Origin of the sequence: uncultured Modestobacter sp. (assembly GCF_947486615.1) — a bacterium.
Classification (GTDB): domain Bacteria; phylum Actinomycetota; class Actinomycetes; order Mycobacteriales; family Geodermatophilaceae; genus Modestobacter.
On sequence record NZ_CANKUD010000002.1, the window covers coordinates 456,611 to 512,698 of the forward strand.

57 protein-coding genes and 1 pseudogene (1 of these 58 running past the window's edge) are annotated in these 56,088 nt (G+C 74.3%); 15 read left to right on the top strand and 43 right to left on the bottom strand.

What is annotated here, in order from left to right:
- The 9 genes and pseudogenes from nuoF to Q1A09_RS05525 form a co-directional block, all read right to left on the bottom strand.
- On the bottom strand, nt 1–577 hold the start of the coding sequence (nuoF, locus tag Q1A09_RS05485; RefSeq protein ID WP_299952452.1) for an NADH-quinone oxidoreductase subunit NuoF. 752 nt of this gene lie to the left of the window's left edge; the window shows 577 of its 1,329 coding nt (coding positions 1–577); the start codon lies at nt 575–577; its stop codon lies beyond the left edge, outside the window.
- 1 nt (nt 578) lies between these two features.
- On the bottom strand, nt 579–1,583 hold the full coding sequence (gene nuoE, locus Q1A09_RS05490; protein ID WP_299952453.1) for an NADH-quinone oxidoreductase subunit NuoE: 1,005 nt from the start codon (nt 1,581–1,583) through the stop codon (nt 579–581).
- The gene (locus Q1A09_RS05495) at nt 1,580–2,902 is read right to left on the bottom strand and encodes an NADH-quinone oxidoreductase subunit D (protein WP_299952454.1); all 1,323 of its coding nucleotides are present in this window, start codon (nt 2,900–2,902) and stop codon (nt 1,580–1,582) included. The genes nuoE and Q1A09_RS05495 overlap by 4 nt, the downstream gene beginning before the upstream one ends.
- A gap of 76 nt (nt 2,903–2,978) precedes the next feature.
- On the bottom strand, nt 2,979–3,698 hold the full coding sequence (locus Q1A09_RS05500; protein ID WP_299952455.1) for an NADH-quinone oxidoreductase subunit C: 720 nt from the start codon (nt 3,696–3,698) through the stop codon (nt 2,979–2,981).
- A gap of 212 nt (nt 3,699–3,910) precedes the next feature.
- Nucleotides 3,911–4,363 (bottom strand): annotated as a pseudogene (locus tag Q1A09_RS05505) (NADH-quinone oxidoreductase subunit B family protein); the annotation flags it as partial.
- A 36-nt stretch (nt 4,364–4,399) separates the two neighbouring features.
- The gene (locus Q1A09_RS05510) at nt 4,400–4,759 is read right to left on the bottom strand and encodes an NADH-quinone oxidoreductase subunit A (protein ID WP_299952604.1); all 360 of its coding nucleotides are present in this window, start codon (nt 4,757–4,759) and stop codon (nt 4,400–4,402) included.
- A gap of 511 nt (nt 4,760–5,270) precedes the next feature.
- Entirely contained in the window at nt 5,271–6,590 is a 1,320-nt protein-coding gene (locus Q1A09_RS05515) for an AAA family ATPase (protein WP_299952456.1), read from the bottom strand.
- Nucleotides 6,591–6,948: 358 nt separating this feature from the next.
- Nucleotides 6,949–7,965, bottom strand: coding sequence for a hypothetical protein (locus Q1A09_RS05520; protein ID WP_299952457.1), 1,017 nt, complete (start codon nt 7,963–7,965; stop codon nt 6,949–6,951).
- A gap of 337 nt (nt 7,966–8,302) precedes the next feature.
- The gene (locus tag Q1A09_RS05525; protein WP_299952458.1) at nt 8,303–9,019 is read right to left on the bottom strand and encodes a demethylmenaquinone methyltransferase; all 717 of its coding nucleotides are present in this window, start codon (nt 9,017–9,019) and stop codon (nt 8,303–8,305) included.
- A 38-nt stretch (nt 9,020–9,057) separates the two neighbouring features.
- Between Q1A09_RS05525 and Q1A09_RS05530 the strand changes: the two genes are divergently transcribed.
- The gene (locus Q1A09_RS05530) at nt 9,058–10,329 is read left to right on the top strand and encodes an isochorismate synthase MenF (RefSeq protein WP_299952459.1); all 1,272 of its coding nucleotides are present in this window, start codon (nt 9,058–9,060) and stop codon (nt 10,327–10,329) included.
- Nucleotides 10,330–10,443: 114 nt separating this feature from the next.
- Nucleotides 10,444–13,122 (top strand): bifunctional diguanylate cyclase/phosphodiesterase, encoded by a 2,679-nt coding sequence (locus Q1A09_RS05535; RefSeq protein WP_299952460.1) that lies wholly within the window; start codon nt 10,444–10,446, stop codon nt 13,120–13,122.
- Here Q1A09_RS05535 and menD read toward each other — a convergent pair.
- Together menD and Q1A09_RS05545 are read right to left on the bottom strand one after the other, a co-directional pair.
- Nucleotides 13,119–14,903 (bottom strand): 2-succinyl-5-enolpyruvyl-6-hydroxy-3-cyclohexene-1-carboxylic-acid synthase, encoded by a 1,785-nt coding sequence (gene menD, locus Q1A09_RS05540; RefSeq protein WP_299952461.1) that lies wholly within the window; start codon nt 14,901–14,903, stop codon nt 13,119–13,121. The genes Q1A09_RS05535 and menD overlap by 4 nt on opposite strands.
- The gene (locus Q1A09_RS05545) at nt 14,900–15,859 is read right to left on the bottom strand and encodes an o-succinylbenzoate synthase (RefSeq protein ID WP_299952462.1); all 960 of its coding nucleotides are present in this window, start codon (nt 15,857–15,859) and stop codon (nt 14,900–14,902) included. The genes menD and Q1A09_RS05545 overlap by 4 nt, the downstream gene beginning before the upstream one ends.
- A 116-nt stretch (nt 15,860–15,975) precedes the next feature.
- Here Q1A09_RS05545 and Q1A09_RS05550 point away from each other — a divergent pair, with 116 nt between their 5' ends.
- Genes Q1A09_RS05550 through Q1A09_RS05565 form a run of 4 tightly spaced genes read left to right on the top strand, consistent with a single transcriptional unit; the run spans nt 15,976 to nt 19,308 of the window.
- A complete protein-coding gene (locus Q1A09_RS05550; RefSeq protein ID WP_299952463.1) occupies nt 15,976–16,671 on the top strand; it encodes a CDP-alcohol phosphatidyltransferase family protein in 696 nt (231 codons plus the stop codon).
- Entirely contained in the window at nt 16,664–17,221 is a 558-nt protein-coding gene (locus Q1A09_RS05555) for a hypothetical protein (protein ID WP_299952464.1), read from the top strand. Before Q1A09_RS05550 ends, Q1A09_RS05555 begins: the two co-directional genes overlap by 8 nt.
- A gap of 45 nt (nt 17,222–17,266) precedes the next feature.
- Entirely contained in the window at nt 17,267–18,439 is a 1,173-nt protein-coding gene (gene menE / locus Q1A09_RS05560) for an o-succinylbenzoate--CoA ligase (protein WP_299952465.1), read from the top strand.
- Entirely contained in the window at nt 18,439–19,308 is an 870-nt protein-coding gene (locus Q1A09_RS05565; RefSeq protein ID WP_299952466.1) for a 1,4-dihydroxy-2-naphthoate polyprenyltransferase, read from the top strand. The genes menE and Q1A09_RS05565 overlap by 1 nt, the downstream gene beginning before the upstream one ends.
- 79 nt (nt 19,309–19,387) lie before the next feature.
- On the opposite strand, the gene Q1A09_RS05570 is transcribed toward Q1A09_RS05565, so the two are convergent.
- Both Q1A09_RS05570 and Q1A09_RS05575 read right to left on the bottom strand, forming a co-directional pair.
- The gene (locus Q1A09_RS05570; protein ID WP_299952467.1) at nt 19,388–19,711 is read right to left on the bottom strand and encodes a DUF4229 domain-containing protein; all 324 of its coding nucleotides are present in this window, start codon (nt 19,709–19,711) and stop codon (nt 19,388–19,390) included.
- Complete coding sequence (locus tag Q1A09_RS05575) at nt 19,704–20,132, bottom strand: Lrp/AsnC family transcriptional regulator (protein WP_299952468.1); 429 nt, start codon at nt 20,130–20,132, stop codon at nt 19,704–19,706. The genes Q1A09_RS05570 and Q1A09_RS05575 overlap by 8 nt, the downstream gene beginning before the upstream one ends.
- Nucleotides 20,133–20,285: 153 nt before the next feature.
- Here Q1A09_RS05575 and Q1A09_RS05580 point away from each other — a divergent pair, with 153 nt between their 5' ends.
- Nucleotides 20,286–20,519, top strand: a complete 234-nt coding sequence (locus tag Q1A09_RS05580; RefSeq protein ID WP_299952469.1) for a hypothetical protein — start codon at nt 20,286–20,288, stop codon at nt 20,517–20,519.
- 107 nt (nt 20,520–20,626) lie between these two features.
- Here Q1A09_RS05580 and Q1A09_RS05585 read toward each other — a convergent pair whose 3' ends face one another.
- The 15 genes from Q1A09_RS05585 to Q1A09_RS05655 all read right to left on the bottom strand — a co-directional run bounded on the left by Q1A09_RS05585 (nt 20,627) and on the right by Q1A09_RS05655 (nt 35,539).
- Nucleotides 20,627–20,977 (bottom strand): hypothetical protein, encoded by a 351-nt coding sequence (locus Q1A09_RS05585; RefSeq protein ID WP_299952470.1) that lies wholly within the window; start codon nt 20,975–20,977, stop codon nt 20,627–20,629.
- Nucleotides 20,978–21,111: 134 nt separating this feature from the next.
- Nucleotides 21,112–22,083: a c-type cytochrome biogenesis protein CcsB gene (ccsB, locus tag Q1A09_RS05590; RefSeq protein ID WP_299952472.1), complete on the bottom strand. Its 972-nt coding sequence runs from the start codon at nt 22,081–22,083 to the stop codon at nt 21,112–21,114.
- Nucleotides 22,080–23,702, bottom strand: a complete 1,623-nt coding sequence (locus Q1A09_RS05595; protein WP_299952473.1) for a cytochrome c biogenesis protein ResB — start codon at nt 23,700–23,702, stop codon at nt 22,080–22,082. The genes ccsB and Q1A09_RS05595 overlap by 4 nt, the downstream gene beginning before the upstream one ends.
- Nucleotides 23,699–24,532, bottom strand: coding sequence for a cytochrome c biogenesis CcdA family protein (locus Q1A09_RS05600; RefSeq protein WP_299952474.1), 834 nt, complete (start codon nt 24,530–24,532; stop codon nt 23,699–23,701). The genes Q1A09_RS05595 and Q1A09_RS05600 overlap by 4 nt, the downstream gene beginning before the upstream one ends.
- 3 nt (nt 24,533–24,535) lie before the next feature.
- Complete coding sequence (locus tag Q1A09_RS05605) at nt 24,536–25,114, bottom strand: TlpA disulfide reductase family protein (RefSeq protein WP_299952475.1); 579 nt, start codon at nt 25,112–25,114, stop codon at nt 24,536–24,538.
- Nucleotides 25,107–25,715, bottom strand: coding sequence for a histidine phosphatase family protein (locus tag Q1A09_RS05610; protein WP_366139759.1), 609 nt, complete (start codon nt 25,713–25,715; stop codon nt 25,107–25,109). The genes Q1A09_RS05605 and Q1A09_RS05610 overlap by 8 nt, the downstream gene beginning before the upstream one ends.
- A 100-nt stretch (nt 25,716–25,815) precedes the next feature.
- Complete coding sequence (gene hemL / locus Q1A09_RS05615) at nt 25,816–27,183, bottom strand: glutamate-1-semialdehyde 2,1-aminomutase (protein WP_299952477.1); 1,368 nt, start codon at nt 27,181–27,183, stop codon at nt 25,816–25,818.
- Nucleotides 27,180–27,668 (bottom strand): hypothetical protein, encoded by a 489-nt coding sequence (locus Q1A09_RS05620; RefSeq protein ID WP_299952478.1) that lies wholly within the window; start codon nt 27,666–27,668, stop codon nt 27,180–27,182. Before Q1A09_RS05620 ends, hemL begins: the two co-directional genes overlap by 4 nt.
- Before the next feature lie 89 nt (nt 27,669–27,757).
- On the bottom strand, nt 27,758–28,756 hold the full coding sequence (gene hemB / locus Q1A09_RS05625; protein WP_299952479.1) for a porphobilinogen synthase: 999 nt from the start codon (nt 28,754–28,756) through the stop codon (nt 27,758–27,760).
- Complete coding sequence (locus tag Q1A09_RS05630; RefSeq protein WP_299952480.1) at nt 28,753–30,312, bottom strand: uroporphyrinogen-III synthase; 1,560 nt, start codon at nt 30,310–30,312, stop codon at nt 28,753–28,755. Before Q1A09_RS05630 ends, hemB begins: the two co-directional genes overlap by 4 nt.
- A 133-nt stretch (nt 30,313–30,445) precedes the next feature.
- Nucleotides 30,446–31,384 carry a hydroxymethylbilane synthase gene (hemC, locus tag Q1A09_RS05635; RefSeq protein ID WP_299952481.1) on the bottom strand — a complete coding sequence of 313 codons (939 nt, stop codon included), beginning with the start codon at nt 31,382–31,384 and terminating at the stop codon, nt 30,446–30,448.
- Complete coding sequence (locus Q1A09_RS05640; RefSeq protein ID WP_299952483.1) at nt 31,381–32,787, bottom strand: glutamyl-tRNA reductase; 1,407 nt, start codon at nt 32,785–32,787, stop codon at nt 31,381–31,383. Before Q1A09_RS05640 ends, hemC begins: the two co-directional genes overlap by 4 nt.
- Nucleotides 32,784–33,476 carry a redox-sensing transcriptional repressor Rex gene (locus tag Q1A09_RS05645; RefSeq protein ID WP_299952484.1) on the bottom strand — a complete coding sequence of 231 codons (693 nt, stop codon included), beginning with the start codon at nt 33,474–33,476 and terminating at the stop codon, nt 32,784–32,786. The genes Q1A09_RS05640 and Q1A09_RS05645 overlap by 4 nt, the downstream gene beginning before the upstream one ends.
- A 208-nt stretch (nt 33,477–33,684) precedes the next feature.
- Nucleotides 33,685–33,939, bottom strand: a complete 255-nt coding sequence (locus tag Q1A09_RS05650; protein ID WP_299952485.1) for a glutaredoxin family protein — start codon at nt 33,937–33,939, stop codon at nt 33,685–33,687.
- Nucleotides 33,932–35,539 carry an AMP-binding protein gene (locus tag Q1A09_RS05655; RefSeq protein WP_299952486.1) on the bottom strand — a complete coding sequence of 536 codons (1,608 nt, stop codon included), beginning with the start codon at nt 35,537–35,539 and terminating at the stop codon, nt 33,932–33,934. The genes Q1A09_RS05650 and Q1A09_RS05655 overlap by 8 nt, the downstream gene beginning before the upstream one ends.
- A 164-nt stretch (nt 35,540–35,703) precedes the next feature.
- Between Q1A09_RS05655 and Q1A09_RS05660 the strand changes: the two genes are divergently transcribed.
- From Q1A09_RS05660 to Q1A09_RS05670, 3 genes are all read left to right on the top strand, one after another.
- Entirely contained in the window at nt 35,704–36,378 is a 675-nt protein-coding gene (locus tag Q1A09_RS05660) for a sigma-70 family RNA polymerase sigma factor (protein WP_299952487.1), read from the top strand.
- A 104-nt stretch (nt 36,379–36,482) separates the two neighbouring features.
- Entirely contained in the window at nt 36,483–37,394 is a 912-nt protein-coding gene (locus Q1A09_RS05665; protein ID WP_299952488.1) for an HAD family phosphatase, read from the top strand.
- 17 nt (nt 37,395–37,411) lie between these two features.
- The gene (locus Q1A09_RS05670) at nt 37,412–37,759 is read left to right on the top strand and encodes a hypothetical protein (RefSeq protein ID WP_299952489.1); all 348 of its coding nucleotides are present in this window, start codon (nt 37,412–37,414) and stop codon (nt 37,757–37,759) included.
- Here Q1A09_RS05670 and Q1A09_RS05675 read toward each other — a convergent pair.
- From Q1A09_RS05675 to proC, 5 genes are all read right to left on the bottom strand, one after another.
- A complete protein-coding gene (locus Q1A09_RS05675; RefSeq protein WP_299952490.1) occupies nt 37,752–38,657 on the bottom strand; it encodes a lysophospholipid acyltransferase family protein in 906 nt (301 codons plus the stop codon). The genes Q1A09_RS05670 and Q1A09_RS05675 overlap by 8 nt on opposite strands.
- Nucleotides 38,650–39,768 carry an NAD-dependent epimerase/dehydratase family protein gene (locus tag Q1A09_RS05680; RefSeq protein WP_299952491.1) on the bottom strand — a complete coding sequence of 373 codons (1,119 nt, stop codon included), beginning with the start codon at nt 39,766–39,768 and terminating at the stop codon, nt 38,650–38,652. Before Q1A09_RS05680 ends, Q1A09_RS05675 begins: the two co-directional genes overlap by 8 nt.
- A 10-nt stretch (nt 39,769–39,778) precedes the next feature.
- A complete protein-coding gene (locus Q1A09_RS05685; protein WP_012854759.1) occupies nt 39,779–39,877 on the bottom strand; it encodes a 30S ribosomal protein bS22 in 99 nt (32 codons plus the stop codon).
- A 286-nt stretch (nt 39,878–40,163) separates the two neighbouring features.
- On the bottom strand, nt 40,164–40,433 hold the full coding sequence (locus tag Q1A09_RS05690; RefSeq protein WP_299952495.1) for a helix-turn-helix domain-containing protein: 270 nt from the start codon (nt 40,431–40,433) through the stop codon (nt 40,164–40,166).
- 429 nt (nt 40,434–40,862) lie between these two features.
- Nucleotides 40,863–41,696 (bottom strand): pyrroline-5-carboxylate reductase, encoded by an 834-nt coding sequence (proC, locus tag Q1A09_RS05695; RefSeq protein ID WP_299952496.1) that lies wholly within the window; start codon nt 41,694–41,696, stop codon nt 40,863–40,865.
- 232 nt (nt 41,697–41,928) lie between these two features.
- Here proC and Q1A09_RS05700 point away from each other — a divergent pair, with 232 nt between their 5' ends.
- Nucleotides 41,929–42,474: a type 1 glutamine amidotransferase domain-containing protein gene (locus Q1A09_RS05700; RefSeq protein ID WP_299952497.1), complete on the top strand. Its 546-nt coding sequence runs from the start codon at nt 41,929–41,931 to the stop codon at nt 42,472–42,474.
- A gap of 15 nt (nt 42,475–42,489) precedes the next feature.
- Here Q1A09_RS05700 and Q1A09_RS05705 read toward each other — a convergent pair whose 3' ends face one another.
- Together Q1A09_RS05705 and Q1A09_RS05710 are read right to left on the bottom strand one after the other, a co-directional pair.
- The gene (locus Q1A09_RS05705; protein WP_299952498.1) at nt 42,490–43,479 is read right to left on the bottom strand and encodes a hypothetical protein; all 990 of its coding nucleotides are present in this window, start codon (nt 43,477–43,479) and stop codon (nt 42,490–42,492) included.
- The gene (locus tag Q1A09_RS05710; RefSeq protein WP_299952499.1) at nt 43,479–44,423 is read right to left on the bottom strand and encodes a Ppx/GppA phosphatase family protein; all 945 of its coding nucleotides are present in this window, start codon (nt 44,421–44,423) and stop codon (nt 43,479–43,481) included. Before Q1A09_RS05710 ends, Q1A09_RS05705 begins: the two co-directional genes overlap by 1 nt.
- 87 nt (nt 44,424–44,510) lie before the next feature.
- Between Q1A09_RS05710 and Q1A09_RS05715 the strand changes: the two genes are divergently transcribed.
- Nucleotides 44,511–45,350, top strand: coding sequence for a hypothetical protein (locus Q1A09_RS05715; protein ID WP_299952500.1), 840 nt, complete (start codon nt 44,511–44,513; stop codon nt 45,348–45,350).
- Here Q1A09_RS05715 and Q1A09_RS05720 read toward each other — a convergent pair.
- Entirely contained in the window at nt 45,246–46,322 is a 1,077-nt protein-coding gene (locus tag Q1A09_RS05720; RefSeq protein WP_299952501.1) for a helix-turn-helix domain-containing protein, read from the bottom strand. The genes Q1A09_RS05715 and Q1A09_RS05720 overlap by 105 nt on opposite strands.
- A gap of 81 nt (nt 46,323–46,403) precedes the next feature.
- Between Q1A09_RS05720 and Q1A09_RS05725 the strand changes: the two genes are divergently transcribed.
- Nucleotides 46,404–46,655, top strand: a complete 252-nt coding sequence (locus tag Q1A09_RS05725; protein WP_299952502.1) for a hypothetical protein — start codon at nt 46,404–46,406, stop codon at nt 46,653–46,655.
- Nucleotides 46,656–46,665: 10 nt separating this feature from the next.
- Nucleotides 46,666–46,884 carry a DUF3072 domain-containing protein gene (locus Q1A09_RS05730; protein WP_299952503.1) on the top strand — a complete coding sequence of 73 codons (219 nt, stop codon included), beginning with the start codon at nt 46,666–46,668 and terminating at the stop codon, nt 46,882–46,884.
- A 277-nt stretch (nt 46,885–47,161) separates the two neighbouring features.
- On the opposite strand, the gene Q1A09_RS05735 is transcribed toward Q1A09_RS05730, so the two are convergent.
- Together Q1A09_RS05735 and Q1A09_RS05740 are read right to left on the bottom strand one after the other, a co-directional pair.
- A complete protein-coding gene (locus Q1A09_RS05735; RefSeq protein WP_299952504.1) occupies nt 47,162–47,842 on the bottom strand; it encodes a response regulator transcription factor in 681 nt (226 codons plus the stop codon).
- Nucleotides 47,839–49,158 (bottom strand): cell wall metabolism sensor histidine kinase WalK, encoded by a 1,320-nt coding sequence (locus tag Q1A09_RS05740; RefSeq protein ID WP_299952505.1) that lies wholly within the window; start codon nt 49,156–49,158, stop codon nt 47,839–47,841. Before Q1A09_RS05740 ends, Q1A09_RS05735 begins: the two co-directional genes overlap by 4 nt.
- Nucleotides 49,159–49,385: 227 nt before the next feature.
- On the opposite strand from Q1A09_RS05740, the gene phoU reads away from it, so the two are divergent.
- Nucleotides 49,386–50,048, top strand: a complete 663-nt coding sequence (gene phoU / locus Q1A09_RS05745) for a phosphate signaling complex protein PhoU (RefSeq protein ID WP_299952507.1) — start codon at nt 49,386–49,388, stop codon at nt 50,046–50,048.
- 196 nt (nt 50,049–50,244) lie between these two features.
- On the opposite strand, the gene Q1A09_RS05750 is transcribed toward phoU, so the two are convergent.
- The 5 genes from Q1A09_RS05750 to mshA all read right to left on the bottom strand — a co-directional run bounded on the left by Q1A09_RS05750 (nt 50,245) and on the right by mshA (nt 56,034).
- Nucleotides 50,245–51,009 (bottom strand): phosphoglyceromutase, encoded by a 765-nt coding sequence (locus tag Q1A09_RS05750; RefSeq protein WP_299952508.1) that lies wholly within the window; start codon nt 51,007–51,009, stop codon nt 50,245–50,247.
- A gap of 73 nt (nt 51,010–51,082) precedes the next feature.
- Entirely contained in the window at nt 51,083–52,345 is a 1,263-nt protein-coding gene (locus Q1A09_RS05755) for a pyridoxal phosphate-dependent aminotransferase family protein (RefSeq protein ID WP_299952509.1), read from the bottom strand.
- 238 nt (nt 52,346–52,583) lie between these two features.
- Nucleotides 52,584–54,146, bottom strand: coding sequence for an MFS transporter (locus Q1A09_RS05760; RefSeq protein ID WP_299952510.1), 1,563 nt, complete (start codon nt 54,144–54,146; stop codon nt 52,584–52,586).
- A complete protein-coding gene (locus tag Q1A09_RS05765) occupies nt 54,143–54,667 on the bottom strand; it encodes a YbjN domain-containing protein (RefSeq protein ID WP_299952511.1) in 525 nt (174 codons plus the stop codon). Before Q1A09_RS05765 ends, Q1A09_RS05760 begins: the two co-directional genes overlap by 4 nt.
- Complete coding sequence (gene mshA, locus Q1A09_RS05770) at nt 54,664–56,034, bottom strand: D-inositol-3-phosphate glycosyltransferase (protein ID WP_299952512.1); 1,371 nt, start codon at nt 56,032–56,034, stop codon at nt 54,664–54,666. The genes Q1A09_RS05765 and mshA overlap by 4 nt, the downstream gene beginning before the upstream one ends.
- Nucleotides 56,035–56,088: the final 54 nt, after the last annotated feature.

Here is a 56,088-nt window from a genome sequence, read left to right on the forward strand (position 1 = left end):
AGCCCTCCAGCGAGTCCAGCAGCGCCGTCTCCTCACCGCAGATGTAGGCACCGGCGCCGGCGTGCACGACCAGCTCCAGGTCGTAGCCCGAGCCGAGCACGTCGCTGCCGAGGTAACCCGCCGCGTAGGCCTCCTGGACGGCGGCCATCAGCCGGCGGTGGGCGTGCACCGCCTCGCCGCGGACGTAGATGACGGCGAACTGCGACCGGATCGCGTAGGCGGTGATGATCACCCCCTCCACCAGGGAGTGCGGGTCGGCCATCATCAGCGGCACGTCCTTGCAGGTGCCCGGCTCGCCCTCGTCGGCGTTGACCACCAGGTACTTCGGCGCCGCGGCCGGGCCGGTCGGGGTCTCCCCCGGCTTGGGCTGCGGGATGAAGCTCCACTTCATGCCGGTCGGGAACCCGGCGCCGCCGCGGCCGCGCAGGCCGGAGTCCTTGACCAGCGCGACGACGTCGTCCGGCGCCATCCCCAGCGCCGACCGGAGCGCCCGGTAGCCGTCGGTGCGCTCGTAGGTGTCCAGCGTCCACGACCGGGGTTCGGCGAACCGCGCGGTGAGCACAGGGGTCAGCGGCATCTCAGGCGTCCCGCTCTCTCGCGTCGCCGGCCACGGCCTGGGAGTGGCCGGCCGGGGTGTCGGTGCCCTCGCCGCCGCGCTCGGCCGGCTGCCGGCCGGCGGGCTCGGGGGCGTCGGGGTGGTGCTGGGCGGCGCCGGCCCGCTCGGCCGGGGTGTCGGCGGAGGCAACGGCGGTGTCCGCGGCCTGCTCGGAGTCGGTCTCCCCGCGGCCACCGGCCGGCTCGACGTCCGGCTCGGGGGCGACCTCCGGCTCGGGGTGCCGCATCGGCGGGGCCACCTCGCCGCGCTCGGCGGCCAGCCGCACCCCGACCAGCGTCGGCTCACCTGCCGACGGCGCGTCGATGGCGGCCCGCTCGGCAGCGAGGTCGGCGCGCTGGGAGAAGCCGGCGAGCTGGCGGGAGATGCCGCGGAAGTCGGTGAGCGGCGCGCCCCGGGTGGGCGGTGGCTTCTCCCCGCGGCGCAGCGCGGCGACCAGCTCCCGGGCCGAGTCGACGTCCTGCTGGTCGTAGAACTCGTAGTCGACGGTGACCACGGGGGCGTAGTCGCAGGCGGCCAGGCACTCGGCGTGCTCCAGGGTGACCGCGCCGTCGGCCGTGGTCTGGTCGTGGCCCACGCCGAGGTCGGCGGAGACGGCGTCGTAGATCCGCTGCCCTCCGAGGACGGCGCACAGCGTGTTGGTGCAGACGCTGACCAGGTGCCGGCCGGTGGGGTGCCGCTTGTACATCGTGTAGAAGGTCGCGACCGCGCCGACCTCGGCCTTGGTCAGCCCGAGCAGCCGGGCGCAGAAGCCGACGCCCTCCGGGGAGACGTAGCCCTGTACCGACTGGACCAGGTGCAGCATCGGCAGCAGGGCGGAGCGCGGTTGCGGGTAGCGGGCCATGACCTCGCGCGCTTCTGCCTCGGTCTGCGCGGTCAGCGGCGGCAGGTCCGGGGCGGCGGGCTCGACCGGGCTGGAGTCCAGCCCGGTGACCGCCGTCCCCTCGGCGGAGCCGGGAAGGGCACTCATCGGTCGACTCCCCCCATCACGGGGTCGATCGAGGCGATCGCGGCGATGACGTCGGCGATCATGCCGCCCTCGCTCATCGCCGCAGTGGCCTGCAGGTTCACGAAGCTGGGGTCGCGGACGTGCACCCGGAACGGGCGGGTCCCGCCGTCGCTGACCACGTGGTAGCCGAGCTCCCCGCGGGGGGACTCGATCGCCGTGTAGACCTGGCCGGCCGGCACCCGGAAGCCCTCGGTGACCAGCTTGAAGTGGTGGATCAGGGCCTCCATCGACTGGCCCATGATGTGCCGGACGTGGTCCAGGGAGTTGCCCATGCCGTCGGCGCCGAGGGACAGCTGGGCGGGCCAGGCGATCTTCTTGTCCTCGACCATCACCGGGCCGGGCTCCAGCCGGTCCAGCGCCTGACCGATGATCTTGATGGACTCGGTGATCTCGCCCATCCGCACCAGGTAGCGGCCCCACGCGTCGCAGGTGTCGGCCGTCGGCACCTCGAAGTCGTAGGTCTCGTAGCCCAGGTAGGGCTCGACCTTGCGCATGTCCCAGGGCAGCCCGGCCGCACGGAGCACCGGGCCGGTGACGCCGAGGGCCACGCAACCGGTGAGGTCGAGGTAGCCGACGTCCTTGAGCCGGCGCTGCCAGATCGGCTGGCCGGTGAGCAGCCGGTGGGTGCCCGCGACCCGCTCGGGCAGGACGGCGAGCAGCTCCCGCACGGACTCGACGGCGCCCTCGGGGAGGTCCTGCGCCAGGCCGCCGGGGCGGACGTAGGCGTGGTTCATCCGCAGCCCGGTGATCTCCTCGAGCACGTCGAGGACCAGCTCCCGCTCCCGGAAGCCGTTGGTCATGCCGGTGAGCGCGCCCATCTCCATGCCGAAGGTGGCCAGCGCGACCAGGTGCGAGGCGATCCGGTTGAGCTCCATCACCAGCACCCGGATGGTCTGCGCGCGCTGCGGCACCTCGATGCCCAGCAGCTTCTCCACGGCCAGGCAGTAGGCGGTCTCGTTGAACAGCGGGGCCAGGTAGTCCATCCGCGTGACCAGGGTCGTGCCCTGGGTCCAGGTGCGGTACTCGGTGGTCTTCTCGATGCCGGTGTGCAGGTAGCCGATGACGACGCGGGCCTGGGTGACCGTCTCGCCCTCGAGGTCGAGCACCAGCCGGAGCACCCCGTGGGTCGAGGGGTGCTGCGGGCCCATGTTGACGACGAGCCGTTCGTCGTCGTGGGTGTCGGCGCCGAAGGTCTGGTCCCAGTCGCCGCCGGTGACCGTGTAGACCCGGCCCTCGGTCGTCGCCCGTGAACCTGCGTACGGGTCCTGGGTGGTCGTCACTGTGTCTTCGCCTCGACTCTGGTCTCGTTCCGCTCCTCGGTCGCTGGCGCTCCCTGCGATGCTCGCTCGGCCGTCGTCATCGGTAGCTCCGGCGCTCGTCGGGCGGGGGGATCTGGGCGCCCTTGTACTCGACCGGGACGCCGCCGAGCGGGTAGTCCTTGCGCTGGGGGTGGCCTTCCCAGTCGTCGGGCATGAGGATCCGGGTCAGCGCCGGGTGGCCGTCGAAGACGACGCCGAACATGTCCCAGGCCTCCCGCTCGTGCCAGTCCGCCGTCGGGTAGACGGAGGTGACCGAGGGGACGTGCGGGTCCTCGGCCGTCACGGCCACCTCCAGCCGGATCCGGCGGCGGTAGGTCATCGAGGTCAGGTGGTAGGCGACGTGCAGCCGGGGCCGGCCGGGCCCCGCGGCCGGGCCACCGCTGTCGGCGTAGTCGACGCCGGAGACGCTGCTGCACAGCTCGAAGCGGAGCGCCTCGTCGTCCCGCAGTGCCTGGACCAGGGTGAGCAGGTGCTCGCGGGCGAGGAAGTACGTGATCTCGCCCCGGTCGACCAGGACCCGGTGCACGGCAGCGGTGTACGTAGCCTCGCCGACCGCGTCGGTCAGCGCGTCGGTGACCTCGTCGAACCAGCCGCCGTAGGGCCGCTCGGTGGAGTGCAGCGCGACGGCGCCACCGGGCTCGACCCGGACGAGACCGCCGAACCCGGAGGTGTCGCCGCTGCCGGTGACCCCGAAGGCGCCCTTGCGGAAGCCCCCGCCGGGGGCGGTCGCGGCGCCGAAACCGGCCTCGTCGCTCACCGGTCGGCTCCGGGCAAGGCGACGGCGTTGCCTCCGCGCTGCTCGATCGCGAACTGACCGGTGCGACCGTCGGCAGCGGCCTGCTCGTAGGCCCGGCGCGCAGCCGGGTCGGCCCGGACGCTGGAGGGCATCGCGAGGTGCAGCTCCGGCGCCGTGCCGTTCGCGCGGGCGGCGGCCTGCTCGCGGGCGCGCTTGGCGCCCAGCGGCTGGTGCTGGATCTTGTGGTGCAGCTTGAGGATCGCGTCGGTGAGCATCTCCGGCCGCGGCGGGCAGCCGGGCAGGTACATGTCCACCGGGACGATGTGGTCGACGCCCTGCACGATCGCGTAGTTGTTGAACATGCCGCCGGAGCTGGCGCAGACGCCCATGGCGAGCACGTAGCGCGGCTCGGGCATCTGGTCGTAGATCTGCCGCAGGACCGGCGCCATCTTCTGGCTGACCCGCCCCGCCACGATCATCAGGTCGGCCTGGCGCGGGGAGGCGCGGAAGACCTCCATGCCGAAGCGGGCCAGGTCGTAGCGGCCCGCACCCGAGGCCATCATCTCGATCGCGCAGCAGGCCAGGCCGAACGTGGCCGGCCACAGCGAGGACTTGCGGGTCCAGTTGACCAGCTTCTCCACGCTGGTCAGCAGGACGCCGCTGGGCAGCTTCTCCTCCAGCCCCATGTCAGCGCCCCCTCTCCGTGGTCGGTGTGGTGTGAGTCAGTCCCACTCCAGCCCCCCGCGGCGCCACTCGTAGGCGAAGGCGATGAAGACCGTGCCGATGAAGACGGCCATCGCGCCGAGACCCCACAGGCCCAGCGCGTCGTTGGCGACCGCCCACGGGTAGAGGAAGACGATCTCGATGTCGAAGACGATGAACAACATCGCGGTCAGGAAGTACTTGATCGGGATCCGGCCGCCGGTGAGCGGCTGGTCGACCGGCTCGATGCCGCACTCGTAGGCCTGCACCTTCGCGCGGTTGTAGCGGCGCGGGCCGATGAAGGGCGCGGCGGTCACCGAGAAGAGCGCGAAGCCCGCGGCGAGCACGAAGAGGCCGACGAGCGGCACGTAGTTCGACAGCATCAGCGGTGGCTCACCCCCTCGGCGGTGGGCGCAGCGGCGATCGCTGCGGCACCCGCGTCGGGTGTGCACCTCGTCGTGCAGACCACGGAGACGACCTCCACTCGGCCCCGGGACACCCGGGGCGGCGCTTGTGAACTACTTCACAAAGTCGAGCGGTCGAAGCCTATCCATGCAACGCACCGGAACGCCAGGACCCCCGGTGACCGAGTTCACACCGGGGGTCCTGATGCCGTGCTGAGCTGGGACGTCAGGTCACAGCGGGCCGGGGCCGGGGGCCGGCGGCGGGGCGGTCGGGTCGGTGGGGCCAGGGGTCGGGACCGGCGCCGGGGACGGCGGGGACACCGGGTCGGTCGGCGACGGGGACGGCGAGGGCGGCTGGGGCGCGGGAGTGGTCATGCCGACCCTCGTGCCCGGTGCCACACCGCGGAAACCGGCGCACCCTCCGCCCACGGCGAACCGCCCGAGCGCCGGCAAGGCCACCTGGAGACGCGGCCCGCCACGCGGACTGTCACTCCCTATAGTGCGCAGCCCAGGCGTCGCGAACCTCGTCGTCAATCCCATCGTAGATGGACGGACGCAGCCGCACATAGGTCTTGAACATCTCGTTCCTGAACCTTACGAGTCCGCGCTTTTGGAACGAGGGGACAAAGAGAATGGAACCATAGTCGAGCGTACACAAGTGTGCCCGGTATGTTGATCCGCCATTCACCTTTAGTCGATTGAGAATTTTATAGACCTCACCGGTCGGGATATCCACCTCGCGCCAGTTGGCGAAAGCCCTTAGCGTCTTTTCTCTATTAACAGAGTCTCTTACTGCCATTTGGTAGGTGTCAGCAAACTGCTGCGCGAACCTGTTCTCCACTATTCCGGAGACGGCGCGCCGCACATCCAGGGCTGAAACGAGCTTGATATTGCGTTCATCTGCATCGACCACAGCCTGCTGTCCGATAACGTGCGTAAACCAGGGAAAACCAGCGGCCATCTTAGCCAAGTGAAGGATGGCCTCTTGCGAGAACGCCATATCTATACCGTTCTCCTGCAGGAACTGCTGCGCCTTCAGTACGATCTGACCAAGCTCCGCCTCCTCCATCAGTGGGACCTTCACCGGCATAAGGCGGCGTTCGAGCGACTGGTGGTCCGCCAGGAGATCCGTCACATGGTCCGCAATCCCCACCAGTACGAACTTCAAATCTTCGCTGGATGCAGCCTTGAGAAAGCTGGCCAGGCCAGCAGTATTCTCCATGCGGTCTAGCTCATCTATAATGAAAAGCACTCGCTGTCCAGTGGCGTTCGTTAGCAACTCACACAGCTGAAGCAGCTTCTCTTCAAGGTTCAGGTCTTGATAAGATAAACGCTGAGATTCAGTTTGATACTTTCTTGTACTCTCCAGCTCCACCATTTTCAGAGTGAGCTTCTTGCGTGTCGTACGGTCGATTAGCTGGGTGGCAGCGTCGCCTGATGTGGATGCAATGTTGTCGACACTCTCAGCAGAATTGACGAGCGCCTGAAGAAGGTCACTGAAAGTCTTGGTAGCGTCGGTGCAGGTCACATAGAACACCAGGTAGAAGTCGTCGGCAGACAAGGCCAATCGTTCAGCCTTGAGGTGCGCAAGTAGCTCTAGGTTGCCCATAGCGATGAGCCTCAGTTGCAGGGCGAGACTGGACTTCCCTAAACCTCGGTCGCCATAAATCAGTGGCGTCGATCCGATGGCATGGAGAGAGTCCGCCAACTCACGCACTTGCTTGCTGCGGCCCGCGAAACGCTCCGGGTCGTCGAGCTCCGCGGCCGGCCGAAACGCATTCTTTAGGGCAGCTCTGTTGCTTGTCACGACACCCCTCTTGGCTTCCCCTCTACGGGGAGCACTGGAAACCTCAGCTGCGCCACGCGGCGGGCCATGACTGACTCTGCGGTCCGGGATGCCAGTCCGCGTCACGCCACGCCGAGAGGAGTCCCTGGCTATTGACGAGACTGGTGCAGTTCGGGGCGCCGCCGTCCTGGTAGGCGCAGACGTCGTGTAGGTCGCGGCACGAGCGGCAGGTCCGCGGCAGCCGGGATGCCGACTGGTCCCGGCTTACCGCACCCGTCCGCCCCACCGCCCGCCTGGTGGGCACACCCGCCTGTAACGCACCTGGCGCGTTGCTTGGCAGACGACGCAGCGGACCAAGGGGCTCAGAAGGACGGTCGCATTAGATGACGGGCCGAAGGTCGCTCTCTTCGTCATTTAGATACTCTTGCAGCTTCTCGCGCCGCCGCGCCGCCCACTCAATGTGGGCGCGTACAGCGAACACGGCCGGCCCGCGACCCGACTTCCTCGCCAAGTACAGCAGCACCGCCGGAAGCCACAATCCACCCACGATGAGCAACCCCACCTGCATCCTGCCCTCGTACGATGGGACCGATACCGCGACTGCTGTGAATGTTGCAGTCAAGCCGACGAGAGACGCAGCCCTCAGCAGCCGAGAGATCAAGAGGTCGACTGTTGACGTACCGCGCTTGCTTTTCCAGACCCCACTGGTGAGACCGACTACGACGGTCACGAGCAGGGCTACGACACCTGTCCCGTAGAGAAGTCGAACAGGCCACGGCAAAGCGTAAGGGCTTGCAGTTCCAGATATGTACTGCCAGCCTACGATTAGTGCGGACACCGAAATTCCGATGATTCCCGCGAAGGAAGCCCGGGCTACACCTATCGGCAGGCGGGACGCCTTTAGCCGCCGAGACGCCCAGTCGCTCGAGTTCAGTTCTTTGAGGCTCCGTCGGGTTTGGACTCGGTCGTACGTCTCCTGCCCGGCATACCTAGTGATCGCTGCAGACAAGGCGACGGCCAGCAAGGCTACGAAAGATAGGATAGTCACTGCGCCAGCGCGACCCACCGACTCGCGACTAAACCACTGAGTGGAAGCCACGGCCAATGCCAACGCCGCGGTAAAGACCGCGACGACGACGGCTATCTGTGCCCAGGCGAAGGCCCCGGCGTACGACTTGACATCATCTCGTAGAGACATCGCCGGCGCGCCTACGGCCAGCGCAATGCTCAAGGTCGCCTCCACCGCCAAAAGTGCCAGAACGACGTCCGTGGCGGTACTCATGGGTATTTTCGAATCGTCAACCAGTTCGCGCCACCTGACATCACTACCCACTGGCAATGCCTCTGGATTGTCGATAGCCTGAAAAATGAGCAAAATGACGAGAGCCAACAGCACTGTTGCGGATGCTCGCCATCGAGCTGTCTGATAGGTCGAGCTCGCATGCAGCGCGAATCGATCGTCCGCTACCCATGGACCCGGCTTGGGACCATCGTCCTGGTCTACGTCGGCGGCACGGGCGGCGCTGCCCGAGGTCTCCGCAATGGCTCGCCGTTCACCAACGAGCAGCCGAAGAGCGAGCCATCCCAATACGAGCCGCCACATGAGAGTCCTTCCCGAGGCGGCAGCGCCTCGTGCGTCTGCCCTCGTTCACTCGATCCACCGCCCCAAAACCTCAATCTCCATAGAAGGCCTAGGCCGTCGATGCGATGACTTGAGCAATGCTCACTCAGGACTAGCGGCGGGTGCCGCGGTGCAGGGCGACGACGCCGCCGGTGAGGTCGCGCCACTCGACGCCGCCCCACCCGGCGGCCTGCAGCCAGCGCGCCAGCTCCGGCTGCGGCGGCCACGCCCGGATCGACTCGGCCAGGTAGACGTAGGCCTCGGGGTTGCTGCTCACCGCGCGGGCGATCTGCGGCAGCGCGCGCATCAGGTACTCGGTGTAGACGGTGCGGAACGGCCGCCACACCGGGCTGGAGAACTCGCAGACCACCAGCGTGCCGCCGGGCCGGGTCACCCGGGCGAACTCACGCAGCGCCGCCTGCGGGTCGGCCACGTTGCGCAGCCCGAAGGAGATGACCACGCCGTCCACGCTCTGGTCTGCCAGCGGCAGCGCCATCGCGTCGCCGGCCACCTTGGGCACCGGACGGGATGCCCCGGCCCGCAGCATCCCCTGGGAGAAGTCGCAGGCGATCGCGTGCACCCCGCCGGCGGCGAGCTCCACGGTGGAGACCGCGGTGCCGGCGGCGACGTCCAGCACGGTGGAGCCGGGGCGGGCGCCGAGCGCCTCGCGGGTGGCCCGCCGCCAGCCGGCGTCCAGGCCACCGGAGAGCACGGTGTTGGTCAGGTCGTACCGACCGGCGACCCGGTCGAACATCGCCGCGACCTCGGCCGGGCGCTTGTCCAGCCCGGCCCGCACCCCCGCCGCCTCAGGTCCTCCACCGGTCGCCACGTCGGCGACGCTACCTGCGCCCCTCCTACGCTGGAGCGGTGACCACGGCAGCCGTCAGCACCACCGCGGGCAAGGCCGCCGTCACCACCACCCCGCTCGGCGCCCGCCGCACCCCGCTGCTCACCCTGCTCCCCCGGGACGGCGCGCTGGCCTGGGTGCGCCGCGGCGAGGGCCTGGTCGCCTGGGGCGAGGCCGACCGGCTGGAGGTCTCCGGGCCCGGCGCGCTGGCCGAGGCCACCGCCTGGTGGGCCGACCGGTGCGCCCGCACCGTCATCGACGACCCGCTCGGCGTGCCCGGCTCCGGCCCGGTCGTCTTCGGCTCGATCGCCTTCGACACCGTCGCCGGCACGTCGGTCTTCGTCGTCCCGGAGGTGGTGGTCGGCCGGCGCGACGGGCAGACCTGGGTGACCGTCACCGGGGACGCCGACGACCACCACGCCGTGGTGGAGACCTCACCGCAGCACGCCGCCACCTCGATCGGCCGGCTCGCCTACGCCGACGGCGCCCTGGACCCGATGGCCTGGTGCGGCGCCGTGGCCACCGCGGTCGCCCGGATCGGCGCCGGCGAGCTGGACAAGGTGGTGCTGGCCCGCGACCTGCTGGTCACCGCCGACCGCCCGCTGGACCCCCGGCGGCTGCTGCTCCGGCTGGCCGAGCGGTTCCCCGACACCTGGACCTTCGCCGTCGACGGCCTGCTCGGCGCGACCCCCGAGCTGCTGCTGCGCCGCACCGGCCGCGACATCGACTCCCGGGTGCTGGCCGGCACCGCCCCCCGCGGCGCCGGCGCCGAGGACGACCGGCTGGCCGCCGACCTGGCCGCCTCGGCCAAGGACCACGCCGAGCACGCCTACGCCGTCGACTCCCTGGCCGACGCGCTGCGCCCGCACGTCGACGAGCTCGTGGTGCCCGACCGGCCGGAGGTGCTCACCCTGCCCAACGTGCGGCACCTGGCCACCGACGTCCGCGGCCGCCAGCGGGACGACGACGCCGCCGGGCTGCTCGAGCTGGTCGGCGCCGTGCACCCGACCGCCGCGGTCTGCGGCAGCCCCCGGGCTACGGCCGCCCGGGTGATCGGCGAGCTGGAGGGGATGGACCGCGGGCGGTACGCCGGGCCGGTGGGCTGGCTGGACTCCCGCGGCGACGGCGAGTTCGGCCTGGCCCTGCGCTGCGCGGAGCTGACCGGCGCCGAGGGCGGCCGGCAGGCCCGGCTGTTCGCCGGCTGCGGGATCGTCGCCGGCTCCGACCCGATCGCCGAGCTCGCCGAGACCCAGGCCAAGTTCGCCGCCTTCCAGGCCGCACTGGAGGACTGAGCCACCTCCCCCGGACGGGGGGCACCGACCGGCGGATGACCCGGTCAGGTGAAGACATCGCCCCGATGTTCCGAAACGCTCCAGGTCAGCATCATCGATCGGGGGACGCAGGACATGGGCAGCTGGACGGCGCACCACCGCGGCAGGGCTCTCGCCGCCGCGTGGCTGCTGCTCGCCGCCGTCCTGGTGTCCCTGGTCGTCGTGACCGACGGGACGACGTTCGCCGCGGTCACCTACCAGGTCGTCACCGTCGGGGCTGCGGTCGCCGCCTGGATCGGCGTCCGGCGCCGCTCGGCCGGCCGCGTCGGCCGCTGGTTCGCCGCCGCCGTCACCCTCAACGCCGTCGGAGACGTGGTCTGGCAGGTGCAGTCCTGGGTCACCGGCAGCGCACCGGACGTCTCGCTCGGCGACCCGGCCTACCTCGCCTCCTACGTCGCCCTGGGCATCGCGCTCACCCTGTACGCCCGGGACGACGACGCAGGCGATCGGGCGCGGTTCCACTCGCTGCTCGACGGCGCCGCCGTGCTCGTGGTGGCCCTCCTCGTCGTCTGGCAGAGCTCGGTGCAGTCGACCCTGACCGACGCCGCCCTGCCCCTGGTCACCAAGGTCGCCTGGGCGGCGTACCCGGTGCTGGACGCGGTGGCCCTCGGGCTCGTCGTCCGCGGGGTGGTGCTGCGCTCGCAGCTCACCCGGCCCGCCCTGCTGCTGGGCCTCGGCACGGCGGCCTGGCTGGGCTCGGACATGGCGTGGCTGCTGCTGGCCTCCGCGGAGACCGTCAGCGGCTGGCTGGACGCCGGCTGGCTGGTCGGGGCGGTCCTGCTGGCGACCGTGCCGTGGGCGTCGCAGCAGGGCCCCGCGGGGCGGGCACGGGAGTCCTCGGACTCGGTCGTCGGTCGGGTCCGGATGGTCCTGGCGTTCCTGCCGCTGCTGGTCCCCGGCGTGTTCGAGGTCCGGGCGTGGCTGACCGGCACCGACATCGACCCGCTCCCCGGCCTGCTCGCCACCTTCACGCTGACCGCACTGATGGTCGTCCGCGCCCAGCGGCTGCTCTCCGACAGCGCCCGGGCCCGGGCGCTGGTGGACTCCCAGGCCCGGCGGTTCGAGGCACTGGCCGTCAACTCCTCGGACGCCGTGGTGGTCGTCGACCTCGCCGGCCGGCTCACCGCAGACTCCACCACGCTCACCGACATGCTCGGCCGGCCGGCATCCGCCGGGTGCTCGCTGCCCGACCTGCTGGGCGGGCTGGGCATCGACCCGGCCGACGTGCGCGCGGTGCTGGACCGGGCCGGCTCCGTGCCGGGTGAGCCGGTGGAGGTGGAGCTGCGCGGCGGACACCCCCGCGGCGGGGTGGTGTGGCTGGGCGGCCGGGCCGTGGACCTGCTCACCGACCCCGACGTCGGCGGGATCGTGGTCGGCGTCTACGACATCACCGCCCGCAAGGAGGCCGAGCAGGAGCTGGCCCACCAGGCGTTCTTCGACGGCCTGACCGGGCTGGCCAACCGCTCGCTGTTCCTGGACCACACCGAGCAGGCACTGCGCCGGGCCGGGCGCAACGGCACCGCGCCGATCGTGCTGTGCCTGGACCTGGACGGGTTCAAGGACGTCAACGACAGCCTCGGCCACCTGGCCGGCGACGAGCTGCTGCGCACGGTGGCCGGCCGGCTGCTCGGCGTGGTCCGGGCCGCGGACACCGTGTCCCGGCTGGGCGGCGACGAGTTCGCCGTCCTCGTCGACGACACCCGCGGCGGGCTGCCGGCCGCCGCCTCGCTGGCCGAGCGACTGCTGCAGGTGATCGGCGAGCCGGTCGACCTGGGCGGTCACCGGGTGACCGTCGGCGCCAGCATCGGCATCGTCGCCGCCGAGCCGGAGGCCACCCCGCTGTCGCTGTTCCGGGACGCCGACATCGCCATGTACCGGGCCAAGGCCGCCGGCCGCGCCACCTGGGTGGTCTTCGACCCGGAGATGCGCGCCGCCGCCCTGGAGCGGATCGAGCTGGAGCGGGAGCTGGGCGGGGCGCTGGCCGCCGGCCAGCTGCGGCTGGTCTACCAGCCGGTCGTGGACCTGCAGACCGAGCGGGTCGTCGGGTTCGAGGCGCTGCTGCGCTGGCAGCACCCCACGCTCGGCGCGATCGGGCCGGACCGGTTCGTCCCGGTCGCCGAGGACTCCGGGCACATCGTGCCGATCGGCCGCTGGGTGCTGGCCGAGGCCACCCGCACCGCCGCCCGGTGGCAGCGCGCCCACCCCGGGTCGCCGCCGCTGTCGATGGCGGTCAACGTCTCCGCCCGGCAGCTGGCCGGCGGCACGCTGGTCGAGCAGGTCGCCGAGGCGCTGACCGCCAGTGGCATCACGCCGTCCTCGCTGGTGCTGGAGGTGACCGAGACCGCGCTGGTCACCGACCCGGACGCGGTGGCCGAACGGCTGGCGGAGCTGCGCGCCCTGGGCACCCGGCTGGCGCTGGACGACTTCGGCACCGGCTACTCGTCGCTGAGCTACCTGCGCCAGTTCGACGTGGACGTGCTCAAGATCGACCGGTCGTTCGTGAGCCTGCTCGACGAGGCCGGCGCGGACGCCGCGATCGTGCACGGCCTGGTCCAGCTGGGCCGGACGCTGGGGCTGGAGGTCGTCGCCGAGGGCGTGGAGACCGGCGCCCAGCGCGACCTGCTGCGCGCCGAGCGCTGCGACCTGGCCCAGGGCTGGCTGTTCGCCAAGCCGCTGGAGGCCGCGGAGGCCGAGCAGCTGCTGCTGTCCCAGGCCACCCCGGCGACCGACCTGCGTCCGCTCGCCCAGAGCTAGGGCTGCAGCTCGGCCAGCGCCGCTGCGGCAGCCTCGCGCAACCGCACCGCCAGGGCCGCCTCGGCCGCGGCGTCGGTGCGGACGACGACCACCCGCGGGCCGCCCGCGCCCAGGGCCGCCACCAGCTGCGCGGCGTCGCTCACCGCGGTCGCCGCCCAGCCCAGCGACCGGGCCACCGCGACCAGGTCCCGGCCGTGCGGCGTGCCGAACACCCGCTGGTAGCTGGCCGCGTACTGCGGCTGCCCCGGCTCCAGCTGGGCGAAGATGCCGCCCCCGTCGTTGTCCGGGACGACGACGGTGAGGTCCGGCCGCGGCTCACCGGAGCCGGGCAGCAACCCGGTCAGGTCGTGCAGGAACGTCAGGTCGCCCATCAGCGCGAACGCCGGGCCACCGCCGGCGCCCTGGTGGGCCAGCGCCGCACCGACCGCGGTGGAGATCGTGCCGTCGATCCCGGCGACGCCCCGGTTGGCCAGCACGGTCAGCCCCGGCCGCGGGACGGCGAGCCGGTCGACGTCGCGCACCGGCGTGGAGGAGCCGAGCACCAGCAGCGCCCCGGCGGGCAGCGTGGCGACCAGGTCGCGGGCCAGCCGCGCGGCGGTCAGCCCGCGGCCGACGTGCTCGTCGAGCTCGGCGTCCACCGCCCGGCCCACCTTCGCGGCCGCCTCGGACCAGGCCGCGGCCCAGCCCCCGGCGACGGAGCCGGCAGCCGGCCGCGGGCCCACCTCGCGCAGCGCCAGCCCCGGGTCGAGCTGGGCGCTGCCGACCACGGTGCTGCCACGACCCGGGTCGGCCCAGCGCGGCGTCGGACCGTAGGTCTCCACGCTCACCGCCGGGTCGCCCAGCAGCGCGTTGACCGGCCGGGACAGCGTCGGCCGGCCGACCACCACCACCCGGTCGGGGCGGTGCGCGGCCAGCCAGTCGGCCGCGCCCAGCAGCAGCGACGGCCCGCGCAGCGCACCGGCCGCACCCCAGGCGCCGCTGCTCGGCTCGGCCAGCACCGGCCAGCCGCGCTGGTCGGCGACGACCGCCGCGGCCCGCCCGACCGCCGACGGCGCATCGCCGGCGACCAGCAGCGTGCGGGCGCTCCCGGCCGGGCCGGCACCGGTCAGCGGGGCGCTGCGCCGTCCGCTGCCGTCGGTGACCGCCGTGGTCCACGGCGCGCCGTCCGGCCGGCCGGCGAACTCACCCGCGGGCAGCGCCGGCCGGGTGCCGGGCGCGGCGTCGGTGGGCATCAGCGGCTCGCGCAGGGCCAGGTTGAGGTGCACCGGGCCCGGGTCGCCGGACAGCTCACCACGGGCGACCACCAGCGCCTTGGCGACCACCGAGCGCCAGTACCGGTTCTGCGCGACCTCCCGGCCGGGCTCGGGCACCCCGACGTCCAGCGCCCAGCGCACCGCGCCGCCGTAGAGGCCGACCTGGTCGATCGTCTGGTTCGCGCCGGTGGCCCGCAGCTCCGGCGGCCGGTCGGCGGTCAGCGCGAGCAGCGGCACCCCGCTCTCGTGCGCCTCCAGCACCGCCGCGTGCAGGTGCGCGGTCGCCGTCCCGGAGGTGGTGAGCACCGGCACCGGCCGGCCACCGGACTTGGCCAGCCCGAGCGCCAGGAAGGACGCCGTCCGCTCGTCGATCCGCACGTGCAGCCGCAGCCGGCCGGCGACCTCGGCGTCGGCGAGGGCCAGCGCCACCGGGGCCGAGCGCGAACCGGGTGCGACGACCGCGTCGGTGACGCCGCCGCGGACCAGCTCGTCGACCAGCACCCGGGCGAAGGCGGTGCTCGGGTTCACCGGGCCTGCACCTCCGCCAGCCGGGCCCGCCAGCGCTGCTCGGTGGCCGGGTCGGCCGCGACCTCGGCCAGCCGGTCGGGCACCGGGCGCACCACCGGCAGGGCGCCGTCGACCGGCAGCAGCGGCTCGCTGGTCACGTCGCCGGTGAACAGCGCCACGGTGGCCAGCCCGCAGGCGAACGGCAGCTCCGGCAGCGCCGCGGCCAGCGCGACGCCGGCGGCGATCCCCACCGAGCTCTCCAGTGCCGAGGAGACCACGCAGGGCAGCCCGTGCGCCTCGGCCACCGCCAGCGCCGCCCGCACCCCGCCCAGCGGCTGCACCTTGAGCACCACGACGTCGGCGGCCTCGCGCAGGTCGACCCGCAGCGGGTCGGCGGCGCGGCGGACCACCTCGTCGGCGGCGATCCGGACGTCGACCCGCCGGCGCACCGCGGCCAGCTCCTCGACGGTCGCGCAGGGCTGCTCGACGTACTCCAGGCCCACCCGGTCCAGCGCGGTGATCCGGGCCACGGCGGTGTCGACGTCCCAGGCGGTGTTCGCGTCCACCCGGATCGCGCCGTCCGGCCCGAGCGCGTCGCGCACCGCCTCCACCCGCGCCTCGTCCTCGGCGTCGGACTGCCCGGGCTCGGCGACCTTCACCTTCGCGGTGCGGCAGCCCGAGGCGGTCACGATCGCGTGCGCCTGCGCCGGCCCCACCGCCGGCACGGTCACGTTCACCGGCACCGCCGCGCGCACCGGGTCCGGCCAGCCGAGGACCGCCGCCTCGTGCGCGCTGCGCCACCAGCGGCGGCTCTCGACGGCGTCGTAGTCCCAGAACGGGGAGAACTCGCCCCAGCCGGCCGGGCCCTGCACCAGCACGCCGTCGCGGACGTCGAGGCCGCGGAAGCGGGTGCGCATCGGCACCGACCAGACGTGCGCCGCCAGCGGGTCGGCGGGGTCGGACGGGGCGGTGACCACGGAGGACAGCCTAGGCGGGCGCCCGGCGAACACCCGGCCACGCTGCTGGTGCACCGGGCGGACGCCGCCTAGCGTGCAGTCCGCGCCGTCCGGCGCCCGAGAACCCGGAGGTCACCGTGGCCCACTCGACGGCCCCACGGACCGTCCCCGCCGACCGCACCCCCCGCGGTCCCGGGCTGCCGGTCCGCTGCGGCGTGCGTGGGTGCGGGTGCGAGGACCCGCGGCAGCTGCTCAACGCCGCGAACGCGGTCACCGTCGTCCGGACGGTCGCCTCGCTGGCACTGGTGGCCACCGCCGCCGTCCAGCACTCCTGGCCCTGGCTGCTCGCCGGCTACCTCACCTACTGGATCGGCGACTCCGCCGACGGCAACATCGCCCGCTGGCGGGACCAGGAGACCCGGTTCGGCGCCGTCTTCGACGTGGTCTGCGACCGGATCAACTGCGTGAGCTGCGCCATCGTGTTCCTCCAGTTCGTCGACGCGCCCTGGCCGATCGCGGTCTTCCTGTTCCAGTTCGTGGTGGTCGACCTGCCGCTGACGCTGCTGCCGATGCGCTGGCCGGTGCTGTCGCCGAACTACTTCTTCCTGATCGACCGGCTCGCCTACACGCTCAACTGGCACGTGGTCGCGAAGGTCACCAACACCACCCTGCTGATCACCCTGCTGGTCGTGCTGCCCGACCAGCAGTGGGTGGCCCTGGTCGCCGCCTCGACCGTGCTGGTGATCAAGATCTGGTCGTTGGGCCGGGTGCTGCGCCTGCAGGTCCCGAAGGACATCCCGCACGTGCCGCAGGGCGCCGCCACCAGTGCCTGACGCCGGCACGATCGGCCTGATCGCGCTCGGCCTGGTGGTCGGCGCGGTCTCCGCCGTCACCCCCTTCCTGCCGGTCGAGGCCTACGTGATCGGCCTGGCGGTCGCCCAGTCACCGACCGTCGCGGTCGCCGGCGCCGTCGCCGCGGCGATCGGCCAGACGGTGGGCAAGGTGGTGCTCTTCACCGCCGCCCGCGGGGCGGCCACCTCCCGGTGGTCGCAGAAGCTGCGCGACCGGGGCGCCAAGGAGGCCGCGGAGATCGCCGCCGCCGAGGAGGCCGGGGAACCGCCGCCGGGTGGGCCGGTGAAGCGGGCGCTACGGCCGGTGGGCCGCTGGCTGAAGCGGGTCAACGCCCTGGGCATCCGGCTGCTCTCCGGCCGCTGGGGCCCCGGCGTGGTGCTGCTCAGCGGGTCGGTCGGCATCCCGCCGCTGCTGGCGATCGCCTTCTACGCGGGCACCTCGAAGATGAGCCTGCGGACGTTCGTCGTCGCCTGCCTGGCCGGCCGCACCATCAGGTTCGTCGTCCTCGCCCTGGTGCCCGACCTGTTCTGAGCTGCGTCCGACCTGTTCTGAGAGCCCGCCGTAGCCTGACTCCTCGTGCACCGCCAGCTGACCCTCGTGGCCGCGCCGCCGCCCGAGGCGGCCGCGGCGGTGCTGACCACCGTCTGGCCCGCGCTGCGCCGCGCCCTGGACGGCGCGGCCCCGCTGGCCGTGCTGCCCGCCGGCACCGGCCCGGCCGACGCCGCCCGCGCCGTGCTGGCGCCCGACGACCCGCTCGAGCCGGGCACCGACCTGGTCGTGGTGACCTCCGGGTCGACCGGCACCGGCAAGGGCGTGCTGCTCTCCGCCGCCGCGCTGCGGGCCTCCGCCACCGCCACCCTCGACCGCCTGGGCGGCCCGGGCAGCTGGCTGCTGGCGCTGCCCACCTCGGCGATCGGCGGGCTGCAGGTGCTGGTCCGCAGCGCGCTGGCCGGCCGGGAGCCCGCCGTCCTCACCCGCGGCTCGACCCTGGCCGACGCCGCCGCCCGGCTGCCGGCCGGGGACCGCCGGTACACCGCACTCGTGCCCACCCAGCTGCGCCGGTACCTCGCCGACGAGCCGGAGGTGCTCGCCTCCTTCGACGGCGTGCTGGTCGGCGGCGCCGCCACCGACCCGGGCCTGCTGGACGACGCCCGGGCCGCCGGGGTGCAGGTGCGCACCACCTACGGCATGAGCGAGACCGCGGGCGGCTGCGTCTACGACGGCGTGCCGCTGGCCGGGGTGTCGGTGCGGGTGGCCGAGGGCATAGAGCTGGCCGGCCCGGTGCTGGCGCACGGCTACCGGCGCGACCCGGCCGGCACCGCCGCCGCGTTCGTCGACGGCTGGTTCCGCACCCGGGACGCCGGCGCGTGGGACGGCGGCCGGCTCACCGTGCACGGCCGGCTGGACGACGTGCTGATCAGCGGCGGGGTGAACGTGGCCCCGCAGGCGGTCGAGGCGGTGCTGCGCGCGCACCCCACGATCGCCGACGCCGTGGTCACCGGCCGGCCCGACCCGGAGTGGGGCCAGCGGGTGGTCGCGGCCGTCGTCGCCGCCCCCGGCGCGGTGCCGCAGCTGACCCAGCTGCGGCCCTGGGTGGCCACCCGGCTCGGTGCCGCGGCCGCACCCCGGGAGCTGGTGCTGCTCGACGCCGTCCCCACCCTGCACACCGGCAAGCCCGACCGCCGGTCCGTCGCCGCCCTGCTCACCGAACGCACGACCATCGAACGCACGCCGAAGGGAACCGACTGATGGCGACCCCCGCCCAGTGGCTGGAGGGGGCGCGCCCCCGCACGCTGCCCGCCGCGCTCGCGCCGGTGCTCGTCGGCACGGGCGCCGCCGCCGCCCTCGACGGCTTCCGGCTCGGGCCGGCGCTGCTCGCGCTGGTCGTGGCGCTGTCGCTGCAGGTCGCGGTGAACTACGCCAACGACTACTCCGACGGCAAGCGCGGCACCGACGCCGACCGGGTCGGCCCGATGCGGCTGGTCGGCTCCGGGGCGGCCACCCCGCGGCAGGTGCTGGTCGCGGCGCTGCTGTCCTTCGCGGTGGCCGGGCTGGCGGGGTTGGCGCTGGCGGCGGTGTCCAGCTGGTGGCTGGTCGCCGTGGGCGCGGTGAGCATCCTGGCCGCCTGGACCTACACCGGCGGGCCGATCCCCTACGGCTACCGCGCGCTGGGCGAGGTGTTCGTCTTCGTGTTCTTCGGCCTGGTCGCCGTCGTCGGCACGACGTTCGCCCAGACCGAGACGCTGGACGGGCTGGCCTTCGCCGCCTCGGTGCCGATCGGGTTGCTCTCGGTGGCCCTGCTGGTGGTCAACAACCTGCGCGACGTGCACGGGGACGCCGCCGTCGGCAAGCGCACCCTGGCGGTGCTGCTGGGCGAGGCCCGCACCCGGCTGGCCTACACCGGGCTGCTGGTCGTCGCCTTCGCCGTGGTGGTCGCCATCGGGGTCACCCGCCCCTGGGCGCTGCTCGCGCTGCTGGCCGTGACGCTGGCGGTGCCGCCGGTGCGCACCGTCCTCGGCGGCGGCCGGGGCCCGGTGCTGATCGGGGCGCTCAAGGCCACCGGTCAGCTCACCCTCGCCACCGGCGTCCTGCTCGGCCTGGGCCTCGCCCTCAGCTGACGGAGGCCCCGCTGCTTCGGCCTCGCTGCAGGGTCCCGCCGCGAGCGGAGCGAGGGGTGGGGGGCAGCGAGGTCCTTCTTCAGTCGGTGTCGGTGCCGCGGAGCTCGGCGCGGAGCGCCTCCTTGCGCTCGGCGCGGACCACCAGGGCGGTGGTGAGCTGCTGGCGCACCCGGCCGAGCGCCAGGTAGGAGACCGGCATCGCCAGCAGCACGCCGAAGAGGAAGCCGGGCGTGCCGGGCAGCCCGAGCACCCACAGCAGGGCCACCAGCGCGGCGGCGATGGCCAGCCGGCCCAGGGTGTAGAGCAGCAGCCACTGCACCACCTTCGGCTCACCCGATGCCCCGCCCGCGGGCGCGGTCGCCCCGGTCGCGTTGCCCTGCGGTGTCCTGTCCTGCTCAGCCACGACGGCCCTCCCACTTGGTCGAGAGGACGACGGTGGTGCGGGTCCGCGCCACCCCTCTGATCCGGTTCAACGCGCTGATGGTGTCCTCGAGTGCCCGGATGTCGGGGACGCGCACCTTCAGCACATACCCCTCGCTCCCGGCGACCCGCCAGCAGTCCTCGACCATGGGCAGTTCACCCATGGCCTCCTCCAGGCCGGTGTCGTCGACCTGGTCGCTCTCGATCACCCCGACCAGGGCGGTCACCCCCAGGCCCACGGCGGCCGGGTCGACCACCGCGCGGTAGCCGGTGATGACCCCGGCGGCCTCGAGCTTGCCGATCCGCTCGTGCACCGAGGGCGCCGACAGGCCGACCTGCCGCGCCAGCTCGGCGTAGCTGGCCCGGCCGTTGGCCCGCAGCAGGCTGATCAACTGCTCGTCCACCGCGTCGATGACGGCCTCCGGTCCTGGTGTGCGGGCGCCCCCGACACCGGGTCGAGGCGGCAGGGGGACGGCGTCCGGCCCCCGCGGGGCGAGATCACCGGGTCCGAGTATCGCCGCGGTCGTACATTGGGAGGCGATGAGGGGGGTGGCCTGATGGTCTTCCTGGTGATGTTGGTGATCGCGGTGGCCGTGGTCGTGCTGGTGATGCGGGCGGCGTCCGCGCAGGGCGGCGGTCCCGGGGGTGTCGACCGGCCCGGTCGCCCGCCGCGGCCGACGCGTCCGCCCCGTGGGCAGCGGCCCACCCGGCCGGTCGCGCCGGACGACGATCCGGAGTTCCTCCGCGAGCTCGAACGGCGCACCCGCCGGGACGACGGCAGCCTGAGCTGACCGGCGGCCCCCCAGGGCCGCTCCCGACGGACGACGAGCCGTCAGCCCCACCCGGGGCTGACGGCTCGTGGCGTCCGAGAGGCCGGCTGTGCGCCGGCTGTGCCCGGCTACGCGGCGGTGCTCTGCCGCGCCGCGCTGTCGGACGACGGGCTGCCGCCGCCGAAGAGGCGCCGCCAGCCGAGCTTGCGCCGGGCCGGCCGCGGCTCGGCGCCGGGCTGCGCGTCGGCCGACTGGTCGACCGCCGAGCCGGCTGCGTCCTCGGTGCCGGCGGGCCAGCCGAGGCCGGTGCCCTCACCGGGCTCCCCCGGCCAGCCGAGGCCACCAGGCTCACCGTCGGCCGCCCGGGGTGCACCGGCCAGGTGCCGCGGCTCCCCCGGCTCGACGGCCGCCGACTGCTGCAGCGCGGCAGCGACGAGCGGGTGCACCCCGGCCCCGTCGCCGGCCGCGTGCCTACCCACGGTGATCCCCACGGCGCTCAGTCATGCCGTCAGGATGCCACGATCCGCATGCGACGGGCGAGCCGCAGACGTACCGCACGGTGTCGTTTCACCCATGCGTGACGCTCAGTGAGCGGTTGGGTCGCCCGGTCGGGTCAGCTGACCCCGCCGTAGCTGTGCAGCCCGGTGGAGACCAGGTTGACGAACAGCAGGTTGAAGATCATCACGACCAGCCCGACCACGTTCACCCACGCCGACGGGCGACCGCGCCACCCCGACGTCGTCCGGGCGTGCAGGTAGGCGGCGTAGACGACCCACGCGATGAACGCCCAGGTCTCCTTCGGGTCCCAGCCCCAGAACCGGCCCCAGGCGCTCTCCGCCCAGATCGCCCCGGCGATGACGGCGAAGGTCCAGATCGGGAAGCCGAAGACCGCAGTGCGGTGCGCGGTGCGGTCCAGCGCCGCGGCCGAGGGCAGCCGGTCCAGCAGCGAGGAACCGCCGGCGACCTCCCCGGTGGCGACGCGCTCGTCGTGCCGGGACCGCAGCAGGTACAGCAGGCTCGCGATGCCGCTGACGAAGAAGATGCCGAAGCCCAGCGTGGCGGTGCTGACGTGCACGGCCAGCCACGACGAGCGCAGCGCCGCGACCAGTGGCCCGGTCTCGACGTAGAGGAACAGCCCGATGAGGACCAGTGACAGCACCACCGGGCCCAGCACGAAGACCCCGATGTGCCGCAGCGCCGGCGCCCGGACGGCGAGCACGCCGTAGGCGACCACCGCGACCAGCACGACCGCGGTGGAGAACTCGTACATGTTGCCCCAGGGCAGCCGGTCGGCGGCCAGCCCGCGGAAGACCAGCACGGCGGTGTGGGTGACCGCGCCCAGGCCGGTGAGCACCATGGCCACCAGGCCGAGCCGGCGGGCACGGGCGGGCTCGGCCGCCTCGCCGTCCGGGCCGACGGGCGTCGCGTCGTCCGTTCCTCCGGTCCCGGCGGCGACGAGCTGGCGGCTGCGCGCGGGACGGCCGAAGGCCAGCTCCGCGCAGAAGGCGACCATCGCGAGGGAGTACAGCGCGACGGTGATGGAGAAGAACGTGTCGGACAGCGTGGCCAGCGACTCGTCGATCACGACGGCGGTGCCTCCTCGGCGGACGGGCGGGATGCGGGTGCGCGAGCCGCCAGGGCGGTGCGCAGGTCGTCGGTGAGCGCGGTGAACCGCGGGCCGGTGTCGGCGCTGCCCCGGGTCAGCGAGCCGATCGAGAGCACGGTACCCCCGCCGTCGGGCGCCGGGCCGACGCGGGCGAAGACCCGTTCACGGCGCACCAGCAGCATGCCCAGCAGGCCGACCAGGACGGCGATGGCGGCGCCGAGCACCCAGACCTGGCCGGGGTCGTGGGAGACCTGCAGCGCGGCGAACTGCTGGTAGCCGCTGAAGGTGACCACGGTGCCGTCGGGCAGCGTCAGCGACTCCCCCACCACCAGGTTCGCCCGGGCCTGCTCGGTCAGCGAGCCGCGGTCGATCAGCCGCTGGTCCAGTGAGTAGACCGACTGCGCCAGCCCGGAGTCCAGGCCCAGGTAGCCGGTGTAGACGATGATCCCGACCTGCGGGTCCAGCGGCCGCGGGTCGACGGAGGTGACCACCCCGGCCTGCAGCACCCCGGTCGGGGCGAAGAAGCCCTCGATGGCCAGCTGGTCGGTGCGGCCGGCGCCCAGGTCGGGGAGCTTGAGCACGCCCTGGCTGAGCATGGTGCCCTGGTCGGCGGGGAGGAACGGCGCGGACAGGTCGGAGAACGTCGTCCCGTCGGGGAGCGTGACGGTGAACTCCGGGCTGTATCCGTGCCCGGTGACGTAGACCCGGTCGCCGTCGATCCGCAGCGGGTCGTTGACCCCGATCGTGGTGTCCACCGGCTCGCCGCCGTCCAGCTCGTAGCTGAGGTCGGCCCGGTAGGAGGCCGCGGTGAGGTTCTCCTCGTACTCGGCCTGGAAGTCGGCCAGGTCGACGCAGAGCGGGGAGAGGTCGGCGCTGTCGACCAGCGGACCGGCGGAGTAGGTGTCGTACTGCTGGAAGGCGTTGCAGAAGCCCTGGCCCTCGGTGACCAGGATGCTGCCCTCGTAGCCCCACATCTTCCCGCCGGCCAGGCCGAGCAGCAGGGCCAGCAGGGAGAGGTGGAAGAGCACGTTGCCGGTCTCGCGGAGGTAGCCCTTCTCCGCGGAGACCTCCGGGCCGGACCTGCCCTCCCGGCGGGCGACGCGGAACCGGCGGACCCGCAGCTCCTCCTCCACCACGTCCAGCGCGGCCGGGCCGGCCAGCGTGGTGGGCAGCTCGCCGTGCTCGGGCAGCCGGTGCAGGTGCCGGGGGGCCACCGGCGGCGGCGCGGTCAGCGAGCGGCCGTGCTCCAGTGCCCGGGGCAGCACGCAGCCGATGAGGGAGATGAACAGCAGCAGGTAGATCGCGGCGAACCACGGCGAGCTGAACACGTCGAACAGGAACAACCGGTCCAGCCACGGCCCCAGCGTGGGGTTGTCGGCCAGGTACTGGGTGACGTTGCTCTGCGACAGCGAGCGCTGGGGCAGCAGCGACCCGGGGATCGACGCGACGGCGAGCAGGAAGAGCAGCACCAGCGCGGTGCGCATCGCGGTGAGCTGGCGCCACCAGCGCAGCAGCCGGGCCAGCACCCGGCGGCCGGGCGAGGGCGGGGACGGCGGGGTGGGCGGCGCGGCCGACCGGGGCGGGGCCGTGGTGGTCACAGGAAGGACTCCCCCAGCCCGGAGGCGCCGATCCAGGAGCGCAGCCACTGCATCATCTCGGTCCAGGCACCGGTCACCAGCAGCAGGCCGACGGCGATGAGCACGAACCCGCCGACCCGGGTGACCGTGCGGGCGTTGCGGCGCAGGAAGGACATCGCCCCCACCGCCCAGCGCGCCCCCAGCGCGACCAGTACGAAGGGGACGCCGAGGCCCAGGCAGTAGGCGAGGCCGAGGAACGCACCGCGCCCCACCGTCGCCTCGCTGAAGGCCAGGTTCTGCACGGCGGCCAGCGTCGGACCCAGACACGGCGTCCAGCCCAGGCCGAAGACGACGCCCAGCAGCGGCGCGCCGGCCAGCCCGACCGCGGGCCGCGCGGTGAGCCGGGCGGTGCGCTGCAGGAAGGGCAGCCAGCCCAGGAAGCCCAGCCCGACGACGATGGTGACCAGGCCCATCGCCCGGGTGATCACGTCGTTGTACTCGAGCAGCAGCCGGCCCAGCCCGCCGACCGCGCTGCTGATCGCCACGAACACGACGGTGAAGCCGAGCACGAACAGCGCGGCGCCGAGCACCATCCGGCCGCGGGAAGCCCGCTCGTCGACCGGCCGGACGGCGGTGGCCACGGTCGCCCCGCCTCCCCCGGCCGGGACATCGGCGACCGGGGCGGCGCTCCGAGTTCCGCTGCCGACCAGGCCGGTGACGTAGGACAGGTAGCCGGGGACCAGGGGGAGCACGCAGGGCGAGGCGAAACTGATCAGGCCCGCCAGCGCGGCGACGGCGGCGGCCACCAGCAGCGGTCCGTCGCCGATCAGCTCCTTGATCGCGTCGACCACGGGTCAGGCCTCCTCGGTGAGCGCGGCCAGCACCGATCGCAGATCGTCCTGGCGCACCTCACCGGTGTACACCGCCGCGACCCGGCTGTCCCGGTCCAGCACGATCGTCGAGGGGATGCGGTCCGCCGGGTAGTCGCGGAAGGCCAGCGCCACCTCACCCCGCGGGTCGTAGAGCGAGGGGAAGGTGATGCCCTTGCTCTCCACGAAGGCGTCGGCGAACTGCTGGTTCGTCTCCTTGACGTTCAGCCCGAGGAACTGGACCCCGTCGTCCCGGACCTCCTCGTAGACCTCCTGGAACTCCGGCGTCTCGACCCGGCAGGGCGGGCACCAGGAGCCCCAGAAGTTGAGCACCGCGACGTCGCCGACCAGCTCGGCGGAGTCGTAGTCACCGCCGCCCAGCAGCGTGCCGGAGAACTCCGGCGCGCTCTTCCGCTCCGCCTCGGGGATCACCTCGCCGGCCGGGGTGCTCGCGACGAAGCGGAACTCCCCGCCGTTGTTCACGTCCACCGCGTCGCCGCCGGTGGAGCACCCGGCGGCGAGGAGAGCCGTGGCGCCCAGCGCCGCGGCCAGCCGGCTACGCACCGGGCACCGCGTCCGGGTCGGTGGCGCCGGCGGGCTCGGCGTAGCCGATCCCGACCAGCCGGTCGCCGTCGTAGGTCAGCGAGGTGACGCTGGCCAGGCCGCACTCGCGCCGGCGCGGGTCGTGCAGGTAGCGGCGTCCCTCCAGGTGCAGCCGGACCGTCCAGACCGGCAGCTGGTGGCTCACGCACACCGCGGCGTGCCCGCGGGCGGCGTCCCGGGCGGTGGTGATCGCCCCGAGCATCCGGGCGGCGATCTCCCGGTAGGGCTCGCCCCAGGACGGCGTCCACGGGTTGCGCAGCCGCCACCAGTTGCCCGGGTGCCGCAGTGCCCCGTCACCGACGCCGAAGGTCTTGCCCTCGAAGGAGTTGCCCGCCTCGATCAGCCGCTCGTCGGTGGCGATCTCCAGGCCCAGGGTGTCGGCGATCGGCTGCGCGGTCTGCTGGGCGCGCTCCAGCGGGCTGGCCACCAGGTGGGTGACGTCCCGGTCGGCGAACCAGGCGGCCGCGGTCCGGGCCATGCCCTCGCCGGCCTCGCTCAGCCGGTAGCCGGGCAGCCGGCCGTAGAGCACGCCGGCGGGGTTGTGCACCTCGCCGTGCCGCATCAGGTGGACGACGGTCGTCTCGCTCACGAGCTCTCCTCGCTGGCGCTCGTCGTGCGCGTTCGCGCAGCTGCTGTGCACATCGGTTCGCTCGCACGCTCGCTCACGGCTGCAGCTCCTGGGCGTCGGTGGAGACCGGCGAGGGCGCGGGGCCACCGGCGGCGGCCGCGGCGGCCTGCGCGGCGGCGGGCAGCGCGGCGAGCACGTGCTCCACCGCCTCGTCGTCCAGCGCCGCGCTGACGAACCACGCCTCGAACGCCGACGGCGGCAGGTAGACCCCGCGGGCGAGCATGGCGTGGAAGAAGGCGGTGTGCGCCGCGACGTCCTGGGTGCGGGCGTCGGCGTAGTCACGCACCTGCCGCTCGTCGGGCACGAAGAACACCGAGAACATCGAGCCGGCCTGCTGCACCCGGTGCGGCACCCCGGCGGCGAACAGCGCGGCGCTGGCGGCGCCGCGCAGGGTGGCGGCCACCGAGTCGCAGTGCGCGTAGACCTCGTCGGTGCACAACCGCAGGGTGGTGAGCCCGGCGGCGACGGCGACCGGGTTACCGGCCAACGTGCCCGCCTGGTAGACCGGGCCGGCGGGGGCCAGGTGGTCCATCACGTCGGCGCGGCCGCCGAAGGCCGCAGCCGGCATGCCGCCGCCCATGACCTTGCCGAAGGTGAACAGGTCGGCGTCCACCGGGTCCAGGCCGTACCAGCCGGCGCGGGACACCCGGAAGCCGGTCATCACCTCGTCGACCAGCAGCAGTGCGCCGTGTGCCGCGGTGATCCGCCGCAGGTGGGCGTTGAACCCGTCCAGCGGCGGGACGACGCCCATGTTGCCGGGGGCGGCCTCGGTGACGACGCAGGCGATCTGGTCACCGCGCTCGGCGAACACCGCCTCGACCGCGGCGACGTCGTTGTAGGGCAGCACGATCGTGTCGGCCGCCGCGCCGGTGGTGACGCCGGGGGTGTCGGGGAGCCCGAGCGTGGCCACCCCCGAGCCGGCGGAGGCGAGCAGGGCGTCGACGTGGCCGTGGTAGCAGCCGGCGAACTTCACGATCAGCGGGCGGCCGGTGTACCCGCGGGCCAGCCGCACCGCCGACAGCACCGCCTCGGTGCCGGAGTTGACCAGCCGCACCCGCTCGACCGGGGCCACCCGGCCGGCGATCTCCTCGGCGAGCTCGGCCTCCGCGGCGGTCGGCGTGCCGAAGGTGAAGCCGTTGCGCGCCGCGGCGGTGACGGCGGCGACGACCTCGGGGTGCGCGTGCCCCAGGATCATCGGCCCCCAGGAGGCGACCAGGTCGACGTAGCGGCGGCCGTCGGCGTCGGTCAGCCACGGGCCGGACGCCGAGGCCATGAACCGCGGGGTTCCCCCGACGGCCCGGAAGGCCCGCACCGGGGAGTTCACGCCACCGGGCGTCACCCGCCCGGCCCGCTCGAACAGCTCTGCCGACACCGGGGCCTCGTACGGGTAGGGCTCAGTCACGGTGCCACTCTCCCAGGCCCGGCTGTGTCCGTGCCGCCGGCAGGGTGGGCGGTGAGCAGCGCCACGCTCAGCTCCCGCGGTACGCGGGTCGGCACGAGCACCGTCGTCCCGTCGGTGCGGCGCAGCGGCAGCCCCGCGCGGCCCCGGGGCAGCGACCAGCCGCCGCCCAGCACCGGTGCGCCGGCGTCCACCCCGGCCGTGCCGTCGCGGACCGCGCGCAGGTGCCCGGCGTCCACCTCGGTGAGCGACAGCCGCTCCCGGCCGACCCGCAGCACCGCCTCGGGACCGCGGCCCTCCAGCCGGACGGTCCACGCCCGGCGGGCCGCCAGGCAGCCGGCGGCCACCAGGCCCAGCACGAGCACCACGACGGCGCCGACCGCCAGGGCGGGCACGTCGAGGGCGAGCGCACCGGCGGCCAGCACCGCCAGCGCGGCCGCGGTCAGCCAGAACGGCCGCCACGAGCCCCCGGGCTCGGCGAAGCGCACGCCGTCCGGGGGCGGTGACGTGCTGGAACGGCCCCGCTGCAGGGACCCGGCACGAGCTTGCGAGTGCCGGGGGGCAGCGGGGTCCTTCATCAGCGCAGCCAGCGGGCGGCCTCGACCGCCCAGTAGGTGAGCACCGAGCCCGCGCCCGCGCGGCGGATCGAGGTCAGGGACTCCAGGACGGCGCGCTCGCGGTCGATCCAGCCGTTCGCGGCGGCTGCCTCGACCATCGCGTACTCCCCGCTCACCTGGTACGCGCTGACCGGCACGTCGACGGCGTCGGCCACCTTGGCGACGATGTCCAGGTAGGGCCCGGCCGGCTTGACCATGACCGCGTCGGCGCCCTCGACGAGGTCCTGGGCGACCTCGCGCAGCGCCTCGTCGGTGTTCGGCGGGTCCATCTGGTAGGTCGACCGGTCGCCGAACTGCGGCGCCCCTTCGGCCGCCTCGCGGAAGGGCCCGTAGAAGCCCGAGGCGTACTTGGCGGCGTAGGCCAGGATCGGCGTCTCGGTGAAGGCGGCGCTGTCCAGCCCGGCGCGGATCGCCGCCACCTGGCCGTCCATCATCCCGCTGGGGGCGATGACGTGCGCCCCGGCCTGGGCCTGCGCGATCGCGACGGCGGCGTACCGGTCCAGCGTCGGGTCGTTGTCGACCACGCCGGCCGGGGTGACCACGCCGCAGTGGCCGTGGTCGGTGTACTCGCACAGGCACAGGTCGGCCATCAGCACCAGCTCGTCGCCGAGGTCGGCCCGCAGCTGCTGTAGGGCGACGTTGACGATCCCGTCGGCGGCGTCGGCCTGCGAGCCGACGGCGTCCTTCTCCGCCGGGATGCCGAACAGCATCAGCCCGCTGATCCCCGCCTCGGCCGCCTCGGCGGCGGCCTTCCGCAGCGAGTCCAGCGAGTGCTGGACGACGCCGGGCATCGAGCCGATCGGCACCGGCTCGGTGATGTCCTGCTTGACGAACACCGGCAGGACCAGGTCGGCCGGCGCGAGCCGGGTCTGCGCCGTCCACCGGCGCATCGCCGGCGTCGAGCGCAGCCGACGACCCCGGGCGAAGCCCGGGTTCGCCCCGCCCCGGCCGGAGGTCACTTGGACTCCCCAGCCTCCGCCTCGGCCCGCCGGGCCTGGGCGAACTCGGCCAGCGCATCGACCAGCGGCCCGACGGCCGCCGTCTCGGGCTGGACGTCGACCCGCAGGCCGAACTCGGTGGCGCTGGCCGCGGTGGCCGGGCCGATCACCGAGACGACGGTGCGGGCGTGCGGCTTGCCGGCGATGCCGACCAGGTTGCGCACCGTGGAGGACGAGGTGAAGCAGACGGCGTCGAAGCCACCGCCCTTGATCGCCTCGCGCACCGCGGCCGGCGGCGGCGCCGCCCGGACCGTCCGGTAGGCGGTGACGTCGTCGATCTCCCAGCCGCGCTCCTTGAGCCCGGCGGCGAGGGTCTCGGTGGCGATGTCGGCGCGGGGCAGCAGCACCCGGTCGATCGGGTCGAACACGTCGTCGTAGGGCGGGAAGTCGGCCAGCAGGCCCTCGCTGGACTGCTCACCGCTGGGCACCAGCTCGGGCACGATGCCGAACTCGCGCACCGCGTCGGCGGTCTGCTGCCCGACGCAGGCGACCTTGACCCCGGCGAAGGCGCGGGCGTCCAGGCCGAGCTCGGTGAACTTCTCCCGCACCGCGCGCACGGCGTTGGTGGAGGTGAAGACGATCCAGCCGTAGCGGCCGGTGACCAGTCCCTTGACGGCGCGGTCCATCTGGGCCGGGCTGCGCGGGGGCTCGACGGCGATGGTCGGCACCTCGACCGGCACGGCGCCGTAGGCGCGCAGCCGCTCGCTCATGTCGCCGGCCTGCTCCTTGGTGCGCGGCACCAGCACCCGCCAGCCGAACAGCGGGCGGCTCTCCCACCAGGAGAGCTTGGCGCGCTTGTCGACGGCCGAGCCGACGGTGACCACGACCGATCCGGTGAGGGAGTCCAGCCCGGCGCTCTTCTCGGCGACCGCGGACAGCTTGGCGGCCACGCTCTTCTGCGCGGTGCCGGTGCCCTCGGTGGTGACCAGCACCGGCGTGTTGCCGGGCATCCCGCCCTCGACCAGGCCGGCCGCGGTGGAGGCCAGTTGCTCGGCGTTCGCCTGCAGCACCAGCGGGCTGCCGGTGCCGGTCGCGGCGGCGGCGAGAGCTGCCAGGTCGACGGTGGCGTCGACCGGACGCAGGTCGGCGTGCACCGAACCCGCGCCCAGCGGCACCCCGGCGTAGGCCGGCACGGCGGTGCCGATCGCGACGCCCGGGACGACGTCGAACGGCACGCTGGTGCGGGTGACGGCCAGCGCCTCCTTCACCACGGCGTCGCTGGTGAACGGGTCACCGGCGATCAGCCGGACGACGACCGAGCCGTTCTTGGCGGCCGCGACCGCGCCCTTGGCGACGTCTGCGGGCTCGCCGCTGACGGTGGTCAGCTCGAGGTCCGGGTGGGCCTCCTGCAGCGCCTCGCGCACGGCGGCGGAGACGTCCGGGTCGGCCAGCACCGTGTCGGCACCGGCGATCGCGGCGCTGGCCCGGGCGGTCAGCAGCTCCGGGTCACCGGGCCCGGCGCCGACGAAGACGACCGTGCCCTTCCCGTTGCCGTTCTGCTTGCGTGAGCGCGTCATCGCGTGCTCCTGTTCCTGCCCCTGGTGGGGGTCGCTGCGGGTGGTACGGGACGGTTGGGGCGGGCGGCGCACCGGGCGCCGGCCGCGGGGTGGGGGCTCATCGGCCCAGCGGAGCTCATCGGCCCAGCGGAGCTCATCGGCCCAGCGCCATGAGCGTGGCGGCACCGCGGTCGAGCAGCTCCTCGGCGAGCCGGCGGCCCAGCGCCTCGGCCTCGACGGCCGGCCCGGTGGCCGACCCCCGGACGCCGTCGCTGCCGTCGATCGCGGTGACCGAGGCACGCAGGTAGAGCTCGGCGCTGCCGTCCTCGGCCTCGGCCAGCTCGGCGTGCGCGGCCACCGGCGCGCTGCAGCCGGCCTCCAGTGCCGCGAGCACCGAGCGCTCGGCGGCGACGCAGGAGCGGGCGGACGGGTCGTCGAGGGCGGCGAGCAGCTCGCGCACCCGGGTGTCGTCGGTGCGGCACTCGACGGCGAGGGCACCCTGCGCCGGCGCCGGGAGCACCTGGATCGGGTCGAGCACCTCGGTGACCGCTGCCATCCGGTCCAGCCGGGCCAGCCCGGCCCGGGCCAGCACGACGGCGTCCAGCTCGCCGGAGGTGACCTTGCCCATCCGGGTGTCCACGTTGCCGCGGATCGGCACGACCTCCAGCCCGAGCCCCAGGGCACGCAGCTGCGCCATCCGGCGGGGTGCGCCGGTACCGACCCGGGAGCCGGGGGGAAGCTCGCCGAGGGTGAGGCCGTCGCGGGCCACCAGGACGTCGCGCGGGTCCTGCCGCGGGGGGACGGCGGCCACGGTGAGCCCGGGGGCGGCGGCGGTCGGCAGGTCCTTGAAGCTGTGCACGGCCAGGTCGACGGTGTGCGAGTTCAGCGCGTCCCGAAGGGCGCTGACGAAGACGCCGGTGCCACCGAGCTGGCTGATCGCCTCGGTCGACCGGTCACCGAAGGTGCTCACGTGCACCAGCTCCACGGGCACGCCGCTGGCTGCCGTCAGCGCATCGGCGACGTGCTGGGACTGGGTCAGCGCCAGCTGGCTGGCCCGGGTGCCCAGCCGCAGCGGTGCCTGCGCGGCGGTCACGCGGCACCGCCGGCGCGACCGTCGCGGGCGGCGTCGATCCGCGGGTCCAGCGCCGACAGCGGGGTGCCGGCCGGCAGCTGCGGGTCGACGGTGACGGCGTCGGAGAGGGTGGCTCGGTCGCCGTCCAGGCCGAGGCCGAAGAGGGCGCGCAGCGCGTCGGCGTAGTCGGTGCCGCCGGGGGCACTGGCCAGCTCCTTGACCCGCACGGTCGGCTCGTGCAGCAGCTTGTCGACCACCCGGCGCACGGTGCGGGCGATCTCGCTGCGGGACCTGGCGTCCAGGTCCGGCAGCCGGGTGGACAGTCGCAGCAGCTCGGCGTCGACGACCTCGGCGGCCTGGCTGCGCAGCGCGGAGACGGTCGGGGCCACCGCGGCGGCCTGCCGCTCGGCGCGCAGCAGCGAGGTCTCCAGCTCGACCAGGGCGTGCGCGGCGGCGATGTCGTCGGCGGCCACCGAGCCCTCGACCGGCCGGCCGGGGTGCGCGGCGCGCTCGCCCTGCAGCATCGCCAGGTCCACGACGTGCACGCCGGGCAGTGCGGCGACACCCGGGTCGACGTCCCGGGGCAGCGCGAGGTCCACGATCGCCAGCGGCCGGCCGTCCCGGGCCGCCAGCGCGGCGCTGACCACGTCGGTGCCGATGACCGTGCCGGTGGCGCCGGTGCAGGTGACCAGCACGTCGGCCGCGGCGAGCTCCGCGGGCAGCTCCTCCAGGTCGGCCTGCCGGCCGCCGATCGCCTCGGCCAGCCGGGCGGCACTGGCCGGCGTCCGGCTGCTGACCGTGACCGCGGCACCGCGCCGGGCGAGCGTGGTCGCGGCCAGCGCGCCCATCGACCCGGCGCCGACGACCAGCACCGGACGGCCGGCGAGCTCACCGAGGACCTCGGTCACCCGGTCCAGCGCGACCGAGACCAGCGAGGCGCCGGCCCGGTCGATGCCGGTCTCGGCGTGCACCCGCTTGCCGACCCGTAGCGCCCGCTGGGCGATCGGGTGCAGCTCGCGGCCGACCGTGCCCTCCTCCTGGGCCAGCGCGTAGGCGGCCCGGAGCTGGCCGAGCACCTGGGTCTCTCCCACGACCATCGAGTCCAGGCCCGCGGCGACGGTGCACAGGTGCCCGATCGCCTGGTCCTCGTAGTAGACGGTGACGTACGGGGAGAGCTCCTCCACCGTGGCGCCGGCGTGCCGGGCGAGCACCCGGCTGACGTCGGTGACCCCGCCGTGGAACCGGTCGACCTCGGCGAACACCTCGATCCGGTTGCAGGTGGCCAGCACGATGGCCTCGCTGACGTGGTCGCTGTCGACCAGCTCGTGCAGCGTCTTGACCTTGTCGTCACCGGTCATGCTCACCTGCTCGAGCAGGGAGACCGGGGCGGTCTGGTGGCTGATGCCGACGGCGAGCAGGCTCATCGGACACCGCCCTGGGCGGTGGCCCGCACCGGGGCCAGCACCGGCGGCACGCCGTCCCGCTGCTGGTCCAGGAAGGCCAGCACCTGCAGCTCCACCGAGAGGTCCACCTTCCGGACGTCGACCCCGGCAGGGACCGACAACGCCACCGGCGCGAAGTTCAAGATGCTCCTCACCCCGGCCGCGACCAGGCGGTCGCAGACCGACTGGGCCACGTCGGCCGGTGTCGTGATGACCCCGATGGTCGCCTGGGTCTCGGCGACGAGCCCCTCCAGCTCGGCCACCGGGCGGACGGTCAGCCCACCCACCTGGTGCCCGACCGTCGCCGGGTCGGTGTCGAGCAGGCCGACGAACTGGAAGCCGCGACTGGCGAACCCGCTGTAGTCGGCCAGCGCCGACCCCAGCCGGCCGATGCCGACCAGCACGCAGGCCCGCGAGCGCTCACCGCCGAGCGCGTCGGTCAGCCGGTCCCGCAGGCCGGCCACGGAGTACCCGACACCGCGCACGCCACACGGACCCAGGTAGGACAGGTCCTTGCGCAGCCCGGCGGGGTTCACCCCTGCGGCGGAGGCGAGCTCGCCGGAGGAGACGTGGCTGCGACCGCCGTCGGCGAGACCGGCCAGCACCCGCAGGTACACGGCCAGCCGGGCGACGGTGGCCTCCGGCACGATCCGGGGCCGCGACTCGGGCACGGGCAGACTCCACAGCGATCCGGTCACGACCGGCGGGAGCCGGGGACGACCGGGGGGACTCAGGGGGCAGACGGGCGCTTCGGCGCCCGGCAAACGCCACGGTAACCGCTTGTGAACGCCTGAACAAAGTCGCCGACCGCGTCTGCGCAGGTCGGCGGGGTCGGTTGTGGTGAGGACCACCCCGCCCGCCACTCCGTCGGGTGGCGGATCAGCTCGGGCCGGGCACCCCGAGGTCACGCCGCAGCCGGACGACGTCCACGGTGAAGTGGCTGTGCTCCCGGCCGTCCAGCAGCACCACCGGCACCCGGTCGCCGTACTCGGCGCGCAGCTCGACGTCGGCGTCGACGTCCACCAGCTCGACGCCCAGGCCGGCCTCCCCGCCGATCCGGGTGAGCGTCTCCGCGGCGACGACGCACAGGTGGCAGCCCGCGCGGGTCAGCAGCTGCAGCCGCTGCTCAGGCACCGTCGTCCTCCGTCGCGGCCGCGGCCGCCGCCCGCTCCAGCCCCAGCTCGCGCAGCCGGGCCCGGCTGACCTTGCCGGCCAGCGAGTGCGGCAGCTCGGGCACGAAGTGCACGGCCACCGGCACCTTGAACCGGGCCAGCGACCGGCCGGCGTGCTCCCGCAGCTCGGCCTCGGTGACCTCCGCGCCCGGTGCCCGGACGACGACGGCGTGCACCGCCTCCCCGGTCTTCTGGTCCGGGACGCCGATCACCGCGCTCTCGGCGATGCCCGGGTGCTCGCCCAGCACCCGCTCGACCTCGCCGGGGTAGACGTTGAACCCGCTCACCAGCACCAGGTCCCGCCGCCGGTCGACCAGCTTCAGGTCACCCGCGGCGTCCCGGTAGGCGATGTCCCCGGTCAGCAGCCAGCCCTCGGCGTCCGGGCCGTCGGCGCCGTCGGGCCAGTAGCCGCTGAAGAGGTTCGGCCCGCGGACGGAGATCTCCCCGGCCTCGTCCTCGCCGTCGCCGTCCTCGTCGGTGAACGGGTCGCCGAACACGTCGGCGCGCACCCGGGTGCCCGGGTCCGGGCCCGCGGTCGGCCCGCCGGCGGTGTCCCGCAGCACCAGCTCGATCCCCGGCAGCGGTCCGCCGATGCACTCGGGCTTGGCCCGGCCGGTGGCCAGGGTGCTGGCCAGCACCGGCGCCGCCTCGGTGAGGCCGTAGCCCTCCCAGACCGTCACGGCGGCGCGGGTCCGCATCGCCTCGAACAGCGCACCGGGCATGGGGGCCGCGCCGCAGCTGGCGGTGCGCACGGCGGCGAACCCGCGCCGCAGCACGGCATCGCTGCCCGCCGCGTCGGCCAGCGCCAGCCAGGCCGCGTACATCGGCGGCGCCCCGGGCACCGCGCTGACCTCCTCGGCCGCCATCAGCGCGAGGGTGGCGGCGGGGTCGAACTCCCGGACGACGACGGCGCAGGCCGCGGTGGCCGCGACCAGGCCCCAGCCGCTGTTGAAGCCGTAGACGTGGAACAGCGGCAGCACGAGCAGCACCCGGTCCCCGGCGCGCACCGGCGGCGGGTCGAGGGCCAGCAGCTGCCGCTGATTGGCCAGCAACGCGGCGTGGGTGAGCATCGCGCCGCGGGGCAGGCCGGTGGTGCCGCTGGTGTAGGCCAGCAGGGCCAGCGCCGCCGGGTCCTCGGGGTCCGCCGGAGCCGGGCCGTCGGCCGTGGGCCGGCCGACCACCACCGGCACGCCGGCCAGCTCGGGCCGGGCCCGCGGGACCACCAGCAGCCGGGCCCCGGAGTCGGTGAGCAGGTGCTCGACCTCGGGGTCGGTGAAGGCGGTGTTGACCGGCACGACGACGAGGCCGGCGCGCAGCGCGCCCATCACCGCGACCACCCAGTCGACGCCGTTGGGCAGCTGGACGGCGACCCGGTCGCCGGCGGCCAGGCCCCGGGCGGCGTACCCGGCGGCGGACCGGTCGACCAGCGCGTCGACCTCCGACCAGGTCAGCCGCTGCTCACCGGCGACCAGGGCCGGGGAGCTGCCCGCGGTGCGCGCGGCCCGCCGGACCAGCGCGGAGAAGGAGCGCACCTCGTCGTCCGGCACCTCGTCGACCGGCACAGGGACCTCCGCGGGAGCATCGGCCGTCTCGGACGGCAGGAACGTGGACGCAGCGGCACGATGTTGTCATCACGGCCCCCGGGGCGCAGCCTCCCCTCCTGCGCGACACGGTGGCCGACGTCCGGGTCCGTCGGCCCGGCGGGCGGGAGGAGGCGCGGACCGGCATGACCCGCTCCCTGCCCGCGGCAGCGTCCGCAACCCGCCCGGCGCCCCGGCTCCGGCACGGTCCGGTCCCGCGCCCACCGGCCGACGACGCCGTCGTCCCCACCCCGTCGCGTGCCGCCGCAACCGACCAGGACGACGTCTGGGAGCTGGTCCGGTGCGCCCAGTCCGGTGACCGGGACGGGTTCGGCCGGCTCTACGACCGCTACGCCGGGGTCGTCTTCCGCTACGTGCTCCCCCGGGTCGCCGACCGGGCGACCGCCGAGGACCTGACCAGCGAGACGTTCGTGCGTGCGCTGCGCCGCATCGACTCGCTGTCCTTCCAGGGCCGGGACGTCGGTGCCTGGCTGGTGACCATCGCCCGCAACCTCGTGCTGGACCACGTGAAGAGCAGCCGGTACCGGCTGGAGGTCAGCACCGCCGACATGCGGGAGGTCGACCGGGCCACCGACGGCCCGGAGGACGCGGTGCTGCGCCGGATGGCCTCGGCCGAGGTGCTCGCCGGGGTCCAGCAGCTGTCGGTGGACCAGCGCGACTGCCTGGTGCTGCGGTTCCTGCACGGGCTGTCGGTGGCCGAGACCGCCGTCGCGATGGGCCGCAAGGACGGCGCGGTGAAGGCGCTGCAGCACCGGGCGGTGCGCCGGCTGGCGACGCTGCTGCCCGACATCCCCCGGTGACCGGCCCGCGACGCGCCACGGGTGGGCCGACCGGCGACCGGCGGGAGAACCGGCGACGCTAGGGTCGCCAGCGACGAGGAGCCGACGCACGGAGGTGGTCCGGAGTGGTCCGAGTGCCGTTCCGGGGCCGTGCTGCCTCGGCCCCCGCCGAGCTCGAGGACGAGGAGGCCCGCGCCCTCGTCGCCGGGGCCGCCTCCGCGGCCGCCGCGGAGACCGAGGCCACCACCCCGGCGCCCGACCGGACCGCCGCGGCGTTCTTCGACGTCGACAACACGATGATGATGGGCGCCTCGCTGTTCTGGTTCGCCCGGGGGCTGGCCGCGCGCAAGTACTTCACCTCCCGCGACGTCGCCTCCTTCGTCTGGCAGCAGGCCAAGTTCCGGATCGCCGGCAGCGAGAGCGCGACCGACATGCACACCGTGCGGGACAACGCGCTGGCCTTCGTGGCCGGCCGCGAGGTGCAGGAGATCATCGACGCCGGCGAGGAGATCTACGACGAGCTGATGGCCGACCGCATCTGGTCGGGCACCCGCAACCTCGCCCAGCAGCACCTGGACGCCGGCCAGCGGGTCTGGCTGGTCACCGCCACCCCGGTGGAGCTCGCCTCGATCATCGCCCACCGCCTCGGCCTGACCGGCGCGCTGGGCACCGTCTCCGAGATCGTCGACGGCCGCTACACCGGCCGGCTGGTCGGCGAGATGATGCACGGTGAGTCCAAGGCCCAGGCGGTGCGCGCCCTGGCCGAGCGGGAGGGGCTGGACCTGACCCGCTGCACCGCCTACAGCGACTCCACCAACGACCTGCCGATGCTCTCCCTGGTGGGCTCCGCGGTCGCGGTGAACCCCGACTCCGAGCTGCGCGCCGTGGCCCGGTCCCGCGGCTGGACCGTGAAGGACTTCCGCACCGGCCGCAAGGCCGCCCGGATCGGCGTCCCGACCGTCGGCGCGGCCGCGGTCTCCGGCGGCGTCGTCGGCGGCCTCATCTCCCTGCGCCGCCGCAACCGCTGGCCCTTCTGAACGAGGACGCCGACCCCGTGGCCGAGTGGCAGTGGCTGTCCCCGGAGCAGTACCTGGTCCTCCTGATGACGCGGCTCGGCGTCGTCCCCGACGAGTCCGCTGCCCACCGCATCAGCGTGATCGAGGCGGTCGACGCGGACTCGGTACGCCGACTGACCCGGGCACTGCTGCTGGCCGAGGACCAGCTGACCGAGCACTGGCAGCAGGACGGCGACCGCACGCCGGCCGAGGCGTTGGACCGGGCGACCGCCGACTGGTGGGGCCGGCGGGGGCAGACCGGACCCGGCGGGCTGCCGGACGGTGCCGACCCTGCCTCGGATGGATCCGGGGAGGACCGCGACGCAGACGGGCGCCCGGTCAGCTGAAGACGCTGCGGCGCTGCAGGAGGAGCCGGTAGAGCGAGTGCTGGATGGTCTCGCGGACCTGGTCGGTCAGGTTGAACACGGTCATCGGGTCGTCCGCGGCAGCCGGGCCGTAGGACGCCGTCTCGATCGGCTCGCCGAAGGCGATGAACCACTTCGACGGCAGCGGGACCGCGCCCAGCGGGCCCAGCAGCGGGAAGGTCGGGGTGATCGGGAAGTACGGCAGGCCGAGCAGCCGGGCAGCGGTGCGGGCGTTGCCGATCATCGGGTAGATCTCCTCGGCGCCGACGATCGCGCAGGGCACGATCGGGGTGCCGGTGCGCAGCGCGGCGCTGACGAAGCCGCCGCGGCCGAACCGCTGCAGGGTGTACCGCTCGTGGAACGGCTTGCCGACGCCCTTGAAGCCCTCGGGGAAGACGCCCACCAGCTCCCCGCTGGACAGCAGCCGCTCGGCGTCCTCGTTGCAGGCCAGGGTGACGCCCAGCTTGCGCGCGAGCGATCCGATGAAGGGCACCTGGAACACCAGGTCGGCCCCGAGCAGCCGCAGCCGGCGGGCCGACGGGTGCTCGTCGTGCAGCGCGACCGTGGCCATCAGCGCGTCGACCGGGATGGTGCCGGAGTGGTTGGCCACCACGAGTGCGCCGCCGACGTCGGGCACGTGCTCCAGCCCCTGGGTCTCGACCCGGAACCACTGGTGGAACAACGGCCGCAGTCCGGGCAGCAGGACGTGGTCGGTCAGGTCGGGGTCGAAACCGAACTCGTCGGTGTCGTACTCCCCGGTCAGCCGGCGGCGCAGGAACTCCAGCCCACCGGCCAGCTGCTCGTCCCAGCCGGGCTCGGCCCTGGGCGGGGGCGGCTGCTCGTCGTCCGGGCGCAGCGGGATGACCCGGGCCTCAGGCATCGCGCACCGCCCGCAGGCCCGGCACCGACGGAGCCGCGCGGCGCCGGTCACCGAGCAGACCCTGGACGGCGGCCAGGCCACCGGCGACCCGACCGACGGCCGAGCGTGCGGTGCCGGTCACCTCGGCGACCAGGTGCGGATCGACCACGGGGGGCACCGTACGGGCGTAGTCGGCCAGCGCCTCGGCGGTGGTGTACCGCGGCTGGTGGCCGAACTCCTCGCGCAGCACGCGGGTGTCCACGACGCGGCCGAAGTTCAGGAAGCGCATCTGCTCGGGTGACCAGTCGACCAGCGCGCCGCGACGGGTCAGCCGGCCGAGCGAGCCCATCGCGGCCTCCGGGACCGGGAGTGCCACCCGGCCGAGCCGGCGGATCGCCTGGGAGAGCAGCACGGTGCCCTGGGCACCGACGTTGACCGTGCCGACGAAGTCACCGGTGGTCGCCCGCTGCAGCACGGCCACGGCGTCGTCCTCGTGCAGCAGCTGGACCCGGGCGTCGTAGCCGAGGGCCGTGGGCACCACCGGCATGCGCAGGAACCCCGACAGCAGCGAGTCGATCCGCGGGCCGATGAGGTTGGTGAAGCGCAGCACCGCGACCCCGACGTCGGGGCGGCGGCGGGCGAAGGCGCGGACGTAGCTCTCGATGTCGAGGCTGTCCTTGGCGAAGCCACCGCCGGGCACGCGACGTGCCTGCATCGTCTCGGTGAAGACGGCCGGGTCGCGGGAGCTGGCGCCGTAGACCGCACTGGTGCTCTTGAGCACCAGCCGGCGGACCTGCGGGGACCGCTGGCAGGCAGCCAGCAGCTGCATGGTGCCGATGACGTTGAGCTCCTTCATCGACACCCGCCCCCCGGCACCGGCCGGGGTGGCGCTGATGTTCATGTGGACGACGGTGTCCACCGACGCCGACTCGATCACCTTCCCGATCAACGGGCTGCGAATGTCGGCGCGGACGAACTCGGTGCGCCCGAGGCGGCGGAGCACCTCGGGGGCCGGGGGGACGGTGTCCACCCCGATGACCCGGTCGATCGCCGGGTCTGCGGCGAGCTCGGCCGCCAGCGCGCCGCCCAGCCACCGGCTCACGCCGGTGACGAGGACGACCGCGGGCGGCACGAGCGTCAGCTCACTTCTTGTTGCGCCGCTGCACGCGGGTCTTCTTGAGGAGCTTGCGGTGCTTCTTCTTCGCCATCCGCTTGCGGCGCTTCTTGATGACCGAACCCATGTCCTGCTCCCGACGTCGTGTCCGCCCAGCGGCCGGGGAGCGTGACCGGGGTGGTCACACAGCTCCGTGGTCCGGGTACCGGGCGAGTGATCTGCTCGTGCGCGGCCACCCCCGCGAGAGGGGGCTCAACCGCTCAGCGCCCGAGCCTACCCGGCCGACCGCCGACGAGCCGGGACGGCCGCCCCGCAGGGCTCTCCACCGCCGACATCCGCCCGTCAGGACCGGCCCGCTGCAGGGGCCCGCCACGAGCTCGCGAGTAGTGGGGCAGCGGGGTCCTTCGACTTCTTCAGGCGATGTCGGTGTAGGCGTCGCGCAGGTAGTCGTGCACGGCGCGCTCCGGGACGCGGAAGGAGCGGCCGACGCGGACGGCGGAGAGCTCGCCGCCGTGGACGAGGCGGTAGACGGTCATCTTCGAGACGCGCATCAGGGCGGCGACCTCGGCGACGGTCAGGAAGGCGACGGCGGCGCGGGGGGCCGGGACGGCGGCCGGACGGCCGACCGGCATGGCGGCCGGGTGGGCCGCGGGCACCGGGCGGGACAGGGCAGCGGCGTTCATGGGGCGACCCATGGGACGCGGGGCCGGGACACCCGGGCGGGTGGTCTGGATGGTGGCGCGCTGGGGCATGGTCACGTCGTTCATCTCCGGTCTCAGCGCTCCCGCGGCCACCGGCTTCCCCACCGGCGGGCGTGTCACGTTCGCGCTGGGAAGACCATATGGGGGCCGGAGTGACAGAAGCGATGGGTGAAACGGACAGGCGGACCGGTCCGTCCTGGGCACAAGTGGACAGAGACACCCTGTGACACACCAGTAACGGCGTGTTGTCCCCAAGTCGACTCGTCCGTCCAGCCCTCGATCCACAGGAAACTGTGGAAAAACACAGGCGTGTGATTCACCTGTGCACTGCTGGGGCGCAGCGACACGAGTTCTCAAGGCGCGTCGGCTGCACTCCGCTCGCGCCCGGTGACGGGATCGGGGTCGTACGGGTCAGCCGTCGGCGCGGCCGAGCTCGACCGAGCGGTCGTGCGCCGCCTCGATCGCCGCGATCAGCGCCGCGCGCACCCCGTGCCGCTCCAGCTCACGGACGGCGGCGATCGTCGTCCCGCCGGGGCTGGTCACGGCCTCCCGCAGCTGCACCGGGTGCTCTCCGGAGTCGCGCAGCATCACCGCCGAGCCGTAGGCGGTCTGCACGATCAGGTCCGCCGCGAGGTCGCGGGGCAGGCCGAGCAGGATGCCAGCGTCGATCATCGCCTCGACCAGGAAGAAGAAGTAGGCCGGACCGCTGCCGGACAGCGCCGTCACGGCGTCCTGCTGGCGCTCGGGCACCCGGCGGACCTCGCCCACCGGCGCCAGCAGGGCCTCGGCCTCGTCCAGGTGCGCCTCGGTCGCGTGCGCGCCGGCCGACAGCACGCTCATCCCGGCCTCCACCAGGGCCGGGGTGTTCGGCATGACCCGGACCACCGGCGTCCCCGGGGGCAGGAAGCCCTCGATCCGGGCGGTCGGCACCCCGGCCGCCACCGAGACCACCAGGTGGTCGGTGGTCACGTGCGGGGCCAGCAGCGCCAGCAGCGCGTCGATGTCCTGCGGCTTCACCGCCAGCAGCAGCACCCGCGCGCGGGCGGCCGCCCCGGCGAGGTCGGCGGTGCCCACCCCGTGCCGAGCCGCCAGCTCCGCGGCCCGCTGCGGGCTGCGCTCCACCACGAGCACGCCCTCACCCGTACCGGCCTGACGCACCAGACCGGCGAGCAGGGCCTCACCGATCTTGCCGCCGCCGATGATGGCCAGCTGGGCGCCCGAGTCGCCGCGTCCCGCAGTGATCATGCCGCGACGGTAGTGCCCGGCCGTGTGTGCCGCGGACCGGTGGGGCCGTGTGTGCCGCGGACCGGTGGGGCCGTGTGTGCCGCGGACCGGTGGGGCCGTGTGTGCCGCGGACCGGTGGAGCCGTGTGTGCCGCGGACCGGTGGAGCCGTGTGTGCCGCGGACCGGTGGAGCCGTGTGTGCCGCGGACCGGTGGGGCCGTGTGTGCCGCGGACCGGTGGGGTAGGCGCCGGACATGTCTGGAGAACTGAACGGCAAGCGGGTCGCGGTGCTCGCCACCGACGGCGTGGAGCAGGTCGAGCTGGACCAGCCCTGGCAGGCCCTGGTCGACGCGGGGGCCCGGCCGGAGCTGATCGGGCTGGCCGCCGGCACCATCACCGCCTACGACCACATCGACAAGGGCGACACCAAGGACGTCGACGTGGCGTTGTCCGACGCCGACCCCTCCGCCTACGACGCGCTGGTGCTGCCCGGCGGGGTGATCAACGGCGACTTCGTGCGGGCCGACCCGGCCGCCGTCTCCTTCGTGAAGGCGTTCTTCAACGCCGGCAAGCCGGTGGCGGCCATCTGCCACGCACCGTGGGTGCTCGCCGAGGCCGACGTGGTGCGCGGCCGCCGGATGACCTCCTGGCCCTCCCTGCAGACCGACCTGCGCAACGCCGGCGCGGAGTGGGTCGACGAGGAGGTCGTCGTCGACGGCAACCTCACCACCAGCCGCAAGCCCGACGACCTGCCCGCCTTCGGGCGCACCCTGGTCGAGCAGTTCGCCGCAGCCGGCTGACGCCGGGCGCCCCGGTCAGCCGGCCGCGAGCAGACCGGCGGCCGGGGCGATGACCAGCACGGTCGCGGCCAGCAGCAGCACCGCCAGCAGCTGCACGCCCAGCGGGCCCTGCCCCTGGCGCTTCCGCCAGGCCGCCACACCCGCGACCAACCCGGTGATGGTCAACGGCGCGGCCACCAGGGCGCCGTAGGGCACCAGCTCCCACAGCACGGTGAAGAGGAAGTAGACGCCGACCCCGACGGCCAGGGCGACCACCAGCTCCCCCACGAACCGCGCCCACGCCAGGGCGCCGTCCCGGCCGGTGAGCGGTTCGGGCTCCGCCGTGCCGGCCGCCGCCTGGGCCGCGACGACCGGGATGGGCCCGGTGACCGGGTGCTCGGTGGCCCGGCGGGCCCGGGCGGCCGCCTCGGCCGCCTTCGACTGCGGGGTCGACCGCGCGGTTGCCGACGACGATCCCGTGCTGGGTGAGCCGGCCGGGATCGCCGACGTCGACGGACCCTGGCCGTACAGCGCGGCGTCGTTGTCGCTCTTGCGCCGGGCCGGCACGACCGGCGGGCCGGCGGCGTCGGCCCGCGAGCCGACCGGTCCGGTCCCGGACAGCGGCCCCGGGCCGGCCGGGGCCGGCTGCGGTGCGGCGGCCGGCGCGCGGGGCGGCGTCGGCGTGTCCGGGCTGGCCAGCCCGGCGGCGGGGCGCCAGGCGGGCTCCGGTGCCGGGGTCCACACCGGCTGCGACCGGGCGGGGGTGGCGGCCGGGCCACGGGTGTTGGCGCCCGGGGCCCGGGGCGCGGCGCGGGGGGCCTGCGGGGCGGGGTCGGCGCGGCCGGTGTCGACGCGGGCGTTGCGGCCGGTCGTGGGGACGCGCGGGGTGCGGCCGGTCGCCGACGGGTCCTCCCCCGTCTTGCGCCGCCGGCCCGGGCGGGTGCCCAGCTCGCTCTCCAGCCCGTGCTCGCGCAGGATCTCCGCCAGCGAGCGGACGCTGTACTCCCCTGAGTCAGGCTGCGACATCAGGCTCCCTCCAGCTGGTCCAGGCGGCGGAGGATGACTCCCTCACGCAGCGCCCACGGGCAGATCCGCACGCACGGTACGTCCACCGCCCGCATCGCGGCCTGCGCCACGACGGCACCGGCCGGCACCTGGTGCGCCCGCTGCGCGGAGACGCCCTGCAGTTCGGCCAACGCGGCGGACTCGATCCGCGACACGAAGCCGCGCACCTGGGACAGCCCGGTGTCCGTCAGCTCCCGCGGGGTGCGGAGCCCGGCCCCGGACGGCGCAGCCCCGGCCAGCCGGGCCAGGGTCCGGAACGTCTTGGAGGTGGCGGCGACCAGGTCGGGGTCCCCGGCGCCGCGCAGCTCCTTGCCGACCGGGGCCAGCAGCTCCGCGGCGTAGCGGTCGAGGTCGGCGAGCGCGGCCAGGTCCGGCCGCCCGCCCACCTCGGCGCGGGGCAGGAACCGGCGGGTCATCCGGCCTGCCCCCAGCGGCACCGACAGGGCGACGTCGGGGTCCTCGTCCACGCCGGTGGCCAGCTCCAGCGACCCGCCGCCGATGTCGAGCACCAGCAGCCGGCCGGCGCTCCAGCCGAACCAGCGTCGGACGGCGAGGAAGGTCAGCCGCGCCTCGTCCTCCCCGGACAGCACCTGCAGGTCCACCCCGGTCTGCTCCCGCACCCGGCGGAGCACCGCGGCACCGTTCTCAGCCTCCCGGATCGCCGAGGTCACGAAGGCCATCAGCTCGTCGCAACGCCGCTCGGCGGCCTGCTGTCTGGCCCGGTTCACCGCGTTGAGCAGGGACTTCTCCCCCGCCTTGGACAGCTTGCCGTCCGGGCCGATCTGCTCGGCCAGCCGCAGCACCGAGCGGTCGTCGTGCATCGGCGTCGGGTGCGCGCCACGGTGCGCGTCGACCACCACCAGGTGCACCGTGTTCGAGCCGACGTCCAGCACCCCGAGTCGCATGCCCGAGAGTCTGCCTGGCCCCTCAAGAGGCTCGCGCCGAGCGGAGCGACGTGAAGAGGAGGGGGCCCCTGTCACTACGCTGCGCCGGTGGACCCGAGCACGCCTGCCGACCCCCCGTCCGAGGTCGGCCTGGACTTCCCGCGCGAGTGGATCGAGTTCATCGACCCCGCCGACCCCGAGCACCTCGTCCGGGCCGACCTGACCTGGCTGACCAGCGCCTGGACCTGCGTGTTCGGTCGCGGCTGCGCCGGTGTGGTGGCCGGTCGCGCCGAGGACGGCTGCTGCAACCACGGTGCGTTCTTCACCGACACCGACGACCTGGACCGGGTCGAGGCGGCGGTGGCCGACCTGACCCCGGCCGACTGGCAGCACCATCCGGGGACGACGACCGGGCGCGAGGACTGGACCGAGCCGGACACGCTGACCGAGCCGGCCCCGGGCGAGACCGCCGAGGAGGCGCTGCGCACCCGGGTGGTCGACGGGGCCTGCGTCTTCCTCAACCGGCCCGGCCACCCCGCCGGTCAGGGCTGCGCGCTGCACGCGATGGCGCTGCGGCAGGGCCGGCACCCGCTGGAGACCAAGCCGGACGTCTGCTGGCAGCTGCCGGTGCGCCGCGAGCAGGAGTGGGTCGACCGCCCCGACGAGACGCGGGTGCTGGTCTCCAGCATCGGCGAGTTCGACCGCCGCGGGTGGGGACCGGGCGGGCACGACCTGCACTGGTGGTGCACCGGCTCGCCGACGGCGCACGTGGCCGCCGAGCCGCTGGTGGAGACCTACGGCCCGGAGCTCACCGAGCTGCTCGGCCCGGCCGCCTACGCGGAGCTACGCCGGCTGACCGAGGCCCGCCTCGACGCCGGGCTCGTCGCCCCCCACCCCGCCAGCCCCCGGCCGGTCCCGGTGGAGCTGCACCGACGCCGTCCCGACTGAGCGGGCTCCGGCCCGGAAGGTCTGCCGGTAGGCGCGCGGGGAGACCCCGCGCCGCCGGGCGAACTGCTCGCGCAGCCCGGCGGCGGTGCCGAAGCCGACCAGCCGGGCGATCTCCTCGACGGGAGCGTCGCTGTTCTCGAGCAGCGCCTCGGCGGCGGCCAGCCGCTGGGCGAGCAGCCAGGCGTGCGGCGTCGTCCCGGTGGTGGCCTTGAAGCGCCGGGCGAAGCTGCGGGGGCTCATCAGCGCCCTGCGGGCGAGCAGCTCGACGCTGATCTCCTCCGCCAGGTTCGCCCGGGCCCACTCCAGGACGACGCCCAGCAGGTCGTCCTCGACGCGGGCGACCGGGGTGTCGATGAACTGGGCCTGCCCGCCGTCCCGGTGCGGGGGCACGACCATCTCCCGGGCCAGCGCGTTGGCGGAGGCGGCTCCCCACTCCCGGCGGACCAGGTGCAGCAGCGCGTCGATGCCACTGGCCGTCCCGGCCCCGGTGATCACCTGGCCGTTGTCGACGTACAGGACGGCGGGGTCGACCTGCACCCGGGGGAACCGCGCGGCCAGCTCGCCGGCGTACCTCCAGTGCGTGGACGCCCGCTGGCCGTCGAGCAGCCCGGCCCAGGCCAGCACGAACGCCCCGGTGCAGTGGCTGACGACCATCGCGCCGCGGGAGTGGGCGGCGCGCAGCGCGTCGAGCAGCTCCGCCGGCGGCTGCTGGTCCAGCTGCTCCCAGGCGGTGATCAGCACGATGTCGGAGACCGCCAGCCGGTCCAGCCCGTGGTCGACGAGCATCGCGAGCCCGGTGTCGCTGCGGAGCACGCCCGGTCGCTGGGAGACGAGCGCGAAGTCGAACCGGGGCAGGCCCATCTCCCGGCGGTCGTAGCCGAACACCTCGGCGGCCACGCCGATCCCGAAGCTACCCACGATCCCGTCGGTGACCACGAGGCTGACGACCAGCGGACGGTCCGATGTGCTCATGGGCACAGCATGGCAGGAACGTTGCGACTGCGGTCGGTCCTGCCACTCGTCGGGTGACTCGCGTCCGCGCAGGCTCTGTCCATGTTGCTGATCACCTGCCCCGTGACCCGGACCGACGAGCTGGTCGCCCACCGGCGCATCAGGTCGGTCGTCAACCACCCGACGCACATCGCGGTGAGCCTGGAGTGCCCCGCCTGCGGCGGCACCCACGTGGTGCGCACCGGCCGCCGCTGGGAAGCCGCCCGGGCCCGCGCCGGCACCGCCTCCCGGGCCGCCGCACAGACCTCCGTCGCCGACGCGGCCCGAGCTGCGCGCGCCGGGGTCCCGGCGTAGCTTCGAACACATGAGCGAAGCGAACAGCACCGGTCCGGACAGCCCGCAGAGCACCGAGAAGGACCCTTCGGACTGGGTCACCGGCGGCGAGCCGGCCACCGGCGCGCAGAAGAGCTACCTGAACACCCTGGCCCGCGAGGCCCAGGAGGACGTCCCCGACGACATCAGCAAGGCCGACGCCTCCAAGAAGATCGACGAACTCCAGGAAGAGACCGGCCGCGGCCAGTAGCAGCAGCGTCTCCCGCCCCTCTGGCTCCCAGGCCAGGGGACGAGGTACGGACGCCGAAGGCGGTGACGCCGGACGGCGGGCCCGCAGGGTCCACCTCCGGCGTCACGGAAACGGCTCAGCGCAGGCCGACCCGACACCTGCTCGCGGGGCACGAGACGCCGCAGGCGGTCACGCCGGACGGCGGGCCCGCAGGGTCCACCTCCGGCGTGACGGGAAACGGCTCAGCACAGCGTGACCCGACTCCTGGCTGCGGTGCGATCCGGAGGATCGCAATGGATCAAGCCTCGAACTTGTACCCCAGCCCGCGGACGGTGACCAGGTAGCGGGGGTTGGCCGGGTCGGGCTCGAGCTTGGCGCGCAGCCGCTTGACGTGGACGTCGAGGGTCTTGGTGTCCCCGACGTAGTCCGCGCCCCAGACCCGGTCGATGAGCTGGCCGCGGGTGAGCACCCGGCCGGCGTTGCGCAGCAGGAGCTCGAGGAGGTCGAACTCCTTGAGGGGCAGCGAGATGGGCTCCCCGTCCACGGCGACGACGTGCCGGTCGACGTCCAGCCGCACGGGGCCGGCCGCGAGGGCCGTCTCCTCGGACGGCTCGGCCTCGGTGCCGCGGCGCAGCACGGCCCGGATGCGGGCGACGAGCTCCCGCGCGGAGTAGGGCTTGGTGACGTAGTCGTCGGCCCCCAGCTCCAGGCCGACGACCTTGTCGATCTCGGCGTCCTTGGCGGTCAGCATGATGATCGGCACGGAGCTCTTGGCGCGCAGCGACCGGCAGACCTCGGTGCCGGAGAGCCCGGGCAGCATGAGGTCCAGCAGCACGATGTCGGCCCCGGCCCGGTCGAACTCGACGAGCGCGTCCGTCCCGGTGGCGGCCACGACGGTGTCGTAACCCTCCCGCCGCAACATGTAGGACAGCGCGTCGGAGAAGGACTCCTCGTCCTCCACCACGAGCACTCGGGTCATGACCGTCCCTTCTGCAGGGCCCCGGGGGGCCCGTCATCGGCCCCGGCGGGGCCTTCGTCTGGTGTCTGGCGGCTGTGCAGCGGCGGGACCGGTGGCCGCTCGGGCGCACCCTCCTCCAGCGCTTCCGCGTCGGCGGCGAGCGGGATGCGCAGGGTGAAGGTCGAGCCGAGGCCCTCTTCGCTCCAGACGGTCACCGCGCCACCGTGGTTGCTGGCCACGTGCTTGACGATCGCCAGGCCGAGCCCGGTGCCGCCGGTGGCGCTGGCCCGGGACTGGTCGACCCGGTAGAAGCGCTCGAACACCCGGGACCGGTCCTGGCGCGGGATGCCGATGCCGGAGTCGGTGACGGCGATCTCGGCGAAGCCGGAGCGGGCCCGGGCGCCGACGGCGATGGTGGTGCCGCCGGGGCTGTAGGCGACGGCGTTGGCCAGCAGGTTGGTGAGCGCGGTGGCCAGCTGCGCCTCCACCCCGCGGACGACGAGGCCGGGCTGGGCGGCGACGGCGAGCTGGATGTCCTTGGCGGCGGCGGCGGCGCGCGTCCGGTCGACCGCCTCGCCGACGACGGTGCCGACGGCGACCGGCACGAGCTCGGGCAGCGGCTCTGCGCCCTGCAGCCGGGACAGGTCGATCAGCTCGCGCACCAGCCGGGCCAGCCGGTCGGCCTCGTGCTGCATCCGGGTGGCGAAGCGCTGCACCGTCTCGGGGTCGTCGGCGGCACCCTGGACCGCCTCGGCCAGCAGCGCGAGCGCGCCGACCGGCGTCTTCAGCTCGTGCCCGACGTTCGCGACGAAGTCCCGGCGGACCGCCTCGACCCGGCGGGCCTCGGTGACGTCCTGCAGCACGAGGGCGACCGGGCCCGGGGCGCCGACCGGGCCGTCGTCCAGCCGGATGCCGTGCACGCCGACCATCCGCGGCCCGCTGCCCACCAGGTCGCCGGGGAGGGAGACGTCGGCGCGTCGGCTGCCGGAGGCCTGCACGTCGCGGACCACCTCGACCAGGTCGGGCACCAGGAGGCGGTCGCCGCGCAGGATGCCCAGCGCCCGGGCAGAGGGGTTGGCGAGCAGGACACCCTCGTCGGGCCCGAGCAGGACGACGGCGGGGTCCATCAGGTCGACGAGCCGGCGGCTGAGCACCGCGTCGGAGTCGCCGCGCGGCGCACCACGGTCGTCGGGGGCGGCCTCACCCGGGCCGGCACCGCCACGGACCCGGGCGCGCAGCGACGGCACGGCCAGTGCCACCGACGTCGTCAGCAGCAGGCCGATCACCAGGCCCACCAGCAGGGCGACCACCGGGTCCACGACGTCGATGCTAGACATCCACGACCCGCTGACCAGCCGGTCAGACGACCGTCACCCGGTCAGGGCAGGACTGTTCACCGGCCTGCACCTGGCCGTTCACCTGGTGGCTGCCTGTGGCCGACGCGCGGGTCTCTACCCTCGTCTCTACACGTGTCGCGCGCGTCGGGCGAGGTCGCCGGCGAGCTACGGGGACGGCGTCGCCCCCGGGCACCGCCCTGGACGCGGCGACGGAACGAGGAGAGGCCATGCTGCGGGAGAGCTACCGCGAGGAACTGGACGACATCAACGCCTGCCTGGTGGAGATGGCGAACTCGGTCGGGTCGGCGATGAGCACGGCGACCACCGCCCTGCTGGACGCCGACGTGGCCCTGGCCGACCTGGTGATCGCCGGCGACGAGCGGATCGACTCCATGCGGGAGAGCATCGAGGAGCGCTGCTTCACGCTGCTGGCCCGTCAGCAGCCGGTCGCCACCGACCTGCGCACGATCACCACCGCGATGCGGATCGTCGGCGACCTGGAGCGGATGGGCGACCTGGCCGAGCACATCGCGAAGGTGGCCCGGATGCGCTTCCCCGAGCACGCGGTGCCGCAGGAGGTGCGCCCGGTCTTCCTGGAGGCCGGCCATGTCGCGCAGAGCCTCGTCGCCCAGGCCGGCACGGTCATCGCCAAGCGCGACGTCGACGCCGCCGCCGACCTGGAGGCCGAGGACGACCTCATGGACCAGCTGCACAAGCAGCTGTTCCGCGAGCTGCTGCTGCCCACCTGGAGCCACGGCATCGAGGCGGCCATCGACGTCACCCTGCTGGGCCGCTACTACGAGCGCTTCGCCGACCACGCGGTCAGCGTCGCGCGCCGGGTGGTCTACCTGGTCACCGGCGAGAAGGCCATGGTCGCCTCGCACGACTGAGCCACCGCACGACTCGACGAGGGCCCCGGGAGCAGCTGCTCCCGGGGCCCTCGTCGTCCGGCCTCGTGGTTCGGCCTCGTAGCAGGGGCCCGCGCTCAGCGTGCGAAGCGTGGGGGGCTACGAGCAGAAGGACCCCCTCCCACGAGCCCTTCGCAGGCTCAGGCCACGACCGGAGGGGGCCGACAGGGCGCTCCCGCTACTTCTTGCCCTGGTTCTTGACCGCCTCGATGGCGGCGGCCGCGGCGGCCGGGTCGAGGTACTGACCGCCCGGGCTGGTCGGGCGCAGATCGGCGTCCAGGTCGTAGCGCAGCGGGACGCCGGTGGGGATGTTCAGCCCGACGACCTCGTCCTCGCCCATGTCGTCCAGGTGCTTCACCAGGGCCCGCAGGCTGTTGCCGTGCGCGGCCACCAGCACCGTCCGGCCGGCCCGCAGGTCCGGGACGATCGCGTCGTACCAGTACGGCAGCATCCGGGTGACGACGTCGGCCAGGCACTCGGTGGCCGGGCGGGCCTCCGGCGGCAGGAAGACGTACCGCGGGTCGGCGTCCTGGCTGTACTGGCTGCCGGCCTCGATCGGCGGCGGCGGGGTGGCGTAGCTGCGTCGCCAGGTCATGAACTGCTCCTCGCCGTACTCGGCGAGGGTGGCGGCCTTGTCCTTCCCCTGGAGCGCGCCGTAGTGCCGCTCGTTGAGCCGCCAGGAGCGCCGCACCGGGATCCACTGCCGGTCGGCGGCGGCCAGGGCCAGCTCGGCGGTGGTGATGGCCCGCTTGAGCAGGGAGGTGTGCAGCACGTCGGGGAGCAGGTCGTGCTCGACGAGCAGCTGCCCGCCGCGGACGGCCTCGGCCCGGCCCTTCTCCGACAGCTGGACGTCCACCCAGCCGGTGAACAGGTTGGCCTTGTTCCACTCGCTCTCGCCGTGACGGAGCAGGATGAGGGTCCCGGTGGGGGTCGCGTCGGTCACGGACCCCATCCTGCCCGACCGGCGATGTGCTGGTACGGCCCCCTCGCAGGGGCCCGCCGCGGGGGGGCCTTCCTCAGGCCATCGCCTCGGCCCGCTGGGGCGCGCGCACCTGGCGGACGGCGTCGGCCACGAGCTCACCGGCCCGGCGCAGCTGCTCCTCGGTGTGGGTGGCCATCACCGCCAGCCGCAGCACCCCCTGGCCGCGGGGGACCGCCGGGTAGCCGACCGCGTTGGTGTAGACGCCGGCCTCGTGCGCGGCTGCCCAGGCGGCGCGGGTGTCCTCGTCCTCACCTGTCCGGACGGCGATCACCGCGCCCTTGCCCGGCAACGGCGCGGCACCGTGCTCGGTGAGCACCCGGCGCAGCAGGTCGCCGTTGTCCCGCAGCCGCTGCATCCGCTCGGGCTCGCGGCGGAGCACCCGCAGCGAGGCGAGGGCCGCGGCGACGGCGGCCGGGTCGTTGGCCGCGCTGAACACGTAGGGCATCGCCGAGGCGCGGATGCCGTCGGCGACGGCCCGCGAGGTCATCACCGCGCCACCCACGCTGGCCAGCGCCTTGCTGAAGGCCACCGTGACGGCGTCCACCCGGTCGAGCACCCCGGCCGCCTCCGCGGCGCCCCGCCCGTGCTCGCCGAGCACGCCCAGGCCGTGTGCCTCGTCGACCACCAGGCGGGCCGAGAAGCGGCGGCAGAGGCCGGCGATCGCGGCCAGCGGCGCGGACTCACCGCTCATCGAGTACACGCCGTCGACGACGACGACGGCGCCGACCTCGGGGTCCAGCCGGTTCAGCCGGCGCTCCAGCGAGGCGACCGAGTTGTGGGTGAAGCGGAGCACGGTGCCCCGGCTGGCGGCCGCGGCGGCGTGCAGGCTGGCGTGCGCATGGGCGTCGACCAGCAGCGCGTCACCGCTGGCGCCGGCGGTGGAGAGCATCGCGACGTTGGCGTTCACCCCGGCGGAGGCGAGCACGGCGTCCTCGGTGCCGAAGTGCTCGGCGAGCTCCCGCTCCAGGGTCAGGTGCAGCCGGGTGGTGCCGTTGAGGATCCGGCTGCCGGCGGCGCTGGTGCCGTACTGCCGCAGCGCGGCGACGGCGGCCTCGACGACCTGCGGGTCACCGGCCAGGCCCAGGTAGTTGTTGGTGCCCAGGTTGATCCGTGCCCGGCCGTCGTCGAAGACGGTGACCGGCTCGGGTGCCCCGGCGGTGGGCACCGAGTGGGTGGCCATCCCCTCGCGGGTGTGCCGCCGCATCATCTCGGCCCGGCTGGACTCCAGCAAGGGCGCGAAGGCGTCCCGGCGGACGACCTGGGACGGGACCGATCGGACCGGTGCGACGTCGAGCACGGCAGCTCCTCCACTGTCGGCGCGTGGATCGCAGCCGTTCGAGGAGTGACCTTGGCGGTCGACACGCTCCGTGGTCAACAGGTGTCACGCAGTTCGGTCGAGGGTCACTCGACCAGGCGTGGGGCCGGTCACTCCTCGACGCACGGTGACCGGCACGGGCCGTCCGGCGTCCCCGCCCGGGTGACACCCGGCAGGGAGGGCGCGCGGCCGACCGGGCCGGCACCTCGTGGGGCGGGGCTCAGACGGTGGTGCGTCGCCGGCCCGGCAGCCAGACCAGGACGACGACCGCGGCCACCACCGCGCACCCGGCGGTGCCCACCGCGGTCAGGTGCATCGCGCCGACGAAGGCCTCGCGGGCCGGGTCGACCACCGCCGCGGCCGCGGTGGCGCCGTCCCCGCCGGCGGCCTCGGCCCGCTCGACCGCCACCAGCGTCGCCACGATCGACTCGCTGGCCCGCTCCCGCGCGCCGGCCGGCAGCGCGTTCACGTCGTCCCCGAGCCGGCTGGCGTAGGCGCCGGCCAGCACCGAGCCGAGGATCGCCACGCCCAGCGCCCCGCCCACCTGCCGGACGGCGTTGTTGACCGCCGCGCCCGCGCCGGCCTTCTCCCGGGGCACGACCGACATGATCGACTCGGTGGCCGGGGCCATCACCGCGCCCATCCCGATGCCCTGCAGCGCGAGGTCGGTGAGCACCAGCCAGAGCGGGGCATCGGCGTCCAGCAGCTGGATGCCGGCGAACGACAGCGCGATGAGGGTGAACCCGAACGCGCAGACCGCCTTGGCGCCGAACCGCTCGGCCAGCTTCGAGGTGCGCGGCGCCATCAGCGCGATGCCCAGCGCGACCGGCACCAGCGAGGCGCCGCTCTGCAGCGGGGAGTAGCCGCGCACGCCCTGCAGGTAGTAGACGAGGTAGAACGTGGCGCCCTGGAGGGCGAAGAAGTTCAGTGCCAGCGCCCCGGCCGCGGCGGAGAACGCCGGGTTGCGGAACAGCGTGACGTCCAGCGCCGGGTGGGTGGTGCGCCGCTGCCACCAGACGAAGACGGCCAGCAGCGCGACGCCGGCGGCGAGCGGACCCCAGGTCTGCGGCTCGCCCCAGCCCTCGGAACCGCCGCGGATGATGCCGTAGACCACCCCGACCAGCGCCGCGATCGACAGCAGGACGCCGGGGACGTCCAGGCGGCCCGGGTCGGGGTCCTTGGACTCCGGGACGACGGTGAGGATGCCGAGGATGCCGACGGCGGCGACGGGGACGCCGAGCAGGAAGACCGCGCCCCACCAGAAGTGCTCGAGCACCAGCCCGCCGGCCAGCGGACCGCCGGCCACGGCCAGCCCGGAGGCGCCGGCCCACAGCCCGATCGCCTTGCCGCGCTCACCGGCCGGGAAGACGTTGGTGATCACCGCGAGGGTGGCCGGCTGGACGGCGGCGCCGCCGACGCCCATCAGCGCCCGCCAGCCGATCAGCTCCAGCGCCGAGCCGCTGAACGCGGCGAGCACCGAGCCGATCGCGAAGATGGTCAGGCCGGCGAGCAGCACCTTGCGGCGGCCGATCCGGTCGCCGATCACGCCCCAGCTGAACAGCAGGCCGGCGAACACCAGGATGTAGGAGTCGATGGCCCACTGCAGTTCGCCCTGGGTGGCGTCCAGCTCGCGCTGCAGTGTCGGCAGCGCGACGTTCAGGATCGTGTTGCCCATGATCACCATGAGCAGGCAGACGATCATCGTGCCGAGCACCCACCACCGGCGCTCGTACCCGGTGGGCAGCGCCGCGACGTCCGGGGCCGAGTGCTCGGCGGTGCTCACTCCTGCGGGCCCCGCGGCCGCCGTTCCGGGTCGGCGAAGGCGGCGAACGCCTCCAGGTTGCGCAGTGACTCCCCGCGCTTGACCCGCCAGTCCCACTCGCGGCGGATCGAGGTGCCGAAGCCGATCTCCAGCATGGTGTTGAAGTGCTCGTCGGCGTAGGTGAGCACCGCGCCGAGCAGCCGGTCGATCTCCTCCGGCGTCACCATCGCGTGGCCCAGCCGGCCGGTCAGGTAGACGTCGCCGACCGTGTCGATCGAGTAGGCCACCCCGTACATCCGGGCGTTGTGCTGCAGCAGCCAGGCCCACAGCTGCTCACGGTTCTCGTCGGGCTGGCGGCAGACGAAGGCCTCCACCCGGAAGCCGTGCTCCCCCACCGTCAGCCCGACCAGCGTCTTCAGCTTCTTGACCCCGGGGAGGGTGACGACGAACCGGCCGAGGCCGGGGTGCTCGAACTCCAGCTCGGCGGTGCGCAGCGTCTCCTCGACGACGGCGTCGAGCTCGGCGACGCTGCGCTCGCTCATCGGGCGCGCAGCCCCACCGGTGCCCGGAACCTGGTCTCGGTGCGTCCCCGCGGCGCAGCCCCCCGCATCTCGGCCATCGCGGCGGCGTAGCCCTCGACCAGCGAGTCGGTGGTGCGGTCCCAGCTGAACGCGGCGGCGTGCCGGCGGGCACCGGCGGCCAGCAGCTCGCGGCGGGCCAGCACCCGGCGGATGGCCGCGGCGTAGTCCTCCGGGTCGCGTCCGGACACCAGCAGCCCGGACACCCCGTCGTCCACCGCGGTGGGCAGCCCGCCGACGGCGGCGGCGACCACCGGCGTGCCACACGCCTGCGCCTCCAGGGCGACCAGGCCGAAGGACTCGTTGTGGCTGGGGACGACGGTGACGTCGGCGGCCCGGTAGTGGTCGGCGAGCTGCGCCGGTGCCTGCGGCGGCAGGAACCGGACGACGTCGGCGACGCCGAGGGCGACGGCCAGCTCCTGCAGCCGCTGCGGCTCGGCCAGCCCGGACCCGCTCGGGGCGCCGACGACGAGGACCTGCAGCCGCTGCCGCAGCGCGGGGTCGGTGGCGAGCATCCGGGCCGCCGCGTGCAGCAGCATCTCCGGGGCCTTGAGCGGCTGGATCCGGCCGACGAACAGCAGGACGACGGCGTCCGGGGCGACCCCGATGCGCGCGCGGGCCTGCTGCCGGTCACCTGGGCGGAAGCACTGCAGGTCGACCCCGGGCGGGATGACCAGGGTGCGGCGCGGGTCGGCGTCGTAGAAGTCGACGAGCTGCCGGGCCTCCTCGGCGGTGTTGGCCACCAGCCGGTCGGCCTCGGCGACGACCTGCTCCTCGCCGATCACCCGGGCGCGCGGCTCGGGGGCGTCACCCTCGGCCAGCGCGGCGTTCTTCACCTTGGCCAGGGTGTGCGCCGAGTGCACCAGCGGCACGCCCCAGCGGTCCCGGGCCAGCCAGCCGACCTGCCCGGACAGCCAGTAGTGCGAGTGGACGACGTCGAAGTGCCCGGGGTCGTGCTGGGCCTCCTCGCGCAGCACCGCCGCGGTGAAGGCGCACATCTGGGCGGGCAGCTCGTCCTTGCCCAGGCCCTCGAACGGCCCGGCGCTGACGTGCCGCACGGTGACCCCGGGGGTCATCTCGACCACCGGGGGCTGGTCGCTGGAGGTGGCGCGGGTGAACACGTCCACCGCGATGCCGCGGGCGGCCAGCCGGCGGGAGACCTCGACGACGTAGACGTTCATCCCGCCGGCGTCCCCGGCCCCGGGCTGCTCCAGCGGGCTGGTGTGCACCGACAGGGTCGCCACCCGGCGCGGCAGCAGCGGGGCCAGCGGCTCCGGGACCGGGCCCGCGCGCCACGGCGTGGGCCGGCGCGGGGAGCGTCGAGCGGGCACGGAGCTCCTCCCGCTCGGGCACGTCGCGGGGCCGGCGTGGGCCCGCAGTGGCTG

Excerpts from the sequence above, each read along its gene's own strand:
- nuoE (WP_299952453.1), bottom strand. The coding sequence starts at position 1,583 with ATGAGTGCCCTTCCCGGCTCCGCCGAGGGGACGGCGGTCACCGGGCTG.
- Q1A09_RS05535 (WP_299952460.1), top strand. The coding sequence starts at position 10,444 with ATGGGCAGCTGGACGGCGCACCACCGCGGCAGGGCTCTCGCCGCCGCG.
- Q1A09_RS05565 (WP_299952466.1), top strand. The coding sequence starts at position 18,439 with ATGGCGACCCCCGCCCAGTGGCTGGAGGGGGCGCGCCCCCGCACGCTG.
- Q1A09_RS05580 (WP_299952469.1), top strand. The coding sequence starts at position 20,286 with ATGGTCTTCCTGGTGATGTTGGTGATCGCGGTGGCCGTGGTCGTGCTG.
- Q1A09_RS05610 (WP_366139759.1), bottom strand. The coding sequence starts at position 25,715 with ATGCGGCACGGCGAGGTGCACAACCCCGCCGGCGTGCTCTACGGCCGG.
- Q1A09_RS05630 (WP_299952480.1), bottom strand. The coding sequence starts at position 30,312 with ATGACGCGCTCACGCAAGCAGAACGGCAACGGGAAGGGCACGGTCGTC.
- Q1A09_RS05640 (WP_299952483.1), bottom strand. The coding sequence starts at position 32,787 with ATGAGCCTGCTCGCCGTCGGCATCAGCCACCAGACCGCCCCGGTCTCC.
- Q1A09_RS05660 (WP_299952487.1), top strand. The coding sequence starts at position 35,704 with ATGACCCGCTCCCTGCCCGCGGCAGCGTCCGCAACCCGCCCGGCGCCC.
- Q1A09_RS05675 (WP_299952490.1), bottom strand. The coding sequence starts at position 38,657 with ATGCCTGAGGCCCGGGTCATCCCGCTGCGCCCGGACGACGAGCAGCCG.
- Q1A09_RS05685 (WP_012854759.1), bottom strand. The coding sequence starts at position 39,877 with ATGGGTTCGGTCATCAAGAAGCGCCGCAAGCGGATGGCGAAGAAGAAG.
- Q1A09_RS05690 (WP_299952495.1), bottom strand. The coding sequence starts at position 40,433 with ATGAACGCCGCTGCCCTGTCCCGCCCGGTGCCCGCGGCCCACCCGGCC.
- proC (WP_299952496.1), bottom strand. The coding sequence starts at position 41,696 with ATGATCACTGCGGGACGCGGCGACTCGGGCGCCCAGCTGGCCATCATC.
- Q1A09_RS05700 (WP_299952497.1), top strand. The coding sequence starts at position 41,929 with ATGTCTGGAGAACTGAACGGCAAGCGGGTCGCGGTGCTCGCCACCGAC.
- Q1A09_RS05705 (WP_299952498.1), bottom strand. The coding sequence starts at position 43,479 with ATGTCGCAGCCTGACTCAGGGGAGTACAGCGTCCGCTCGCTGGCGGAG.
- Q1A09_RS05710 (WP_299952499.1), bottom strand. The coding sequence starts at position 44,423 with ATGCGACTCGGGGTGCTGGACGTCGGCTCGAACACGGTGCACCTGGTG.
- Q1A09_RS05720 (WP_299952501.1), bottom strand. The coding sequence starts at position 46,322 with ATGAGCACATCGGACCGTCCGCTGGTCGTCAGCCTCGTGGTCACCGAC.
- Q1A09_RS05725 (WP_299952502.1), top strand. The coding sequence starts at position 46,404 with ATGTTGCTGATCACCTGCCCCGTGACCCGGACCGACGAGCTGGTCGCC.
- Q1A09_RS05730 (WP_299952503.1), top strand. The coding sequence starts at position 46,666 with ATGAGCGAAGCGAACAGCACCGGTCCGGACAGCCCGCAGAGCACCGAG.
- Q1A09_RS05735 (WP_299952504.1), bottom strand. The coding sequence starts at position 47,842 with ATGACCCGAGTGCTCGTGGTGGAGGACGAGGAGTCCTTCTCCGACGCG.
- Q1A09_RS05740 (WP_299952505.1), bottom strand. The coding sequence starts at position 49,158 with ATGTCTAGCATCGACGTCGTGGACCCGGTGGTCGCCCTGCTGGTGGGC.
- phoU (WP_299952507.1), top strand. The coding sequence starts at position 49,386 with ATGCTGCGGGAGAGCTACCGCGAGGAACTGGACGACATCAACGCCTGC.
- Q1A09_RS05765 (WP_299952511.1), bottom strand. The coding sequence starts at position 54,667 with ATGAGCGAGCGCAGCGTCGCCGAGCTCGACGCCGTCGTCGAGGAGACG.